Annotated in this window: 55 protein-coding genes (1 of these 55 running past the window's edge); 22 read left to right on the plus strand and 33 right to left on the minus strand. The window is 72.9% G+C overall.

Annotated features, from left to right (window positions below):
* Positions 1–20: 20 nt before the first annotated feature.
* The 5 genes from IH26_RS63845 to IH26_RS0108635 all read right to left on the minus strand — a co-directional run bounded on the left by IH26_RS63845 (position 21) and on the right by IH26_RS0108635 (position 6,329).
* Positions 21–149, minus strand: a complete 129-nt coding sequence (locus IH26_RS63845; protein ID WP_281179712.1) for a hypothetical protein — start codon at positions 147–149, stop codon at positions 21–23.
* A 191-nt stretch (positions 150–340) separates the two neighbouring features.
* Complete coding sequence (locus tag IH26_RS0108620) at positions 341–631, minus strand: hypothetical protein (protein ID WP_030435598.1); 291 nt, start codon at positions 629–631, stop codon at positions 341–343.
* Between the two features lie 5 nt (positions 632–636).
* Positions 637–4,041, minus strand: coding sequence for a hypothetical protein (locus IH26_RS0108625; RefSeq protein WP_157437117.1), 3,405 nt, complete (start codon positions 4,039–4,041; stop codon positions 637–639).
* 724 nt (positions 4,042–4,765) lie between these two features.
* Positions 4,766–5,920 (minus strand): RNA polymerase sigma factor, encoded by a 1,155-nt coding sequence (locus IH26_RS0108630; protein ID WP_030435600.1) that lies wholly within the window; start codon positions 5,918–5,920, stop codon positions 4,766–4,768.
* Complete coding sequence (locus IH26_RS0108635; protein ID WP_030435601.1) at positions 5,913–6,329, minus strand: YciI family protein; 417 nt, start codon at positions 6,327–6,329, stop codon at positions 5,913–5,915. Before IH26_RS0108635 ends, IH26_RS0108630 begins: the two co-directional genes overlap by 8 nt.
* A gap of 159 nt (positions 6,330–6,488) precedes the next feature.
* Between IH26_RS0108635 and IH26_RS62725 the strand changes: the two genes are divergently transcribed.
* A complete protein-coding gene (locus IH26_RS62725; RefSeq protein WP_084598742.1) occupies positions 6,489–8,678 on the plus strand; it encodes an AbfB domain-containing protein in 2,190 nt (729 codons plus the stop codon).
* Between the two features lie 38 nt (positions 8,679–8,716).
* On the opposite strand, the gene IH26_RS0108645 is transcribed toward IH26_RS62725, so the two are convergent.
* Genes IH26_RS0108645 through IH26_RS0108660 form a run of 4 tightly spaced genes read right to left on the minus strand, consistent with a single transcriptional unit; the run spans position 8,717 to position 11,972 of the window.
* Complete coding sequence (locus tag IH26_RS0108645) at positions 8,717–9,505, minus strand: class I SAM-dependent methyltransferase (protein WP_030435603.1); 789 nt, start codon at positions 9,503–9,505, stop codon at positions 8,717–8,719.
* Complete coding sequence (locus tag IH26_RS0108650; protein WP_030435604.1) at positions 9,502–10,029, minus strand: alpha/beta fold hydrolase; 528 nt, start codon at positions 10,027–10,029, stop codon at positions 9,502–9,504. Before IH26_RS0108650 ends, IH26_RS0108645 begins: the two co-directional genes overlap by 4 nt.
* 31 nt (positions 10,030–10,060) lie before the next feature.
* Complete coding sequence (locus IH26_RS0108655; protein ID WP_030435605.1) at positions 10,061–10,732, minus strand: response regulator; 672 nt, start codon at positions 10,730–10,732, stop codon at positions 10,061–10,063.
* A complete protein-coding gene (locus IH26_RS0108660) occupies positions 10,725–11,972 on the minus strand; it encodes a sensor histidine kinase (protein ID WP_245665043.1) in 1,248 nt (415 codons plus the stop codon). The genes IH26_RS0108655 and IH26_RS0108660 overlap by 8 nt, the downstream gene beginning before the upstream one ends.
* 116 nt (positions 11,973–12,088) lie before the next feature.
* On the opposite strand from IH26_RS0108660, the gene IH26_RS0108665 reads away from it, so the two are divergent.
* A complete protein-coding gene (locus tag IH26_RS0108665) occupies positions 12,089–12,772 on the plus strand; it encodes a histidine phosphatase family protein (RefSeq protein ID WP_030435607.1) in 684 nt (227 codons plus the stop codon).
* 4 nt (positions 12,773–12,776) lie between these two features.
* Here IH26_RS0108665 and IH26_RS0108670 read toward each other — a convergent pair whose 3' ends face one another.
* Complete coding sequence (locus tag IH26_RS0108670) at positions 12,777–13,367, minus strand: hypothetical protein (protein ID WP_030435608.1); 591 nt, start codon at positions 13,365–13,367, stop codon at positions 12,777–12,779.
* 210 nt (positions 13,368–13,577) lie between these two features.
* On the opposite strand from IH26_RS0108670, the gene IH26_RS0108675 reads away from it, so the two are divergent.
* Entirely contained in the window at positions 13,578–14,393 is an 816-nt protein-coding gene (locus tag IH26_RS0108675) for a methyltransferase (RefSeq protein ID WP_030435609.1), read from the plus strand.
* On the opposite strand, the gene IH26_RS0108680 is transcribed toward IH26_RS0108675, so the two are convergent.
* Positions 14,369–15,061: a MerR family transcriptional regulator gene (locus IH26_RS0108680; protein ID WP_030435610.1), complete on the minus strand. Its 693-nt coding sequence runs from the start codon at positions 15,059–15,061 to the stop codon at positions 14,369–14,371. The two genes, IH26_RS0108675 and IH26_RS0108680, sit on opposite strands and share 25 nt — an antisense overlap.
* Positions 15,062–15,143: 82 nt before the next feature.
* Here IH26_RS0108680 and IH26_RS0108685 point away from each other — a divergent pair, with 82 nt between their 5' ends.
* Positions 15,144–16,730 carry a DUF6194 family protein gene (locus IH26_RS0108685; RefSeq protein ID WP_030435611.1) on the plus strand — a complete coding sequence of 529 codons (1,587 nt, stop codon included), beginning with the start codon at positions 15,144–15,146 and terminating at the stop codon, positions 16,728–16,730.
* Between the two features lie 15 nt (positions 16,731–16,745).
* On the opposite strand, the gene IH26_RS0108690 is transcribed toward IH26_RS0108685, so the two are convergent.
* Together IH26_RS0108690 and IH26_RS0108695 are read right to left on the minus strand one after the other, a co-directional pair.
* On the minus strand, positions 16,746–17,405 hold the full coding sequence (locus tag IH26_RS0108690; protein ID WP_051807791.1) for a class I SAM-dependent methyltransferase: 660 nt from the start codon (positions 17,403–17,405) through the stop codon (positions 16,746–16,748).
* 60 nt (positions 17,406–17,465) lie between these two features.
* The gene (locus tag IH26_RS0108695) at positions 17,466–17,966 is read right to left on the minus strand and encodes a hypothetical protein (RefSeq protein ID WP_211268613.1); all 501 of its coding nucleotides are present in this window, start codon (positions 17,964–17,966) and stop codon (positions 17,466–17,468) included.
* 185 nt (positions 17,967–18,151) lie between these two features.
* Between IH26_RS0108695 and IH26_RS61225 the strand changes: the two genes are divergently transcribed.
* Positions 18,152–19,420, plus strand: coding sequence for a sensor histidine kinase (locus tag IH26_RS61225; RefSeq protein ID WP_084598743.1), 1,269 nt, complete (start codon positions 18,152–18,154; stop codon positions 19,418–19,420).
* On the plus strand, positions 19,408–20,064 hold the full coding sequence (locus IH26_RS61230) for a response regulator transcription factor (RefSeq protein WP_034214310.1): 657 nt from the start codon (positions 19,408–19,410) through the stop codon (positions 20,062–20,064). The genes IH26_RS61225 and IH26_RS61230 overlap by 13 nt, the downstream gene beginning before the upstream one ends.
* 360 nt (positions 20,065–20,424) lie before the next feature.
* On the opposite strand, the gene IH26_RS0108710 is transcribed toward IH26_RS61230, so the two are convergent.
* The 3 genes from IH26_RS0108710 to IH26_RS0108720 form a co-directional block, all read right to left on the minus strand.
* On the minus strand, positions 20,425–20,679 hold the full coding sequence (locus IH26_RS0108710; protein WP_030435616.1) for a hypothetical protein: 255 nt from the start codon (positions 20,677–20,679) through the stop codon (positions 20,425–20,427).
* A 61-nt stretch (positions 20,680–20,740) separates the two neighbouring features.
* Positions 20,741–23,050 carry an ABC transporter permease gene (locus IH26_RS0108715; protein ID WP_030435617.1) on the minus strand — a complete coding sequence of 770 codons (2,310 nt, stop codon included), beginning with the start codon at positions 23,048–23,050 and terminating at the stop codon, positions 20,741–20,743.
* Complete coding sequence (locus IH26_RS0108720) at positions 23,047–23,718, minus strand: ABC transporter ATP-binding protein (RefSeq protein WP_030435618.1); 672 nt, start codon at positions 23,716–23,718, stop codon at positions 23,047–23,049. The genes IH26_RS0108715 and IH26_RS0108720 overlap by 4 nt, the downstream gene beginning before the upstream one ends.
* A 142-nt stretch (positions 23,719–23,860) precedes the next feature.
* Between IH26_RS0108720 and IH26_RS0108725 the strand changes: the two genes are divergently transcribed.
* The 3 genes from IH26_RS0108725 to IH26_RS0108735 are packed head-to-tail and all read left to right on the plus strand — an operon-like array spanning position 23,861 to position 26,438.
* On the plus strand, positions 23,861–25,066 hold the full coding sequence (locus IH26_RS0108725) for a sensor histidine kinase (protein WP_051807793.1): 1,206 nt from the start codon (positions 23,861–23,863) through the stop codon (positions 25,064–25,066).
* Complete coding sequence (locus tag IH26_RS0108730) at positions 25,063–25,737, plus strand: response regulator (RefSeq protein ID WP_030435620.1); 675 nt, start codon at positions 25,063–25,065, stop codon at positions 25,735–25,737. Before IH26_RS0108725 ends, IH26_RS0108730 begins: the two co-directional genes overlap by 4 nt.
* Before the next feature lie 2 nt (positions 25,738–25,739).
* Entirely contained in the window at positions 25,740–26,438 is a 699-nt protein-coding gene (locus IH26_RS0108735) for a maleylpyruvate isomerase family mycothiol-dependent enzyme (protein WP_051807795.1), read from the plus strand.
* Here the strand turns inward: IH26_RS0108735 and IH26_RS0108740 are convergent.
* Genes IH26_RS0108740 through IH26_RS0108755 form a run of 4 tightly spaced genes read right to left on the minus strand, consistent with a single transcriptional unit; the run spans position 26,432 to position 31,103 of the window.
* Positions 26,432–27,133, minus strand: coding sequence for an alpha/beta fold hydrolase (locus tag IH26_RS0108740; protein ID WP_034214312.1), 702 nt, complete (start codon positions 27,131–27,133; stop codon positions 26,432–26,434). The two genes, IH26_RS0108735 and IH26_RS0108740, sit on opposite strands and share 7 nt — an antisense overlap.
* Positions 27,134–27,147: 14 nt before the next feature.
* A complete protein-coding gene (locus tag IH26_RS0108745; RefSeq protein WP_051807797.1) occupies positions 27,148–28,443 on the minus strand; it encodes an MFS transporter in 1,296 nt (431 codons plus the stop codon).
* Positions 28,440–29,015, minus strand: coding sequence for an ArsR/SmtB family transcription factor (locus tag IH26_RS0108750; RefSeq protein ID WP_030435624.1), 576 nt, complete (start codon positions 29,013–29,015; stop codon positions 28,440–28,442). Before IH26_RS0108750 ends, IH26_RS0108745 begins: the two co-directional genes overlap by 4 nt.
* Before the next feature lie 48 nt (positions 29,016–29,063).
* On the minus strand, positions 29,064–31,103 hold the full coding sequence (locus IH26_RS0108755; protein WP_030435625.1) for a methyl-accepting chemotaxis protein: 2,040 nt from the start codon (positions 31,101–31,103) through the stop codon (positions 29,064–29,066).
* 146 nt (positions 31,104–31,249) lie between these two features.
* On the opposite strand from IH26_RS0108755, the gene IH26_RS0108760 reads away from it, so the two are divergent.
* A complete protein-coding gene (locus tag IH26_RS0108760) occupies positions 31,250–32,209 on the plus strand; it encodes a dihydrodipicolinate synthase family protein (protein ID WP_084598744.1) in 960 nt (319 codons plus the stop codon).
* Here IH26_RS0108760 and IH26_RS0108765 read toward each other — a convergent pair.
* Entirely contained in the window at positions 32,195–32,641 is a 447-nt protein-coding gene (locus tag IH26_RS0108765; protein ID WP_157437118.1) for a hypothetical protein, read from the minus strand. The genes IH26_RS0108760 and IH26_RS0108765 overlap by 15 nt on opposite strands.
* Before the next feature lie 69 nt (positions 32,642–32,710).
* Here IH26_RS0108765 and IH26_RS0108770 point away from each other — a divergent pair, with 69 nt between their 5' ends.
* Both IH26_RS0108770 and IH26_RS0108775 read left to right on the plus strand, forming a co-directional pair.
* Complete coding sequence (locus IH26_RS0108770; protein ID WP_157437119.1) at positions 32,711–33,301, plus strand: hypothetical protein; 591 nt, start codon at positions 32,711–32,713, stop codon at positions 33,299–33,301.
* A gap of 17 nt (positions 33,302–33,318) precedes the next feature.
* Complete coding sequence (locus IH26_RS0108775; protein ID WP_030435629.1) at positions 33,319–33,813, plus strand: DUF6650 family protein; 495 nt, start codon at positions 33,319–33,321, stop codon at positions 33,811–33,813.
* Here IH26_RS0108775 and IH26_RS0108780 read toward each other — a convergent pair.
* Both IH26_RS0108780 and IH26_RS0108785 read right to left on the minus strand, forming a co-directional pair.
* Positions 33,810–34,661 (minus strand): hypothetical protein, encoded by an 852-nt coding sequence (locus IH26_RS0108780; RefSeq protein ID WP_030435630.1) that lies wholly within the window; start codon positions 34,659–34,661, stop codon positions 33,810–33,812. The two genes, IH26_RS0108775 and IH26_RS0108780, sit on opposite strands and share 4 nt — an antisense overlap.
* Position 34,662: 1 nt before the next feature.
* Positions 34,663–35,289, minus strand: a complete 627-nt coding sequence (locus IH26_RS0108785; RefSeq protein ID WP_157437120.1) for a hypothetical protein — start codon at positions 35,287–35,289, stop codon at positions 34,663–34,665.
* On the opposite strand from IH26_RS0108785, the gene IH26_RS0108790 reads away from it, so the two are divergent.
* The 6 genes from IH26_RS0108790 (at position 35,278) to IH26_RS0108815 (ending at position 41,860) form a co-directional block, all read left to right on the plus strand.
* Positions 35,278–35,781: an extracellular solute-binding protein gene (locus IH26_RS0108790; RefSeq protein ID WP_281179715.1), complete on the plus strand. Its 504-nt coding sequence runs from the start codon at positions 35,278–35,280 to the stop codon at positions 35,779–35,781. The two genes, IH26_RS0108785 and IH26_RS0108790, sit on opposite strands and share 12 nt — an antisense overlap.
* Position 35,782: 1 nt before the next feature.
* Complete coding sequence (locus IH26_RS0108795) at positions 35,783–36,730, plus strand: carbohydrate ABC transporter permease (RefSeq protein WP_030435633.1); 948 nt, start codon at positions 35,783–35,785, stop codon at positions 36,728–36,730.
* Between the two features lie 34 nt (positions 36,731–36,764).
* Positions 36,765–37,550: a carbohydrate ABC transporter permease gene (locus IH26_RS0108800; RefSeq protein WP_245665047.1), complete on the plus strand. Its 786-nt coding sequence runs from the start codon at positions 36,765–36,767 to the stop codon at positions 37,548–37,550.
* Between the two features lie 12 nt (positions 37,551–37,562).
* Entirely contained in the window at positions 37,563–39,080 is a 1,518-nt protein-coding gene (locus tag IH26_RS0108805) for a glucoamylase family protein (protein ID WP_245665049.1), read from the plus strand.
* Between the two features lie 151 nt (positions 39,081–39,231).
* A complete protein-coding gene (locus IH26_RS0108810) occupies positions 39,232–41,100 on the plus strand; it encodes a GH39 family glycosyl hydrolase (RefSeq protein ID WP_034214316.1) in 1,869 nt (622 codons plus the stop codon).
* A gap of 115 nt (positions 41,101–41,215) precedes the next feature.
* Positions 41,216–41,860 carry a class I SAM-dependent methyltransferase gene (locus IH26_RS0108815; protein WP_030435636.1) on the plus strand — a complete coding sequence of 215 codons (645 nt, stop codon included), beginning with the start codon at positions 41,216–41,218 and terminating at the stop codon, positions 41,858–41,860.
* A 301-nt stretch (positions 41,861–42,161) separates the two neighbouring features.
* Here IH26_RS0108815 and mycP read toward each other — a convergent pair whose 3' ends face one another.
* A complete protein-coding gene (gene mycP / locus IH26_RS0108820; RefSeq protein WP_084598745.1) occupies positions 42,162–43,439 on the minus strand; it encodes a type VII secretion-associated serine protease mycosin in 1,278 nt (425 codons plus the stop codon).
* A 129-nt stretch (positions 43,440–43,568) separates the two neighbouring features.
* Between mycP and IH26_RS63850 the strand changes: the two genes are divergently transcribed.
* The 4 genes from IH26_RS63850 to IH26_RS0108840 all read left to right on the plus strand — a co-directional run bounded on the left by IH26_RS63850 (position 43,569) and on the right by IH26_RS0108840 (position 47,079).
* Positions 43,569–44,150, plus strand: a complete 582-nt coding sequence (locus tag IH26_RS63850; RefSeq protein ID WP_030435638.1) for a winged helix-turn-helix domain-containing protein — start codon at positions 43,569–43,571, stop codon at positions 44,148–44,150.
* A gap of 2 nt (positions 44,151–44,152) precedes the next feature.
* Positions 44,153–44,845, plus strand: a complete 693-nt coding sequence (locus IH26_RS0108830) for an SRPBCC family protein (protein ID WP_030435639.1) — start codon at positions 44,153–44,155, stop codon at positions 44,843–44,845.
* Between the two features lie 32 nt (positions 44,846–44,877).
* Positions 44,878–45,675, plus strand: coding sequence for an alpha/beta fold hydrolase (locus IH26_RS0108835; RefSeq protein ID WP_030435640.1), 798 nt, complete (start codon positions 44,878–44,880; stop codon positions 45,673–45,675).
* A 177-nt stretch (positions 45,676–45,852) separates the two neighbouring features.
* Positions 45,853–47,079: a coiled-coil domain-containing protein gene (locus IH26_RS0108840; protein ID WP_030435641.1), complete on the plus strand. Its 1,227-nt coding sequence runs from the start codon at positions 45,853–45,855 to the stop codon at positions 47,077–47,079.
* 228 nt (positions 47,080–47,307) lie between these two features.
* On the opposite strand, the gene IH26_RS61235 is transcribed toward IH26_RS0108840, so the two are convergent.
* From IH26_RS61235 to kamD, 9 genes are all read right to left on the minus strand, one after another.
* Positions 47,308–47,640 carry an SdpI family protein gene (locus IH26_RS61235; RefSeq protein WP_051807799.1) on the minus strand — a complete coding sequence of 111 codons (333 nt, stop codon included), beginning with the start codon at positions 47,638–47,640 and terminating at the stop codon, positions 47,308–47,310.
* A 398-nt stretch (positions 47,641–48,038) separates the two neighbouring features.
* Entirely contained in the window at positions 48,039–48,377 is a 339-nt protein-coding gene (locus IH26_RS0108850; RefSeq protein ID WP_020517072.1) for an RNA polymerase-binding protein RbpA, read from the minus strand.
* A 316-nt stretch (positions 48,378–48,693) separates the two neighbouring features.
* Complete coding sequence (locus IH26_RS0108855; protein ID WP_030435642.1) at positions 48,694–49,236, minus strand: FxsA family protein; 543 nt, start codon at positions 49,234–49,236, stop codon at positions 48,694–48,696.
* Positions 49,237–49,288: 52 nt separating this feature from the next.
* Positions 49,289–50,077: a polyprenol monophosphomannose synthase gene (locus tag IH26_RS0108860; RefSeq protein WP_030435643.1), complete on the minus strand. Its 789-nt coding sequence runs from the start codon at positions 50,075–50,077 to the stop codon at positions 49,289–49,291.
* Positions 50,074–51,756: an apolipoprotein N-acyltransferase gene (lnt, locus tag IH26_RS0108865; RefSeq protein WP_030435644.1), complete on the minus strand. Its 1,683-nt coding sequence runs from the start codon at positions 51,754–51,756 to the stop codon at positions 50,074–50,076. Before lnt ends, IH26_RS0108860 begins: the two co-directional genes overlap by 4 nt.
* Before the next feature lie 440 nt (positions 51,757–52,196).
* Entirely contained in the window at positions 52,197–53,462 is a 1,266-nt protein-coding gene (locus IH26_RS0108870) for a glutamate mutase L (RefSeq protein ID WP_030435645.1), read from the minus strand.
* On the minus strand, positions 53,459–53,824 hold the full coding sequence (kal, locus tag IH26_RS0108875; protein WP_030435646.1) for a 3-aminobutyryl-CoA ammonia lyase: 366 nt from the start codon (positions 53,822–53,824) through the stop codon (positions 53,459–53,461). The genes IH26_RS0108870 and kal overlap by 4 nt, the downstream gene beginning before the upstream one ends.
* Positions 53,821–54,555 carry a lysine 5,6-aminomutase subunit beta gene (kamE, locus tag IH26_RS0108880; protein WP_030435647.1) on the minus strand — a complete coding sequence of 245 codons (735 nt, stop codon included), beginning with the start codon at positions 54,553–54,555 and terminating at the stop codon, positions 53,821–53,823. Before kamE ends, kal begins: the two co-directional genes overlap by 4 nt.
* Positions 54,552–55,331, minus strand: the 3' portion of a protein-coding gene (gene kamD / locus IH26_RS0108885; protein ID WP_030435648.1) for a lysine 5,6-aminomutase subunit alpha. Its footprint extends 777 nt past the window's final position; the window shows 780 of its 1,557 coding nt (coding positions 778–1,557); the start codon falls outside the window, past its right edge — the gene reads right to left on this strand; its stop codon occupies positions 54,552–54,554. Before kamD ends, kamE begins: the two co-directional genes overlap by 4 nt.

Raw genomic sequence — 55,331 nt, forward strand, 5'->3', positions numbered from 1 at the left:
GTAACCCGGGCACCGCGCTCTCACGGTGAGCCGGTCCGGCCGGCGACGACCGCGATGGCGGCGATCAGGAGAGCCGCGCACGTCGCCAGCGCCGGCAGCGTCCCGCCGTGGCCGGCCGCGAGTTCGGAACCTTCATCACCCAGCAACACGGCGCACCCTTCGTACACCCGGAGTCGCACGGTCCACGGGTCGGCCGCCCCATCTCAACCTCCCGGTCAAAGATCGCTTACCTTGCGACGGCGTGCCCGAACCCGCCACAAGCGACGCCGAGCCACCGACCTTGAACTCGCACTCGGCTTCGGATCGGGGATAGCGCTCGGAGCCGGGAAGAGTGTGAAACTCATCCGAGCGCGTACTGCCGGTCATACTCGGTGAGCACGTCTTCCAGCAAGGACACCGCGGCGGCCAGGTCGGCCGTGAACGGGGCCAGCCGGCGCACGGCCCGGAGCGCGTCCTCGTCCCCGGCCCGCGCCGCGGTCAGGCCGGCCGCCAGAAATCCGCGGTAGCGATCGTGATAGTCAGCGCGGGCTCGGGTCACGCCGAGCATCTCGCGCACGCCCTCCGCGGTCGAGTTGTCGGAGAAATAGGAGACCAGGACGCGCTCCAGCCCGGAGCGTTCCACGTCGTTCATCGGGCCTACCCCTGTTCCGGCAGCACGGGCATCGTGGTCTGGATGATGTAGGGCGGTGTGCCGCCGGTCGCCTTGAGGATCACCCGGACCCCGGTGAACGGCGTCGACGGCGGTACCGGCTCGGCGACCCCCGTCTCGGGGTTCCACCGGTAACCCTCGCCGAGATTACCGAGGCCCGGGTCGAAATCGGGCAGCGTCAGATTCTCGCCGGCCGGCGGATTCCCCTCCAGCCAGGCGTCGATGGCGGGCTTGGCGGCTGCGATGGAGTCCGAGGTCGCCGTCTCCATCAGGTGCTCGCTGAGGAACTTGGCCGCGACGCCGGACCGGTTGGTCTCGGCCATGCCCCGCACCCATCGCGGATCCGTGTCCGGGCCGTGCTTCTTCAGGCCGTGGCTCGGATCGCTCAGCGTGCCGTCGGCCTGGAGCACCTGGCGGCCCTCGGTCGCGGCGAGCCCACCCTCCTGGGTCCAACGGGTCTGCGGCGCTTCCGGCTCCGGTGGCCGGGGCGGCATCTCGCTCTCCAAGGCCTCGAGCTGCGCCAGTTCCTCTCCGGCGAGCTCGTGGATCTCCTCGGGGCTGCTCGCGAGGCCCTCCAGCTCGTCGAACGTCATGCGTAGCCGCTGCGCCCGGTCGGCCCAGTCGCCGCGGCGCAGTTCCTCGGCCCGGGCCTCGGCCTCGAATGCCCGCCGCTTCAGGTCGGCGACCGTCTCCTTGCCGGGAGCGCCGGCCACCGCCGCCGCGTCGCCCTCGATGTGCGGGGAGCCGCCGCCGGTGCCGGGCTGGTTCTCGTACCACTCGCCGTACGCTTCCATCGATTTGAACCGCACGGTGACCGGTTGGCCGTCCGGTCCGGGGTAGGTCAGCGAGTACGGCTGTGCCTCGCCCGGGTCGTAGCCGTAGGTGACGGTCTCGTTGCCGCGCTCGGTGACGATGCCGATGGTCTGCTCGACCGGTGTGCCGCCGTTCCGCTCCGACTGCAGGCGGGCCACGTCGAAGTCGCCGCCGCTGCCGCTCGGGTAGCGGTGGGCCTCGTGGGTGACGCCGGTGGCCGGGTCGACCGGGTGCGAGTGCTCGACCAGCTCCCAGCGGCCGGGCTCGCCGGGCCGGCTCTCCAGGAACTCCCGCATCGCCGAGTTGGTGGCCGCGCCCGCGTCGATGTACTCGTTGTTGCCCTGCACCACGATGCACTCGCCGGTCTCGCTGTTGCGGTAGACGCCGGCCTCGTGGTGCGGGGCGTCCCGGCGCGAGTTCTCGTACATGACCCGCGCCTCGGCCTCGGTCATCGGCGTCTCGCCGGACATGACCGTGCCCTCGGGCAGGTCCATGACCGGTTCCTCGGCCGGGCCGGAGAGAACCGGCTCGGTGCTGCTTTCCACCGGACCTTGCGTACGCACCGAGGACGCGGACGTCTCCGCCGCCGTCACGTTGAACGCGGCGCCGCTGTCCACCATCGCCCCGCGCGCGCTCTGGGTGGCGCCCTCGATGAAGCGACCACCCGGGCCGTACGAAAGAGCCATCGACAGCCCGATGTTGGTCAGCAGGCCCTCGTGCCAGGGCCGGCCGGCGGCGATGTTGTTGACGACGCCGAGCGTCGCCCCGGTGACCACGTTGACTCCCTTGCCGACCGCCACCGCCGTGACCTCGGTGATCGCCTGGCGTTCCACCGCACCGCCGAGCGCCCCGGCGACCCCGCCGCCGATCGCGCCCCCGACCGCCCCGAACGCCGCACCGACCAGCATCTGCTTGCCGAGATCGCCCCAGTTGGTGTCGCGGCCGTGCACCGCGTTGTCGGTGAGCGTGGTCGCCGCCGCCGACAGCGCCCCGGACAGCGCCCCGGCCACGATCAGCGCCCCGATGCCGGTGCCGAGCAGCGCGACCACCGCGATCGTGACGACCAGCCCGACGATGACGCCGGCGATCGTCCCCCAGGGGATCGAGTCCCACGCCTTCTCCAGCCAGCTGCGGTGGGTGGCCTCCTCGGCCTCCTGCATCGCCTTGGTCATCCGGCCGTCGAGTGTGGTGACCGGCTCCCGCGCCTTGCCGGTCGTCTCCGCCGCCTTCTGGGTGAGCGAGGTCCGGAAGTCGGTCAGCACCTGCCCGAACCGCGCGTCGAGGTCGGCGATGATCTGGTCGAGGCTGGCGAGGTTGCCGCCGACCAGCGCGCTGCCCGACCCGGTGGCCGCCGTGGTGAGCTCCGCGAACTGCGCCGCCAGCGACGTGGCCTGTCCCGCCGCGGCGTCCGCACCCTGACCGGCCACCCCGGACGCGTGCTGCCGGGCCTGATCGCTCGATTGCAGGAGTACGTCGAGGGCCTGCCCCGCGGTCTCGCTGAACGCCTGCGCGATCTCGGCGAGCATCACCCGCGCCTGCTGCTCGGCGTCCCCGAACCCCTGCCGTACGTGCCCGCTCAGCTCGCCGGACAGCTTGGCCGCGGCCGCCCGGCGGATCTTCCGGTTGGCGACCCCGGCCAGCACCCCGTCGAGCAGCGCGGCCCCGGCCGCCGCGGCCTGCGCGTGCTGCGCCTGTCCCGCCTCGACCGTCTGCTGGCCGGCCGCGAACACCGACTCCTTGGCCGCGTCGGCCTGCTGCCGGACGGCGGTCATCACGGTGGTACGCAGCCCGCCGAGCTGCCCCGACAGCTCCGCCCCGAACGCGGCCAGCGACGCACTGCCGGCCGCGACCGCCTGGTTCAACTGCGCACCCGCCCCGGCGGTGGTCTCGCCGAGCACCGCGGCGACGGTCGGCATCCGCAGCTGGATCTGCATCGCGATCAGGTTGGCCTGCGACACCAGCTGGGCCTGCGTCTCCGGCCCGAGCGCGCGCAGCTCACCGACGGTGGTGCCGAGCTTGCCGGAGATCTCCTTGGCGGTGTCCCCGGAGACCTCCCGGGCGGCCGCCGCCCGAGCCTCCGCCCCCTCCGCGTCCGCGCCGCCCGGTGCCGCCGCCCGCGCCGCGCCGGCCGTCCGCGCCTGCTGGGCGAGCCCTTCCACCTCGGCACCGGTGCCCGTGGCGATGCCCTCGGCGGACGACACGACGGCGTTTCCCGCGCTGACGCCGCCGGCCTGTACCCGCGCTGTGCGGTCCGCGTACCCGCTGAACAGCTGCTGCTGCGTCTCGGCCGACCAGGCGGCCAGGCGTTGCTGCTCGCTCTGGTGGGCGGTGGCCAGTTGCTGCTGCGCGCCCGCGATGGCGGCCCCGAGCCGGGCGGCCGCATCCCCGAAGGCCGTGTCGACCGCGGCGAGCTGAGCGGCCGCGCCCTCGTCGATTCCCGCCTGCTGGGTCTCCACCATGGCCGCGATGGACGCCAGTTGCTCGCCCACGGCGGCGGCGAGCGCCGCCTGCCCTTCGCTCCCGGCGGCCGCTATCGCGGCAACAACTTCCTGCGCCCCTTCATCGACTGCATTCGGCACGGCAACAACGGCCGTCGCGGTCGGTGGCAAATCCAGCTTGCGTACGGGCGAAGCACCACCCCCGACGGAGCCCCCACCAGCCGGAACCGTGGAGGACGCCGCCGCAGCCGGAGCCGGCGCGGCCGGAAGCGCCCCGGCGGCAGCGGCAAGCCCGGCCGATCCCGGACCCGCGGCGGACGTAGAACCCGCGCTCGACGGGACCCCCGATGCGGCAGGCCCGCCACCGGTCACAGTCGGCGCGGACGCGGGCGTCGCGACGGCGCCGGCCGAGGATGTGGCGGACGCGGAATCCGGCAGGGCCGCCGAAAGAGCGACCGCCCCGGGCGGTCCACCGACGGCGGGCATGGCCGTGAGACCTGGGCCGCCGGGAGCGGGGGTCGATGCGCCACCGGAGAGCAGGCGAGCCACTGCGCCGTTGCCGGCCGACTGCTGGAGCGCGGCCACCGCACCGGCGCCCAGCGCCGGCGGCGTCGGTGGTGGGTCGCCGGGAGACTGCCGCGCACCCGCGCCGGCCGAGCCGAGCAGCGTCGCCACCGCACCGTTCCCCGCCTCGGCCAGGGGACCCGGCGACGGCGCGGCGGGATCGGGCTCCGGGCCGCGGTCGGTCTTCTGTTCCACGGGCTCGAGACCGCGGAAATCGCGGGTCGCTTCCATCAACCTCCCCCGCGGTGAACGGCGAGCGCGTCGCCACTTTATCGAGTTCACCGTCCACTTCGAAGTCAGATCATGTACAGCCCCGCAGCCGGGCGTTGAGCCGTGCGGCCTGCAAGGTGAGATGGTCCCGCTCGGCGAGGTTGCCGGCCGCCCGGGCGGCCTCCGCGTACAGCCGGGCCGCGGTCGCCAGGTCACCGTCGCGCTCGTGCAGGTACGCCGCGGCCGCGGTGCGCCGGGGCAGCGCCGGGTCGAGCTCGGCCAGCGCCGCCAGACCGGCCCGCGGGCCGTCCGCCTCGCCGAGCGCCACCGCCCGGTTCAGGCGGGCCACCGGGCTGCCGGTCAGGCGTACCAGTTCGTCGTACCACTCGACGATCTGGACCCAATCGGTCTCCCCGGCCGTGCGGGCGTCCGCGTGCAGCGCGGCGACGGCCGCCTGTGCCTGGAACTCGCCGAGCCGGTCGCGGGCGAGGGCCGCCTGCAGCACGCCGACGCCCTCGGCGATCAGGCGGGTGTCCCAGCGGGCGCGGTCCTGCTCGGCCAGCGGCACCAGGCTGCCGTCGGGGCGGGTGCGGGCCGGGCGGCGGGCGTGGTGCAGCAGCATCAGCGCCAGCAGGCCGGCCGCCTCCTCGTCCTTGGTCATCGCCGCGACCTGCCGGGCGAGCCGGATCGCCTCGGCGGCCAGGTCGACCTCGCCGGAGTAGCCCTCGTTGAAGACCAGGTAGAGCACCCGCAGCACGGTGGCCAGGTCGCCGGGCCGGGTGAACCGGACGCCGGCGACGGTCCGCTTGGCCCGGCTGATCCGCTGCGCCATCGTCGCCTCCGGCACCAGGTAGGCCTCGGCGATCTGGCGCGTGGTCAGGCCGCCGACCGCGCGCAGGGTGAGCGCGACGGCCGACGCCGGGCTCAGCGACGGGTGCGCGCACAGGAAATACAACCGCAGCGTGTCGTCCACCGCGGCGCCGGGCCCGGGCGCCGGCTCGGCGTGAATGAGGTCCTCCCGCTGCCGCCGGGCGGCCTCGGCGCGGGCGGCGTCGAGGAACTTGCGCCAGGCCACGGTGATCAGCCAGCCCTGCGGGTCGCGCGGCCGGTCCTCCGGCCCCACCCGTACCGCCTCGATCAGGGCCTCCTGCACGGCGTCCTCGGCCGCCGCGAAGCCGGCTCCGCGGCGGACCAGGACGGCGATCACCGTGGGGGTGAGGCCGCGCAGCAGGGCCTCGTCAACCATGGCACCCGGTGATGGTCGGCGGCGCGGTGAGGAACGGGCGCAACTCGAGCCACTCGTGGATCGGCTCGCCGCCCGCGCCCGGCGCCGCGGACAACTCGCCGGCCAGTTCGAGGGCCCGCTCGTAGCTGTCGACGTCGATCACCATCCAGCCGGCGATCAGGTCCTTGGTCTCCGCGAAGGGGCCGTCGGTGACCGGCGGCCGGCCCGGCCCGTCGGAGCGGACGAAGGTGCCCTCCGGGGAAAGCGCTTGCCCGTCGACGTACTCGCCGGTGCTCTCCAGCCGCTTGGCGAAGTCGTCCATGTACTGGATGTGGGCCGCGACCTCCTCCGGCGTCCACTGGTCCATCGGTACATCGTTCACCGCCGCGGGCGCGCCCCGGTAGTGCTTGAGCAGTAGGTACTTGGCCATTGTTGTCTCCCCTTGTCAGGTGTTTCCCGCCCAGGACGGAGCCGGCCACCGATTCTCGACATACCCGGCAGAGTTTTTTCGCCCGAGCGGAGGATGCGGCCACAACCGCCCGAACGTGAAGATCATTCGGCGTTGTCGGGTGGAAATTTCGGAGATGTCATGGTGCGTAAGGCGCGAGCATTCGCGTTGGCCGTCGCGGTCGAGGTCGCGATCGGGGCGACGGCCCTGGCCGTCACACAGGTCGCCGGGCCGGCGGCCGCCGCGGCGCCGTCCGGGCAGGTCACCGTCGGGTCGACGGCGGTGGTGCTGAACCAGCCGGCCGACCCGTTCCTCGGCAAGGTCACGCCGACCGCCGACGCGGCCGTGACCGGCATGTACGCCCCGCAGGTCGCCTGGCCGCTGATCGGGCTGCACATGGTGCTGCTGCCGAACGGGCACGTGGTCAGCTACGGCACCCCGGTGGGCGTCGCGCAGCAGGGCGGCATGTCGTACGACGACTGGAACCCGGCGGCGGGCACCGCGGCGGCCGCGCACACGCAGGTCGCCTCCATGCATGACTACAACAGCTTCTGCAACGCGCTGCAGGTGCTGCCGGACGGCCGGGTGCTGATGGTCGGCGGCAACTCCACCATGAACACGATGATCTACGACCCGGCGACCGGCGCGCAGACGATGGGGCAGAACCTCGCCCGGCAGCGGTGGTACGCCGCGGTGCTGCGGCTGCCGGACGACCGGATGCTGGTGCTCGGCGGCGGCAACTACTACAACACCACCGCGTACCAGAAGCCCGGCGACAACTCCGGCGTCGCGACCGTCCCGGAGATCGGCACCGGCACCGGCGCGTGGACCTCGCTGACCGGGGCGGACAGCACGGTCGCGTTCGGCGCCAAGGACAACCGCTGGTGGTATCCCCGCGGGTACGTGGCGCCGGACGGCACCGTCTTCGGCGTCTCCTTCGACCAGATGTGGCGGCTGAACCCGGCCGGCACCGGCTCGGTCACCTCGCTGGGCACCCTGCCGACCCCGATCGGCGTCTCCGGTTCCTCGGTCATGTACGCGCCGGGGAAGATCCTGTTCGCCGGCGGCGGGCAGCGGTTCAACGAGACGTCCGAGGTCGCCACGAACGCCGCCACCACGGTCGACATCAACGGCGCGAGCCCGGTGGTGGCCACCCCGGCGCCGATGAAGTTCGCGCGCAACTGGCTGAACCTGACCGTGCTGCCCACCGGCGAGGTCTTCGCCAACGGCGGCACCAAGGTGGGCACCCAGGCCGGGGCGGCGAACTCGGCGTACCAATCCGAGATCTGGAACCCGGACACCGGGCAGTGGCGGGCCGGGGCCACCGCGCAGCGCATCCGCACGTACCACTCGACCGCGATGCTGATGCCCAGCGGCGCGGTGCTGACCGCGGCCGGCGGCGTGCCCGGCCCGGAGGACAACCTCAACGCCGAGATGTACTACCCGGCGTACCTGTTCACGAAGAACGCGGACGGCAGCGTCGGCTGGGCCTCGCGCCCGCGGATCAGCAGCATCAGCGGCAGCCTCGCCTACGGCGGCACGATCACCCTGGGGATGGCCGACGGGCGGACGCTGGCCTCGATGTCGCTCACCCGGGCGGGCGACGTGACCCACTCGTACAACGCCGACCAGCGCCGGGTGCCGCTCACCTTCCAGCAGAACGGCAGCTCGGTCACGGTCACCATGCCGGCCGACGCCAACCACCTGCCGCCGGGCTCGTACCTGCTCTCCGGCGTCGACACCAACGGCGTGCCGACCCCGTCGCAGATCGTCACCGTCCGCTCCGACGGGGGCGCGGGCACGGTCACCGTGCTGGAGAAGGACCAGTCGGCCGGCCCGGGCACGCCGGGCGGCGAGACCGACGCCGGCATCGTGCCGCTGACGGCCGGCACCAACGTCGGTCTCGAGCCGGTCGACGTGGTCGGCGACCGGGTGCGGCACTACAGCTTCGCCGGCCGGATCGACCCGATCAGCGCGACCAGCCCGCTGGTGGCCCGGCGGGACTCGTCGTTCACCGTTCGCAAGGGCCTGGCCGACCCGTCGTGCGTGTCCTTCGAGTCGCTCAACTTCCCCGGCCGGTTCCTGCGGCACCGGAACTTCGTGATCTACCTGGACACCAACGACAACTCGGCGCTGTTCGCGAAGGACGCGACGTTCTGCCCGGTGGTCGGGCTGAACGGCCAGAACACGTCCTTCCGGTCGGTCAACTATCCGGATAGGTACCTGCGTCATCGCGCCGACAACAAGCTGTACCTGGACCAGTTCGACAGCACCGACCTGATGCGCCAGGACACGACCTTCGCGGTACGCCCCGCCCTGGCCACGTCGTAAACCCGAAGCGAGTCGTACCCGAAACTGGTCGTAACCGGTCATGCCGGGCGGCGAGCCACGCCGAGCGCGTGCGGGCTCGCCCCCAGCATGCTCGGCTCGCGCTCGGTGAGCCGGACGGCGCGCAGCAGCGGCTCCGGGTCGAGCATCCGGCCGGCCAGGTCGGGCAGCAGGTGGGCGAAGCCCTCCACGGCCAGCAGTTCGATCCCGGTGAAGCCGGCCGACGCCAGTTCGCCGGCGAGCTCCGGCAGATCGTGGAAGTACGCCCAGAATCCCGACGGGCGGGGCCGGGCCCGGTCCTGCGCCCGGCCGGTGCGCGCGATCCGGTCGAGGTCCGTCCAGATCTGCTCCTCGTGCAGCACCCCGCGCAGCGTCGCGTCCATCACCCCCGCGTGCCGGGTGATGACCTCGGCGAGCAGCAGCCCGCCGGGGCGCAGCACCCGCCGCGCCTCGACCAGGGCCGCCACCCGGTCGGCCGGCTCGACCAGGTGGTAGAGCGGGCCCATCAGCAGCACCACGTCGACCGCCGCGCCGGGCAGCGGCAGTGCCCGCGCCTCGCCGAGCACCGCCGGCACGCCCCGGGCGCGGGCCGCCGCCACGTGCTGCGGCATCGGGTCGATCAGCAGCACGTCGTGGCCGGTCTCGGCGAGGCGGGCCGCGTGCGCGCCCGGCCCGCCGCCCACGTCGGCGACGACGCTCGCCGGTGGCAGCAGCCGCGCGAAGATGTCCCAGGTGCGCAGGCGCAGCAGGTCGCCGGACCCGGGCCGCCACAGCCGGGCGTCCTCGTCGTAGGAGTCGTACCACTCGCGGACCCGGGGCTCGAACCTCACCGGTGCGGCCAGCCGATCTCGTCGAGGAACTCGGCCATCGCGCCGACCACCTGGGCCAGCACCGCGATGGAGGCGGTCACCGGGCCGGGCACGTACATGCCGTGGTCGGCTCCCGGGACCTCGAAGACGTGCGGGGTGAGGCGGCGGCCCGCCCCGCCGTCCCAACTCGGGTCGGCGCCGCCGCCGACCAGCAGGAACGGCGCGGTCGCCCGGGCCAGCGCGGCCACCACCGGCGGGTGCCACAGCAGCGGGGTGAGCCAGACGGCCGGCAGGTCGCGCTCAGCGGCCAGCGCGGCCGCGTGCGTGCCGAGCGACTTGCCGATCAGCAGCGGCTGGCCGGCCGGCAGCGGCAGGATCTGCGCCCGCACCCACCGGTCGTAGTCGTCGAGGCCCTCCGGCGGCTTCTCCGTCCACTCCCGCCGGTGCACGACCGCCCCGCGCGACCGGGCCACGTCCCCGGTGTACATGAGCAGCGGCGCACCGGGCCCGAACAACCGCCCCGGAATCACGACAGCGTCGGCCATGCCGCGACATTACGGCAATCCGCGCGCCGCTTCAGTCCGGCGAGGCGCCCCCGGGTCTCTGGTCCGATTTGCCGAGCATCCCGCGGTTGTAGCCCTCGGCCACCGCGGCCGCCCGGTCGTTGACGTCCAATTTGGCGTAGATGTTGAGCAGGTGCGTCTTGACCGTCGCCTCGGTGATGAACAGCCGCGCCGCCGCCTCCCGGTTGGTGTGCCCGGCCGCCACCAGCTTCAGCACCTCCAGCTCGCGCTGGCTCAGCGGCCCGGTCGACGGCGCCGGCGTGCGCAGCCGGCTCATCAGCCGCGCGGCCACCGACGGCGACAGCGCCACCTCACCGCGGGCCGCCGACCGCACCGCCCGCAGCAGTTCGTCGCGGGGCGCGTCCTTGAGCAGGTACCCGGTGGCGCCCGCCTCGATCGCCGGCAGCACGTGACTGTCAGTGTCGTACGTGGTCAGCACCAGCACCCGCGACGGCACCCCGCGCCGGGTCAGCTCCCCGATCGCGGTCACCCCGTCCATCCCGCTCATCCGCAGGTCCATCAGGATCACGTCCGGGCGCAGCGTCTCGGCCAGCCGCACCGCCTCGGCCCCGTCGGACGCCTCCCCCACCACCGCGAACTCGGGGTCGCGGGCGAACATCGCGCTCAGCCCGTCCCGTACCACCGGATGGTCGTCGACGATGACCAGCTTGATCGGCTCACTCATGCGCGCTCCCCTTCCAAGGCAGGCAGGCCGAGATGCCGGTGCCGCCGCCCACCTCCGATTCGATCTGCAACGTGCCGGACAACGCCTCGATCCGCTGCCGCATGGCGATCAGCCCGTACCCGCCCGGCCGCCCGAGATCGAAGCCCGGCCCGTCGTCGCGGATGTCGAGCGCGGTCTCGTGGTCCATGTAGGACAGGGTGATACCGACCCGGGTGGCGCCCGGTGCGTGCTTGCCGACATTCGCCAAACCTTCTTGCGCCGTACGCAGCAGGGCGACCTCCGCCTCCGGGCGCATCGTGCGGGTCTCCCCGGTGACCGTCACCTGGACCGGGATGCCGTGCCGGGACGACCACTTCGCGGCCACCTCGGTGATCGCGTCGGCCAGCCGCCCGGTTTCGAGGGGTTCGGGCCGCAGCTCGTTCACCGACCGGCGGGCCTCGGTCAGGCTCTCCCGGGCCAGCGCGGTCGCCGCCTCGTGGTGCCGCCGCCACGCCACCGGGTCGTCGGCGGCGTGGTCGGCCGCCTGCAACTGGGTGACGATGCCGGTCAGCCCCTGGGCGAGCGTGTCGTGGATCTCCCGGGCCATCCGGGCCCGCTCGTCGAGCACGCCGGCCGTGCGGGCCTGCTCGACCAGTTTCTCCTGCAGCGCCGCGTTCTCGGCGAGCGCGGCCTGGAGCCGCTCGTTGGTCTCCCGGCTCTCCCGCAGCGCCGTCTCCCGGGCGTCGGCGTGCCGGGAGCCGAGCTCGCCCAGCCAGGACAGCAGGCACATCGGCAGCGTGTTGACCACCACGACGCCCAGGTACTCGGCGCGGCCGGCCCAGCTGCCCAGCTCCAGCCCGGAGGACTGCGCGGTGCCGGCCACGATCGACGCGCCGGCGACGAACCACAGCTCGCGCGGCCACCCGATGATCCGGAACGCGTAGACGTACAGCGCGATCGAGTAGAAACCCCACCACGGGTCCCGGACCACCATGACGAACCCGAACACGATCAGCCCGGCCAGGAACACGCTCATCACCGCGGGCCGCTCCCGCCACGCCGGCCGCAGCGTGAACAGCGCCAGGGTCCACACCGCGGCCACCGCGCTCAGCGCCAGGTCGACCGCGAGGCGGCGCGGCTGGTGCTGCAGGAAGGCGATGGAGAGGGCGACCATCACGGCCAGCAACACGTACGGCACCACGGTGACCATCGGCCGGAACCGCTTGTCCCAGGCCGCGATCTCGGCCATCTGCCAGCTCATCTCGCGCCTCCCCCGGCGCACCAATCTAGTCGCCGGAGGTTCCGCGCGGATCGCCCGATCCACCGGGCGCCCGGTGGAGCCGCTCCACCGATCGGTTGATCAGGTACGGTCGCCCGATGCCCCGTCTCCTGCTGGTCCGGCACGGTCAGGCGTCCTTCGGCGCCGCGGATTACGACGCCCTGTCCCCGGCCGGCCACGAGCAGGCGCGGGTGCTGGGCCGGGCGTTCGCCGCCCGCGGCCTGCGCCCCGGCCTGATCCTGCGCGGCGGCATGCGCCGCCACGAGGAGACGGTTGCCGGCCTGCTCGACGGCCTCGGCGCCGCCGTGCCGGTGGTCACCGACCCGGACTGGAACGAGTTCGACTTCCAGCACGTCGTCGAGGTCCACCGCCCGCTCGACGGCGACCACGCCGCGCTGACCCCGCGCGCCTTCCAGGAGATCTTCGAGGCGGCCACCGCGCGCTGGGCGTCCGGCAGCCACGACCTCGAGTACGCCGAGTCCTTCACCGCCTTCCGCGACCGCGTGGCGCGAGCCCTGGCGACCGCCACCGCCCGGCTGGGCGAGCACCGCGACATCGTGGCGGTCAGCTCCGGCGGCCCGATCGCGATGGCGGCGACGCTGCTGACCGCCGGCCCGTCCGCCGACACCCCGACCCTGGCGGCGGTGTGGGCGTCCCTCAACCGCGTCACCGTCAACACCGGCGTCACGAAGCTGATCGCCGGCCGGCGGGGGCTGTCGCTGTCGACGTTCAACGAGCACCCGCACGTGGAAGCCGACCCGAGCCTGCTCACCTACCGCTGACTCGTCAGCCGTAGAGCACGGCCAGGAACAGCGGTGCGTACGCGCCCTCCGTGTTACCGATGACCATCAGCATCAGCGGCAGGCAGGCGATCGCGGACAGCACCCCCGCGGCCAGCATCAACCGGCTGGTGGCGGACCGGCGGATCAGCGTACGCCAGAGAAGAACGCTCAGCGTCACGACGGCCACGAGCAGGACGCCGCAGATGATGGCCTTGGGCCGCTGCCAGGCGAGCCGCTCGTCGATCGCGTGCTGCAGCGCCGGCGAGATCTGCGCGCTGCCGGCCCGCAGCCACGTCTCGCCGAGCGGGGAGAAGCTCGTGCCGGCCAGCGTCTGCCCGGGGTTGACGACGCTGGTCACGTTCGCATAGCAGACCACGACCATCAGCAGGCCGAGGATCAGGCTCGCGGTGCCGAACCAGAAGTAGCTCCGGCGGGCGAAAGTGCGCCGGCCGGCCCGCCGGAACCGCACCCAGCAGAACCCGGACAGCACCAGCAACAGCAGCGTGCAAAGCCCGCCGACGACAAGGAACGCGACGTGAAAACTCCGGTCGGCGTCCAGGAGCCGGTCATCGGCCGGGCTGGTCAGGAAATGCATGGACCCGACCGTACGGACGGCGCGGCTCGCACACCTCCCTCCCGCGACAGACCGCGCGGCCCGGGCCCTCCGCCGTCCGGCCGAGGGTCACAGGCGGATCAGGTCGGCGACCTCCCCGGGCCGGCCCGGTGACGTCATGACGTGCAGGAGAACGCCGGCATTTGCCGACGGCCCGCACCGACCCCAGGGCGACCGTGATCTCATGGAGCAATGACCCGCGAGTACCTGCTGACCAACGCACGCGCCGAGGCCGGCGAGCGGTTCGTCCGGCTGGCCGAGCTGTTCGACGGCGTGACGCGGGGGCATTTCGACCGGCTGGGGGTCGGGCCCGGTTCGCGCTGCTGGGAGGTGGGTGCCGGCGGCCCCAGCATCCCGGAGGCGCTCGCCGCGGACGTCGGCCCGGGCGGGTACGTGCTGGCCACCGACATCGACCCGTCGTGGCTGAGGGCGGACGGCGGATATGAGGTGCGCCGGCACGACGTCACCGCCGACCCGGCCCCGGAGCCGGGCACTTTCGATCTGGTGCACGCCCGGCTCGTGCTCGTTCACCTACCCGATCGCGCCCGGGCGCTGGCCACGATGGTGGCGGCGCTGCGGCCGGGCGGCTGGCTGCTGGTCGAGGACGCCGACACCGCCCTGCAGCCGCTGGCCTGCCTGGACGACAGCGGCCCCGCGCAGCAACGCGCCAACCGCCTCCGCGACGCGTTCCGCGAGCTGCTCGCCCGCCGCGGCGCGGACCTGCGCTTCGGCCGGACGCTGCCGCAAGTGTTGCGCACGGCCGGCCTGGTCGATGTCGCCGCGGCCGGTTCTTTCCCGGTCGGCGGCCCGGCCTGCAACCACTTGGAGGCGGCAACCATCCGCCACGTACGCGGCGAACTGCTCGCGGCCGGCCTGACCGACGACGCCGAGCTCGACGCCCACCTGGCCGCCATCAACGCCGGCGAGCTCGACCTGACCCTCGCCCCGCTGATCTCGGCCTGGGGACGCCGCCCGGACGCCGGTCAGCTCACCCCTGAGGACAGGTAGTCCGCGAGACGAGCCGATCCGGTGAGCATGGCCCGGCTGCGTGCCGTGATCCGCTCCCGCCACTGATCGATGGAGGCGGCCAGCGGGCCGGGGCCGCCGGCGGCGTGCACCTGCTCGATCACCGCCGCGATGTGCTCCAGCGGGTAGCCGCCGCGGCGCAGCAGATGGGCGAGTTCGGCGTCGCGTACGTCGTCGGCCGAGTAGGCCCGCGCGGTTCGTGACCGGGCCGGGGCCAGGATGCCGGCCCGTTCCCATTTGCGCAGCGTGGCCGGGGTGACACCGAGCCGGTGGGCGACGACTCCGATCGGGACGGGCCCGTCGGGGTCCGGGGTGGCCGGCGTGCTGGCCGCGAGCACGATCGCCGCCGAGGCGACCCGGTCCACGGTCTCCCGGTCCCGGTGGAGCTGCACGTGGGCGGCGTCGAGCACGGTCAGCGCCGCCGGGAGATCGCCGCGGAGGACGGATCTCATGATCTCGCCGGCGGCGCGGTAGCCGTACCCCGGAAGCAGAGCGACGTATGCGGCCAGCGCGCCCACATGGTCGTCGGTGTACACCCGGTAGCCGCTCGCCGTCCGGGCCGCGGGCGGGATCACCCCGGCCTGCTCGTAGTTGCGGACCGCTTGCGCGGACAGCCCGTGCGCCCGCGCCAGATCCACCGGCCGGTACACCACCGTTTGAGGCTTCACAGGGCCAGCTCCAGGTGAATCGACGCGAAGTTTCAACCGCTGGTTCAACGATACGGTTGAGGTCATGGCTTTCGACACCGAGTTGCAGTCGCTCCTGTCCGTACACCGGCCGCATCTGCTCGCGATCGGTGAGCCCTACCACGGCGAGCCGGCCTTCCCCCGCCTGCGCAACCGGATCCTCGAAACACTCGCCGGGCACGGCTTCCGGTCGATCGCGATCGAGTCGGACCGCGCGGCCGCCCTCGCGGTCGACGACTACGTCCAGGGCCGGCGCGACGACGTGGACCTGACCACCGGCATCAGTCACGGCTGGGGCGCGCACCCCGCCACCCGCGAACTGATCGACTGGCTGCGCGACCACAACGCCGAGCTGCCGCCCGGCGAACGCATCACCTTCCACGGCTTCGACGCGCCGACCGAGATCACCGGCGCGCCCAGCCCCGGCCCACTCCTTCGCGAGCTGCGCGACTACCTCGGCGTGCCGGCGCCCGACCTGGACCGCCTGGTCGGCGACGAGGGCAGCTGGACCGCCCAGGAGATCATGTTCGACGCGACCCGTTCCCCCGGCCGGACACCGGAGGCTGCCGCACTGCGCGGCCTCGCCGAAGACCTCCGATCGCAGCTGTACGCCGAAGCACCCCGCCTGATCAGGGACACCTCCACACCGTCCTGGAACCGCGCCCGGGTGCTCGCCAGCACGGCGATCGGCCTGCTCACCTACCACGCGGCGATGGCCGAACCGGGCACCCCGTCGCAGCGGATCGGCCGCCTGCTCGCCGCGCGGGACGCGCTGATGGCGCAGAACCTGCTCGACATCCACGCCCTGGAGCGCGACCGCGGACCGATCCTGGTCTCCGCCAACAACGCACACCTGCAGCGGCACCCGAGCCGGTGGGACACCCACTGGGACGGCCAGGACCTCGCGGCGCAGTGGAACGGCGCCGGCTCCATCGTGGCGCCGCTGCTCGGCGACAAATACCTGTACGTGGCCGGCAGCCTCGGCGCCAGCGGGCCGGTCGGCCTCGGCCGGCCGGAGCCCGGCACCTACGAGTGGCAGCTCGGCCCGCAGACCGGCATCTTCCCCCCGCCCGACGGCACCGACCTGCGCGAACGCGTGACGGACCTGCTCGGCTACTTCCCGCTGGACCCGGGAACGATCGAGACCTGCGACGCGATCCTGCACATCGGCTCCGAGCCCGGCGCCGCCGACGCGGCCCGGATCGCCGGCCTCCCCGGGGTGACCGAGACCCGGATCCCGCCGGACTCGGAGATGCCGCCCTACACCTGGGGCGACCGGTTCTTCTTCGCCGGCGAGGACCGCATGCGGCCGTTCGCCACGATCGTCGGGCACGACGTCCCGGGCTTCGACGAGCGGTCCCGGCTGTCCGAGCCCGGCCGGTACCGGCTCAACATCGAGGTGGGGCGCGCCGAGTTCCGCAACCTGTTCGGCTACGGCCCCGAGGAGTTCGCCGCCCGCAGCGACGGGCTCGACTTCGCGCGGGCCGACCGGCTGATGCCACATCCCGCCTACGCCGTGCAGGGCTGGGCGAGCGTGGTCAACCCGGGCCCGGCCACCGCGGACGAGGTGGAGCGGCTGCTCGCCCGGGCCCGCACCCGCAGCGCCGATCGCCGGCACCGCGATCTTTCGTGATCTTCGGCAGTTCCCTCATCGGGTGCCGGAGGCCCCGCAGGGCCGGAACCGGGCCAGGTACGCCAGGCTCGGCCCGCGGCGCTCGGCGAGGTGCAGCCCCTGCCCGTCGGCCAGCCGGTGCAGCCGCCCGAACGGGATCCAGTGCCGGTCGAAGAACTCGCCGACCACCAGCCGGCCGGCCGGCTTCAGCACCCGCGCCGCCGCGCCGAGCACCCGGGCCGCCTCCGGTATCTCCCCGAGCGCGGTCACCAGGTAGACGGCGTCGAACACGCCGTCGTCGAAGGGCAGCTCCCGCGCGTCCGAGCAGTGCGGCACGATCGCCGCGTTCCGGCCCGCTTGCCCCTCCTCCTTCGCCCGGCGCATCACGTGGTCGAGCATCTCCTGCTGCACGTCCACGATGTCCAGGCGCCCGTCCGGACCGAGCTGCGGCGCGATGTGCAGCGCCTGCAGACCGGTGCCCGGACCCAGTTCCAGCATCCGTTCACCCGCCCGCGGGCGGAGCACCGCGTCCAGATCGGACAGCCCCAGGAAGGGCAGCTCCAGATCCAACAGGCGCCGCTGCGAGTACGGATACGGTGCGCGGTCGCTGAACCACCATGCGCCCGCGGCGACGGCGGCGGCTCCGGTGGTGGCGGCGAGGACGGTCCTGGGCGAGGGACGGCTGATGAGCGGCATCGGTCTTCTCTTCTCGGTGACGCGCGGCGGGCGCGGACGGAACGGGTACGCGACGGCCGGTCAGCCGCGCGGGAACGGGGTGCGCAGGACGCGCGCGGCGAGCACGGTGCAGACCAGCGCGACCGGGATCTCGGCGAAGACCGCCATGACGATCGCCGTGGCCAGGTCCGGGCCGGGCGCCGCCGACGTGACGTCGAACCAGGCGTCCACGAGCAGCAGCACCGCGCCGCCGGCCGCGGTCAGCACGCACCGGTTGTCCCGCCGCAGCAGGAACCGGCCGGTGGCGACCAGCGCCAGCGCCTCGCAGCTGTCCAGGCCGACCCAGGCGAGCGGCCAGTGCGCGACCCGCGCGCTGGCCGGGAGGGTGACCGAGAGGTAGTACACCCACGGGATCATCGCGAGCCCGGCCAGCACGAAGGCGGCGCCGAGCCCGCTCGGCCGGCGTCCGCCGGGGCGGTCGGCGCCGGCGGCCGGACGCCGGCGGCCCGGCCGGGTCCCGGGCTCGGACCCGATCCGGCCGAGGACGGGGTCGCGGTCGAGGCGGTCCGTGACGGCGAGCATGGCGGTCTCCCCTCTCGGCCCGGCGTCGTCGTCTGGTGGTGCGCCGGGCACGATCACCAGCCTGGCCGCCGCGGCCCGGCGAATCAGTAGCGCGGCTTTCCGTTCCGGGGGTGGTGCCAGGTACAGGCCGAAGCGGGCGCCAGCGCCATGGAACGCCGGTCACTTCGGCGAATACCGTGGAGACCATGAACACGGTCCTGGCGCCGATCGGCCGCTTCCTGCTGACGCCCTGGCGCGGGCGGGCGTGGCGCGACCTGTGGTTCGTGCTCCTCTCCTCGGCGCTGAGCCTGCTGCCACTCGGCCTGATCGGGCTGCCGTGGGCGGTCTTCGCCCCCAGCCACCTGCCGTGGGTCCTCGCCTGCGCCTTCCTCCCGCCGCTGGCTGCGGTGCTGCTGGGCCCGCAGCTCACGACGTTGCGCCGGTCCGCGTACTACGAGATCAGGGGCGCCCAGATCCCCCGGGCCCCGCACACGGCGTCCACGGACGCGCCGTTCCTCCCGCGGCTGGTCGCGCGGCTGCGCCATCCCCGCACCTGGCGGCAGGCCTGCTACCACCTGATCGCGGGACCGGCGGCCAACCTGGCCGGCGTGATCGCGGGCACCATGTGGGCCGGCGGGCTCATCGGCTTCGGCTGGCTGAGCGCGGCGATCGTCCTCGGCCCGAACTGGAAGATGCTGCCCCTGGCGACCTCCCTGGCGCTGTGCGGGGCGCTTGGGTGCCTGGTAGTGGTCTACCTCATGCCTTGGCTGGTCATGGCCTCGGTGCGCTGGGATCTGAAGTTCGCCACCGGCCTGCTCGGCCCCAGCCGGGCGGAGCGGCTGACCCGCCGGGTGACCGACCTGACCGAGAGCCGGGCCGCGGTGGTCGACGCCGCCGACGCCGAGCGCCGCCGGATCGAGCGCGACCTGCACGACGGCGCCCAGCAGCGGCTGGTGTCCCTGGCGATGAACCTGGGCCTGGCCCGGGCGACCCTCGACCTGCCCGAGGACGCCCGGGCCGCGCTGGCCGAGGCGCACGAGGAGGCCAAGGCGGCCCTGGGCGAGCTGCGCAACCTCGTCCGCGGCCTGCACCCGGCGGTCCTCGACGACCGGGGCCTGGACGCGGCGCTCTCCGGCATCGCGGCCCGCTCCCCGACGCCGGTGCGGTTGGCGGTGGACGTGCCCCGGCGGGTCTCGCCGACGGTCGAGGCGGTGGCGTACTTCATGGTCTCGGAGGCCCTGGCCAACGTGGCCAAGCACGCCCAGGCGTCCGCGGCCCGGGTGGACGTGCGGCTGGACGGCGCCCTGCTGCGGTTGTCCGTCGCGGACGACGGGATCGGCGGCGCCGACGCCGCCCGCGGCTCCGGGCTGACCGGCCTGGCGCAGCGCGCGGCCTCGGTGGACGGCAGGTTCCGGATAGTCAGCCCGGTCGGCGGGCCGACCACGATAACGGTGGAGCTTCCGTGCGAACTGTGATCGCCGAGGACTCGGTGCTGCTGCGCGCCGGGCTGACCAAGCTGCTGGAGACGACCGGCTTCGAGGTGGCCGCCGCGGTGGACGACGCCGCCGGGCTGCTGGCCGCGGTGGAGCGGCACCGCCCGGACCTGGTGATCGCGGACGTGCGGATGCCGCCGACCTTCACCGACGAGGGGATCCGCGCCGCCCTGGTGGTGCGGCGGCAGTGGCCCGCGGTGGCGATCATGGTGCTGTCCCAGTACGTCGAGGAGCGCTACGCCGCCGACCTGCTCGCCACGAGCACCACCGGCGTCGGCTACCTGCTCAAGGACCGGGTCGCGGACGTGGACGTCTTCCTGGAGTCGCTGCGCCGGGTGGCCGCGGGCGGCACCGCGCTGGACCCCGAGGTGGTGGCGCAGCTGCTGGTGCGGCGGCAGAACACCTCGCTGGGCCGGCTGACCGGGCGGGAGCGGGAGGTGCTCGGGCTGATGGCCGAGGGGCGGTCCAACGCCGGCATCGCGGAGCAGCTCGTGGTCAGCGAGAGCGCCGTGGCCAAGCACATCAACAGCATCTTCACCAAGCTCGACCTGCACGCCTCGGAGGGCGACCACCGGCGGGTCCTGGCCGTGCTGCGGTTCCTGGAGAGCGCGTCGCCGACCGTCTGAAGCGGTTCCGCGGCACCGTCCCGGGACAGCCTCGGGACGGCCATGCCTTGTCCGGATCGAAGGCCCCCGCCGACTCTGAAGCGGCCGAACTCGACGGCCACCGCGTCTACACGCTGAAGAACCAGAACTCCCAAAGGTGCCCGGACAAGTCGTCGGACCCCGCCGACGGGAACGGTAACAAGGTGTACCAGTACGGCTGTATTCCCGGTGCGCTGTCCCAGCTGCTTCAGGCTGAGCCCGCTCTGCGCTCGTAGCGCGGCCAACCGTTCGGGCCGACGCACACCATAACAGTCATTATGGTGTCCTGGTGTTTTGTCCGTTTCCGGCATTATCGGATTGCCGGTAACAGTAATCCGATAATTACCCGTGACGGTCGGGGAACAGCCGGCGGATGGCGGGTGAGCCGTCGAGCACCGGCTGTGGGACGTTCGCGGTGAACAGCGTGTCGATCTCGCCGGTCTCCAGCATGCCGCTGAGGGTCTTGCCGGCCGGTGCGGCGGTGACTTCCACGCCGGCCGGATGGGGGTGCGTGGTGAAGCCGAACGGGGGCATGGGGTGGTCGAGACCGCCGATCACCCAGCGGTTGCGCTCGGGCCGGAACCCGTACTCGTCCATCAGCGGCGACGCGCAGATCGAGCGTATGCATTCGAGCGGTCTTTCCCCGGCCCGGGTCGGTCTACTCGGTGCGCAGCGCGGTCGCGGTCCGGGTCCGGGCTGCCCAACCGGCCGGTAATGCGGCGCCCAGCAGGGCTATCAGCGGACCGGCGACGACCAGGGCGGCGAGTTCCGGCCGGTGCAGCACGTTCACGGCCTGACCTGGGAGGTCGAGGCCGGCGGCGTGGCCCATCGCGGGCGCGGTGCGGGCGTACAGGGCGACGCCCGTGGGCACCCCGAGCAGGCCACCGGCCAGGCCGGCCGGCAGCACCGAGGTGAGGACCATCGCCGTGGTCCGGCGCGGGGTCATGCCGAGCGCCTTGCACACGCCGATGTCGCGGGTGCGGTCGCGGGTGTCGAGGACGACGTTGTTGAGCACCCCGAGCCCGGCGATGACGACCAGCATCACGGTGAGCAGGCCGGTGAGGAAATTCAACGCCAGCAGGGTGCCGCTGCGCGTGCCTTCGGGCGTCAGGACCTGCATGCCGTACGGGGTGACCGCCGCACGCAGGCCGGCGAGGTACGCCGCGGTGTTCGTCCCCGGCCGCGGCGTCACGTAGTAGGAATCGGGCGTGAGCTCCGGGAAGGTGGCGGCGTCGACGAGCACCTCGGGGTCGGTGTGCGGGTCGAAGACCTCGCCGACGATGCGGACCGCAACCGTCCGGCCCTGGGCTTGCAGCGTGACCGTGCCGCCGACGCGGGTGCCGGTCTCGCGCAGGAACGTGCTCACCGCGACCGCCTCGCCGGCGCCGTGGAACCACCGGCCGGTGACCATCTGGTAGCCGGCGTCGCTCGCGTCCCCGCCGAAGGTGTAGAGGTCGGAGGTGCCGCTCATGCCGGCGACGGCGACGCTCGTCTCGCCGCGCGCGTAGTAGGAGCGGGTGCCGGGCTGCGCGGCGATCGCGGCGCCGATCTGTGCCGGCGTGCCGGTGATCGGCTTGGGGCTCGGCGGGGTGCCGGGCTGCTGGCCGCGGGGAAGGAACTGCAGGCCGCCCCGCACCAGGACGGCGCCCAGGTCGTGGTTCTTCGCGGCGGCGACGTCGGCGGTGGTCGCGGCCAGCCCGAGGGCGAACGTCACCGTGGCGGCGCCGAACGCGACCGCGGCGATCAGCCCCACCGCGCGCGCCGGCCGGGCGAACGGCCGGGACAGGCCGAGGCCGACCTGCGGCGGCCCGGGCACCCGCGCGGCGATCCAGGCGGCGGCCCGCCCGTGCCGGGAGACCGGGCGCTGCCCGACGGCCAGGGCTTGCACCGTACGCAGGTGGCCGGCCCGCCACGCGCTCGCGATCGCCGCGACCGCGACGACGGCCAGCACGCCCGCCACCACGAGCAGGTCGGTCCCGGGCGCCACACCCGAGGAGGCCGTGCCGTAGACCGAGTTCGTCTCGGCGAGGACCGGCACGGCGAGGGCGTTGCCGGCGACGACGCCGAGCCCGGCACCGGCCGTGGCGGGGATCAGGGCCTGACCGGCGTACGCCCGGGTGACCTGGACAGGCGTACACCCGAGGGCTTTGAGCACGCCGATGCGCCGGATGTTCGCGCCGATCGCCCCGGTCACCACGGTGCCGATGATGAGCACCGCCATCACCAGCGCGAGGAGGCCGAAGGCGGTCAGGAACGGCACGAAGATTCCGGTGTTGCGGTCGGCGTCCTGCCGGACCACGAGCCAGGACCGGGCGCCGGTGAGCGCGCCCGCCGGGACCGCGGCGGCGATACGGCCGCGGGCGGCGTCGACCCGGGTGTCGGTGCCGGCGTCCACGAACCGGTACAGCATCTGGTAGCCCGTGGGCGCGGTGAGCGCGGCCGGCGTGACCCAGGAGTCGGCGGTACGGCTGACCGACCGGGCATGGCCCACCACGGTGAACGCGGGCGAGCCGGGCAACCCGGGAAACCGCAGGACGCCGCCCGTCCGGGTGTAGGGCGCGTCGGCGCCGAGGACGATTTCGCCGGGTCCGGCCGGCCACCGGCCGTCGGTGAGCGCCACGTCGTCGACGGCGCCGCCCGGGCCGGCCCGCCCGACCAGGGTGAGCGGCGCCGCATCCGGGGGCGTCGCCAGGACCACCGGGAACGGGCCGGCCGCCGCGGTGACCCCGGCCACCCGTGCCGTCCCGGCCGCCTGGGCCGGGCTGAGCTTCGCCGCGTCGAACTGCGCCGTCAGATGGGCGCCGTGCTGGCCCGCGAACGCCCGGTCGAACGGGGCCGCCGAGGCCACCAGCAGCGATGCGCCCAGGACGGCCGCGGTCACCGCCATCAGCACCGCCAGGCCGACGGCGACCGTCGTCAGGCGGCGCCGGCGCACGCCCGCGCGCACCACCCGCCCGAGCCCGCTCACCGCGCCACCTCCGGCGTGACCGTCCGGCCGTCGAGCAGCCCGACCGTACGGGTGGCGAGCGTACCGGCCAGCGCCCGATCGTGGGTGACCAGCACGATGGTCTGGCCCTCCGCGTGCAGTTCGGCGAACAGCTCGCACACGTCGGCGGCCGCGGCGCTGTCCAGCGCGCCGGTCGGCTCGTCGGCCAGCAGCAGCGGGGGCCGGTTCACCAGCGCCCGCGCCACGCCCACCCGCTGCCGCTCGCCGCCGGACAGCCGTCCCGGGTACGAGCGGGCGAGCCGCCCGATGCCCAGCCGCTCGAGCAGGTCCTCCGCCCGGTGCCGCGCCGCCGCCCGGGCCGTGCCGGCGAGGGTCGCGGGCAGCGCCACGTTGTCCGCGACGGTCAGGTCGTCGAGCAGGTTGAAGAACTGGAACACCAGGCCGACCCGCGACCGCCGGTAGCGCGCGGACGCCGCCTCGGACAGGCGGTCCACCCGGAGACCGTCGACCGTGACCGTCCCCTCGTCCGGCCGGTCCAGCCCGGCAAGCAGGTTGAGCAGGGTCGACTTACCGCTGCCCGACGGGCCGATCACGGCCAGGGTCTCGCCGCGCGCCAGGCGCAGCGTCACGTCGTCCAGGGCCGGGGGCCCGGCGCCGTATCGGCGGCACACACCATCCAACTCGATCACTTCGCGCTCCTTCCGCTCGTCGGCCCGACGGTAGGCAGGCGGCCGGTCCGGGCACGTCGGCGGCGCGAGGTGAGCTCGTCATCCTCGCGGCGTAGTCCGCCGGCGGACGCGCCGGGCCGGGCGGCCGGGCCACAATGACCGGATGAGTGACGGGCGTGACCGGCTCAGCCGGCGCGATGCGCTGCTGGACGCGGCATGGGCGGCCGGGCTGGCCCTGACCGGCCTGCACTATGCGCGTCAGGGCGTCTCCCGGCCGCCGGCCGGGGGCCACATGATCGGGGGCGGGCCGGTCGCGATCATGCGGCCGGCCCACATGATCGCGGCCGGGCCGGTCGTCGTGCTGCTGGCGGCAGCGGCCATGCTGCCGCTGGCGCTGCGCCGCCGCTACCCGCTGACCGTGCTCTGGTCGGTCACCGTGACGACGGCGCTGCTGCTGGGCACGAACCCGGACCTGGTCTTCGCCGGCTGCCTCGCGCTCGGCACCGCGATCTACAGCGCCGCCGCGTACAGCCCCCGCCGGCGGGCGACGCTGGCCTCCCTGCCGGTGGCCGCGGGCCTGCTCGTCGTGCTCTTCCAGCATGCCGCGCTGCCCGACCTGCCCGGCGCGTACGTCGGCTTGCTCGCGCTCGTGCCGATCGCGGTGGCCGCCACCGGCATCCGGGTCCGGCGGCGCCGCGCCACGCGGGCGAACGAGCGTCGTGCACGGGAGGAGGCCGAGGCGACCCGGGCCGCGGTCGGCGAGGAACGCGCCCGCATCGCCCGCGAGCTGCACGACGTGGTGACCCACCACGTGGGGATGATGGTCATCCAGGCCGGGGCGGCCCGGATGGTCCTCGGCACGTCGCCCGGCGAGGCCGAGGAGGCGATGCTGGCCGTGGAGGCCACCGGCCGCACCGCGCTCGCCGACCTGCGCGACGCCCTCGGCGTGCTCGGCGACGACGACATGGCGGCGCGGCTGCGCCCGCAGCCGGGACTCGGCTCCGTGCCCGAGCTGGTCGAGCGGGTCCGCGACGCCGGCGTCCGCGTCGACTACCGGGTGATCGGCGAGCCGCGCACCGTGTCGGCCGGCATCGGCCTGACCGCCTACCGGGTGGCGCAGGAGGCCCTCACCAACGCGGTGAAACACGCGGCCGGTGCCGAGGCCGCGGTGACGGTGGAGTACCAGCCGCACCAGGTACGCATCGAGGTGACCGACACCGGGCCGGGGCCGGGCGGCGCGGCCGGCGCGGGATACGGGCTCGCCGGTCTCCGCGAGCGGGTCGTGTTGCACGGCGGCACGTTCGCCGCCGAACGGCGGCTCACCGGGGGCTTCCAGGTGCGGGCGACTCTTCCGCTGGCGGCGTCATGACCGGCGAGGGGGTACGGGTCGTGATCGCCGACGACCACCGGCTGGTGCGGACCGGGTTCCGGATGATCCTCGGCGCCGCCGGGATCGAGGTGGTCGCCGAGGCGGCCACCGGCGTCGAGGCGGTGGCCGCCGTCCGGCGTACCGTGCCGGACGTCGTGCTCATGGACATCCGGATGCCCGAGCTGGACGGCCTGGCCGCCACCCGCGAGCTGCTCGGCGACGGGACCGCGCCGTACTGCGTGCTCGTGCTGACCATGTTCGACCTCGACGAGTACGTCTACGCCGCGCTGCGGGCCGGCGCCAGCGGCTTCCTGCTCAAGGACGTGGCCCCGGAGCAGCTCGTCGCCGCCGTACGCACGATCCGGGCCGGCGACGCCCTGCTCGCCCCGAAGATCACTCGCCGCCTGGTGGAGCGGTACGCGCTGCGCGACGAGGCCGAGGTGCCGTCGCCCGGCCTGCTGGAGCGGCTCACCGCCCGGGAACGCGAGGTGCTGCGGCTGGTGGCGAACGGCTGCAACAACGCGGAGATCGCCGACCGGCTCTTCCTCTCGGCGGCCACCGTCAAGACCCACGTCGCCCGGGTCCTGGCCAAGCTGGGCCTGCGCGACCGGGTCCAGGCCGTGGTCTTCGCCTACGAGGCCGGTCTCGTCAGCGCCGGCCGCGACCACTAGACATGGACTTCGACCCCGGGCTGCTCCTCAGCAAGATCATGGCGGCGACCGAGCAGTTGCTGGAAACGGCGGCGGACTTCGACGACGCCGGCGTACGGCAACCTTCGCTGCTGCCCGGCTGGTCCCGCGGGCATGTGCTGACCCATGTCGCCCGCAACGCGGACGGCGGCACGCGGATGCTGACCTGGGCGAGGACCGGCCTCGAAACGCCGGAGTACCCGAGCGTGCGGGCCCGTGCGGAGGAGATCGAGGCGGGCAGCGGCCGCCCGGCGACCGCGCTGACGGCCGACGTCCGCGCCAGCGCGTCCCGCTTCGCCGACGCGTACGCGGCGATGCCGGGCGAGGCGTGGTCGCGGCTTCTGCGGTGGACCTCAGGCAAGCAGCGGCCGGCGTACCGGGCCGCGGACGCCCGGCTGACCGAGGTCCTCGTCCACCATGTCGACCTTCGGGCCGGCTATCAGCCGCGCGATTGGCCCGCTGACTTCGTCGCGGGGTTCCTCGCCGACGTGATCGCGGCCTTCGCCGGCCGTACGGGAGTTCCGTCCCTGTACCTGATCGCCTCGGACACCGGGGCCGGATATCGTCTGGGCGGGCACGAGGGCGCACTCGTCGTCCGCGCCGAGCAGGCGTCGTTGCTGGCCTGGCTGCTCGGCAGGTCGAAGGGCGGGAACGATCTCCCGGCACTACCCTTCCTCTATTGAAAAGCGGTGCAGGCGTACGTGATGGTCTCCGTCCACACCTCGGGGTGGGTGAACCAGAAGTCGTGCGGAACGCCGGGCACCGTCGAGAACCGGCCGTGCGGGACCAGGGCGGCGACCTGCTCGACCGGCCACGACGGGCGGATGTCGTCGCCGGCCGCGAGGAAGTGCATCGGCACCTCGCAGGTGGCCAGGCCGCGCCACAGGTCCGGCCGTTGGGTCCACTCGGTGAACGAGGCGCCGAGGGCCGCGTGCACCGCCGGCACCCAGTCGATCTCGACTTTCGGCTCGGTGGGCCGGCCGGCCTCGTAGGCCTCGGACCACGTGCGGTCGCGCTGGGGGCCGCGGCCGGCGACGCCGACCAGGGCGGTCACCGCTTCCGGGTGTTCGACCGCGTAGCGCAGGCCCAGGTCGCAGCCCCAGGAGTGGCCGACCACGAGCCAGGAGCCGACGCCGGCCGCCGCCCGGACGGTTTCGAGGTCGGCGATCGCCTGCTCCATGGTGTGCGGGCCGCCGCCCGAGCGGCCGACGCCCCGCGGTTCGGGATACCAGGCGCGGTGTCCGCGCGGGGCGAGGTCGTCGCGTTCCAGGTACTGCACGCATCCGGGGCCGCCGGTGAGGACGACGACGTCCGGGCCGTGACCGGTCATGCCGACGTGCAGGGCCGCGGTTGCGGCCCGGATGGTCCGTGACTCCATGACCGGGCACGCTATCAACGCGGGCCCGCCCGGCGGCCGGGGTCGGAGCCGGTGTCGCAGCCAGGCCGCCGCCGCACCGGGGACCTGTCCCCACCGTACGATATGGGAATTTCGGGCAGGTCGCGCCGGCTCTTCAGGGGGCCGATCAGCAGGAGCAGGCCGGTCAGCGCCAGCCCGCCGGTCATGCACCACATCGCCGCCCGGATGCCGATCGCGGTGGCGAGGCCGCCCGCGATCAGCGCGCCCAGCGGGATCGCGCCGAGGTTGAGGAACTGCATGCTGACCAGGACCCGGCCGAGCAGCCGCGGGGGCGTGTACTGCTGGCGGAAGGCGGCCTTCACGACGTTGCCGGCCACCACGCCCGCGCCGATGACCAAGCCGCCGGCGACCAGGAAAAGCAGCCCGGCGCCGGGCCGGGTCAGCGGGATGAGCAGCCCGAACGGGGTCGCGCCGAGCTCGCACAGCAGCATCGCCCGGGCGGTGCCGGCGCGGCGGGCCAGCGGGGTGGCCAGCGCGGCGCCGAGCACGCCGCCGCAGCTGATCGCGGCGATCAGCAGGCCGACCGTGCCGCCGCCGATCCCCACCTCGCGCACCAGGAAGACCACCAGCAGCGACTGGTAGCCGATCAGGCCGACGTTGCTGGCCGCGCCGTAGACGGTCAGCACCCGAAGGTAGGGGTCGCCAGCCACGAACCGGACGCCCTCCACGACGTCGCGGCGCAGCCGGGCCGGGGTGCGGGCCGGGCGGGGTTCCCGATCGGGGATCGACCAGATGCACAGCGCGGAGACGGCGAAGCTGACCGCGTCGGCCAGCACCGCGCTGGTCGCGCCGGCCAGCTGGATGATCAGGCCGGCCGCGCCGGGGCCGGCGACCTGCATGGTGGACTCGGTGCCGTGCAGCATCGCGTTGCCGCGCGGCAGGTCGCCCGCGGCCAGCAGGGACGGCAGGTACGCCTGGCTGGCGGTCTGGAAGAACACCGCCACCGTGCCGGCCGCGACGGCGACCGCGAGCAGCTGCCCGATGCTCAGCACCCCCAGCCAGGCGGCCGCCGGAACGCTGAGGAACAACAGCACCGACACCAGGTCGCAGGCGATCATGACGGGCCGGCGGCGGGCCCGGTCCACCCAGGCGCCGGCCGGCAGGCCGATCAGCAGCCAGGGCAGCCAGGTCGCCGCGTACAGCAGGGTGGCCTGGAACGCGGTGGCGTCCAGGGTGGTCACCGCGATCAGCGGCAAGGCCACGTTGGTGACGCTGCTGCCCAGTTTGCTGCTCGCCTCGGCCGCCCACAGCAACCGGAAGCCCCGGTTCACGGCTGGGCGGGCACGGCGTGGGCGAAGAAGAACACCGGGTCGCGGCGCCGGCCGTCGTCCGGTGTGGCCCGGTCCTTCCAGCGCCCGACCAGCTCGAGCAGGTGCTCCTCGAACTCGCTCAGCTCCTGCGGGGTCAGCCGCAGCCAGTGGTCGGTGGCGAACGGCGTGTCGCCCCAGGTCTGCTTCTCGGACTCGCGGACGGCGTGCCAGGCCCGCACCAGGCCGACCTGCCGGTCGAGGTTGAGGGCCGCCGCGGCGCTCGCCACCGCCTGGGCCGCCGGGTCGTCGTCGAAGTCGGCGGTCGTCCACCGCACCCCCGGCGCGACCAGCCGCCACCAGCGTTCCCGCCGGTCGCGGGCCAGTTCCGGGGCCTCGGTGACCAGATCGCAGCCGGCCAGCACCTTCATGTGGTGGCTGACGTTGGCGACGGCCTGCCCGGTGCGCTCGGCCAGCATGCTCGGTGTGGACGGGCCGTCCACCTTCAGCACGTCCATGAGCCGGCGCCGCAGCGGGTGGGCGAGCGCGGCGAGGACCTTCGACTCGGTGACCTGACGGACTTCTTCCTGGCTCATGCCCCCATCATGGTTACGCAAGAGCTGTTGCGCAACATCTCTTGCAGACTAAACGGCGGTAGTGTTCAGGGCGCCCTGCACGAACGACGCCAACCGCCCGGCGAGGGCGTCGTCGGTGACCAGGAACTGCAGGCCGACCTCCGGTTCCTCGCCCGCTTCGCCCGCGGCGCTGTTGACCACCGTGGCGTGCACCGACACGCTCTCGCGGCCGTGCGCGATCTCGGCCGTGACCGTGTCGCCCTCGCGCAGCGTCATGCCGGGCGGGACGGTGCAGCGCAGGCCGCCCGCGCTGATATTGATCATGGTGACCGGGACGGCCGGCCGGCCCGCCACGGACAGCTTCGCGGTGCCGCCGGCGGAGACGCGCTCGTGTTCGCGGCGCTCCAGCGCGGCGGCCAGGCCGGACATCTGCTCGACCCGGCTCAGCGTGTCGGCCATCTGCCCGGACAGCTCGTCGACCAGGCTGTCCTGGTCGGCGGTGACCGCGCGCAGCGAGTTGGCCGCCTCGCCGACGCTGGCGATGCCCTCGATCATGGTGGTGATCGTGCGGGCCATCTCGGCGGTCTCGCGTTCCAGGTCGGCGATCGTCTCGGTGATCTGCTCGGTGGAGCGGGCGGTGTTGGTGGCCAGCTCCTTCACCTCGTCGGCGACCACCGTGAAGCCCTCGCCCAGGTCCCCGGCCCGGGCCGCCTCGATCGTGGCGTTCAGCGCGAGCAGCTTGGTCTGCCCGGCGATCCCGGTGACCATCGCGGCGGTGTCGGCCACCCGGCGCAGGCTCAGCTCGAGCGAGGTGATCACCCGTTCGGCCTGGCGGGCCTGCTCGACGACCGCCGCGGTGGCCGCGTCCGTGGTGGTGATGCTCGCGTCGATGATGTCGGCGGCGTCGCGTACGTGCCCGACCTGGTCGGTGACCCGCCGCAGCTCCTCGGCGATCAACCCGGTCGACTCGTCGATCACGGTCTGGGTGCGCTTGCGGAACTGCGCCTCGACCTGCCGCTGGTGCAGGAAGCTGGAGCGCAGCTGCTGCTCCTTGGCGGCCTGCGCGTCGCGGATCGCCCGGTCCTGCTCCTGCAGGCGGTCGCGGGCGACGGCGAGGGCCCGCCCGATGTCGCCCATCTCGTCGCGGCCGCCGGGCAGCGGCTTGTCGGCGAGGTCGCCCTCGGCGATCGCGGTCACCGCCCGTACGGTGCTGCGCACGTCGGCGGTGGTGCGCCGGACGGTGGCCACCGCGAACCAGCCGGCCAGCAGGAACCCGCCGACCGCGATGACCAGCACCACGGTCCGTTCCCGCCGGTAGCCGTCGAGCCGCGTGTCGAGCAGGTCGCCGAGCACCCCGATCAGCGGCGCGACGGCGGCCCGCGCGGCCTGCCCGGTCGCGGCCGGGTCGGCGGCGGTCGCCCTGGCCAGGTCGTCGGTGACGACCTTGGCGGCGGCCTTCGCCGCGTCCTGCACCGCGGCGACGCTGGTGAGCCGGCCGGCCAGGCCGTCCATCGCGGTGTTCTGCGCCGCGGTCCGCACGTCGGCGCCGAGCGCGTCGGCCGCCGCGCTCAGGTTGCCGGCGGTCACCGCCCGCTCGGCCACCTGCGGGCCGGGGACGGCCGACTGCATCGCCGCGACCAGCGCCTTGGGCAGCTGCACGATCGCCGCGTCCATGATGTAGAACGAGTCCAGGTCCGGGTCGAGGATCAGTTTGGACGCGTTGCCCGCCTCCCCGATCAGCCCCGCCAGGGCCTGCGCCAGCGCGAGCCGGGCGGCCGCGCCCCCGTCGCCCGGCGCCGGCAGCCGGCCGGCCAGGTCGCCGAGCCCGAGCGTCGCCGCGCCGGCCCGCACCGCGCCCAGGTCGGGCGTCTGCCCGGCGACCGTGCCGGCGAGCGCGGTGAGCATCGGCACGACCGCGTCGGCGCCGCGCCGCTCGGCGCTCGAGAAGCCGATCTGCCCGCCGCGTGCGACCGTATACATGGTCGTGGCGACCCCGCCCGGCACGAGCAGCACGACGACCAGGAAAGCGAGCCGCATGCCGGTGCGCAGCCGATCACCCACGGCCAGCATCGGCCGCAGCAGCAGCGGCCCGCTCTCACCGGCGACCATCGACGCTCCCGGACGGTTAGGGGACACCGACAGTCTTTCCCGCCAACCGCCCCACCGAGGCAAAAACGGCTCTGTTTAGCGGTGCTCAGGTGAGCCGGAGCAAAACTAACTGGACCTAACCCATCGTCCCCGGCAGGTTGAGACGCATGCTCTACGTCCCCGTCATCACCCCGTTCGACACCGACGGCACGGTGGCCTGGCCGGCCCTGGAGGCCCTCGCCCACGACCTGCTCGCCGACGGCGCCACCGGCCTGGTCGCGCTGGGCACCACCGGCGAGCCGTCGTCGCTGACCGCCGACGAGCGCCGCGACGTGCTCGACCTGCTGGCCGCCGTCTGCCGCGAGCACCAGGCCCCGCTGATCGTCGGCGCCAACGACCCCGACCAGCTGCGCGTGCTCGCCGACCGGCCCGCGGTGACCGCCGCGCTCAGCCTCGTCCCGCCGTTCCTGCGCCCCGGCGAGGAGGGCGCGATCGCCCACCTGCAGGCGTTGGCCGCCCAGTCCCCGGTGCCGCTGGTCGTCTACCACGTCCCGTACCGCACCGCCCAGCCGCTCACCGCTGCCGCCCTGCACCGCCTGGCCGCCACCCCGAACATCACCGGCATCAAGTTCGCCCCCGGCGTCATCGACCCCGGCGTGGTCGCGTTCCTCGCCGCCCCACCCACCGGCTTCACCGTCCTGGCCGGCGACGACGTGCTGCTCGCCCCGCTGCTGGCGCTGGGCGCACACGGCGGCATCCTGGCCTCCGCGCACGTCGGGACCGCCGCCTACGCCCGACTGGTCACCGCCTGGCGGACCGGCGACCTCCCCGTCGCGCGCCCGCTCGGGCAGCGCCTGGCCGGCCTCTCCGCCGCCCTGTTCGCCGAGCCCAACCCCACGGTGATCAAGGCCGTGCTGCACGCCGACGGCCGCATCCCGACTCCGCAGGTCCGCCTGCCGCTGCTGCCCGCGGCCCCCGAGTCACTCCAACAAGTTCTAGATCAAATTCCCGAGATCGTACGGTGGGGACAGGTCCCCGCTGCGCGGGACGGCCTGGGTGCCACACCGGCCCCGACCCCGGCCGCCGGGCGGGCCCAGCCCAAGACCCCCGGACTACCGGTCCGCTAGCTCAGCGCGGACCGCCAGGAACGGGGGCAGCCCCACCCGCGGCTGCCGCTCGGCCAGGCGCCGGCCCGGTGGCGGCTCGGCGACCAGCTCGATCACGAAACCGTGCTCGGCCAGCACCATCAGATATGCCGACAGCGTGCGACGGTGGTTGCCGGCCCGCCGTACGCCGGAAGGATTCGCCGACCGCCAGAAGCCCTCAGCGAGGTAGTCCCCGACGACCCGGCGGCTCACCCGGCCCGCGCCGTTGTTCAGCGACCGCCCGGCGGTGACCCGGTCGCACGCGTGACGATCCCCTCGCCACACCCGAGATCCACCACCCGGGAGATCCGGTTGCAGCGCGGCCGGGAGGGCGTCGCGGGCGAAGTCGTGCGGTGGCGAGCCGCCGCTCAGCCGGGCCGCGTACCAGTCGGCGATCGTGTCCCCGGTATGCATTGTCTCGATCGGCGGCTCCATCGGGTGCGGCACATGCTGCCGTTTGAACGGCACCCGTAGCCTGTTGAGGTGTTCGCTGCGGAAGCGCCGAAAGTCACCGATTGGATGCAGGGCCTCGGCACCGTCGGGGCCCTGCTCGTGTCCCTCATCGCGCTCTGGTTCACGGCCCTGCTGTACCTGCATGAGGTCCGGATCCGCCGGGAGGAGAAGGCCGACGCCGACGCCGCCCAGGCTCGTCTGATCTTCGGCCGGGTGGTGGAGTTCCGCGCTCCGGCCGAGATGCTCAGCAGCGTGCGGTACGAGGTGGCCAACCACAGCTCGGCGCCGATCTTCCAGCTCTCGGCCGAGGTCGCCACCCCGTCACGGGACACCGTGCGCGGCGGCACGGAACATGACGGGCTCGTCGGCCATCCGGTCCTTGATCTGGTTGCCGATCAGCCCGTCCCGGTCGGCGGCGGGACGACCATTCAGGACCTGGCGCTCACCATCGATTTCACGGACGCGGCGGGGCTGCGGTGGCGGCGTACGGGCCGGGACGCACCCGTCCGCATCCTCGGCGCTGCTTTGCCCGGCACGGACTCGCGGCCCATTCTCGCGCTGACCGCGGTAACGCTCAGCGTGCTGGGCATCGTACTGACCCTCATCGCCCTGTTCGGCTGAGCCTCCCGGAGGAGACCGTGCGCTACTCGACGATCGTGGCTCGGCTCAACGGATTCGACACCCCGGTTTTCGGTCGCACGCTGACACCGTCCGACCAGGAGCGGGCCACGGTCCGCGGGCTGATCGCGTTCCTGGAGGATCGCCGCGCCCTGTACGAGAGCCCGGATCGGGAGGTGACCGACGACCTGATCGGGTCGGTCGCACAGATCCGGCAGCGCCTGAACGAGCTGTTGACGACCGGCGAGCTGCCGGAGACGATCGCCGAGCTTCTGCGGCCGATCCGAGCCGCGTGCCGGGACTTCCTCAGCGCGGCGCAGATCGGCGAGGCCGATGCTCAGGCGCTAATCGATCCGTCCGATCCGGAACGGGTCCGGGTGCTCCGGCCCCGGGCGTACTTCCAGCTCAAGGGTCTGCGCGACACCGCGGGCTTCGCCATCGGTCTGCTGGCGGTCCGTTACGGAATCGACGTGGAGGACCAGATCGGCGACCTGATTCCCGACACGTACGCCTAGCCGGTCACGTACTCGGCCACCTCGACGGCCAGTTCCAGCGGCACCCGGGTCAGCGGGTCCTCCCTCCCGGCCCGGTCGAGCAACGCGGCACGCAGGGAGGTCGTTCCGAACCGGCGGGCGGCCAGCGCCGCGATGGCGACTATGTCCACGTCGCCGACCTCGACCGGCGAGGCGGCGTTGAACCACAGGTACTCGTTCGCCATCGCCGAGTTGATCGCGGTCGCGTACGAGGCCGCCATCGCGTCGAGGTGCCGCGCGACGACCTCGAGCCCGGTGTCGTCGCCGGCCATCAGGTGCAGCGCTACGTCCCAGTAGATCCGCAGCGGCATCCCGAGCGCGCCGATCGGAACGACCCCGAGGCGGTGGGCCGAGCCCTGTGCGTACTCCCGGATCGCCGCGGAATCCTGGTCGCCGGCCAGAGCGAGCAACAGGTAGGCCTGTTGCTGCGGGTGCAGCAGCGGGGACGAGGTGGTCGCGCTGTTCTCCGCGTCGGGCAACGGGCGTCCGGCCAGCACCCGGATCAGCTGGTCACGCCGCAGCGTCCGGGTTCCCGGCCGCAGATCACGCGGCCGGAGCGCGGCCAGCAGGTAGGTGCCGAAGCCATGGCCGAGCTGATCCCAGATCCGGGCCGAGCGGATCAACAGCTCCACGGCTCGCGCCGAATCGAGGATCATCGCCCATTGGCCGGCGGAACGCAGCGCCGAGGCCGCCTCGATCAGACCGGCCTGTCGACCGGAATCGGTCTCCCCGCGCCGGCGGGCCAGGTTGGCGTAGGACTCGTAGAAGTCCGTCATCGTGCCGATGCGGTCGGCGGAGAGCTGGAGTGCGTCGAGGTGTGCCGCCGACATCTCAGATCAGCTCCCGGACGTTACTCAGCGTCTCCGGCGGGGTGAACGCGGGGTTCTGGTGAGTCCAGCTCCGCCGGAAATCCTTGGCGGCCCGGTCCCACACCCACTTCTCGCACCGCTGGATGTGGTTCACCGGAATCACCACTTTGGCGGTTACCTCGCCCTCGTTCTGGAACGCCGAGTAGGCCCGGTACGTGTTGAGATCGCGCACCTCCTCGGCGACGCCCTCCACCTCGACTGCGGCCCGGGGGCCGACGATCACCCAGCACCAGTAGAGGTACCCGACGTTCTGCTTGCCGAAGCGGGTGCCGTAGAGAAGGGCGGTCTCCAATGCCGGATGTACTTCGTTCGTCCTGGCCGCCATGTCGCGCGAGATCGTCCCGCAGGCGATCGAGATGAACGGCGTGACCTCCGAGAACGGCCGGCCGGTCAGCGGATCGCGGGAGCTGAAGTGGTTGACGTGCATGTCGAGGGCGGCCGGAGTGAGCTTCTTCGACTTGTCCGCCTGGGAAATCGATCTGGTATCGCTCCACCAGTTGCAGACGATTCCCACGTGCGAGTCGATGATCCGCTCAGCCGAAGCGTCGTCGGGTAGCCACAAACCCTTGATCCCCCATTGCACGATCATGACGCGGATACTACGGACTCCCCCGCCGGGTACGAATCCGTCAAAGGACCCAGTGCTTCCGGGCTTGGCGGGTTTCCTCCCGGCGGCAAGAACCTCGCGGTGGCGCCGATGCCGGCCGGCAAATCGTCCACCTCGTTCATCGGCGGCGGCAACATCGCCGTCTTCAAGGACGCGAAGAACCGGGACGCCGCATGGAAGTTCCTGGCCTGGCTGAGCAAACCTGAGGTTCAGGTGAAGTGGTATCAGACCGTCTCCGACCTGCCGGCCGTGCAGTCGGCGTGGACCGATCCGGCATTGACCGGCGACAAACTCCTTCAGGTCTTCGGCGAGCAGCTGAAATCGGCGAAGGCCCCGCCGCCGTACCCGACCTGGGAGCAGGTCTCCGCGGTGCTGGACACCGAGGTGGAGAAGGTCTGCATCGGCGGCGAGGATCCGGCGGCCGCGCTGAAGAAGGTGCAGCAGCAGGCCGACGCCATCGGCACCGGGCTCTGACATGGCCGTGCAGCAGGCGGTCCGGGCGGGCGCGCGGCACGCGTCCGCCGAGGCCCGGCCGGGCGCCCGCAAGTGGCGGCGGGCGGTGACCGGGTGGTCGTTCGCGGCGCCGTTCACGCTGTTGTTCGTCGTGTTCGCGCTGCTGCCGGTGGTGGCGTCGCTGCTGATGAGCGTCACCGACATGCGCTCGACCGATCTGCGGCACCCGTTCGCGGTCAATTTCGTCGGCCTGAACAATTACACCCGGCTGTTCGAGGATGCGCTGTTCCGGCGGGCCGCGGTGAACACGGCGATCTTCGTGGTCGTCGGGGTGCCGCTGACGATTCTGGCCGCGCTCGCCGCCGCGAACGCCGTCAATTCCGGGCTGATCCGGCTGCGCGGGCTGTTCCGGGTCGGGTTCTATCTGCCGGTGGTGACCAGCATCGTGGCGATCGCGGTGGTGTGGCGGTTCCTGCTCGACCCGGACGCCGGGCTGGTCAACAATCTCCTCGCCCAGGTGGGCATTCAGGGGCCGGCCTGGCTGCAGGACCCGCACACCTCACTGGGATCGATCATCGTGATGGCGACCTGGCGGAATTTCGGGTCGCTCATGGTGATTTTCCTGGCCGCGCTGCAGGGTATTCCGCTTGACCTGTACGAGGCGGCGACGCTGGACGGCGCGGGGCGATGGCAGCAGTTCCGCCGGGTGACGCTGCCGTTGATGCGGCCGGCGCTGCTGTTCGGGGCGGTCATCACCGGGATCGGCTATCTGCAACTGTTCGAGGAGCCGCTCGTCATGACGCAGGGCGGGCCGTTGTCGTCGACGCTGTCGGTCTCGTACCACATCTACCACCAATTCGGTTTCGGCAATTACGGGTACGCGTCGGCGGCCGCCTACGTTCTGTTCATCGCCATAGTCGCGCTGTCGGCCCTCCAGTTCCGGCTCCTGGGAGCGCGCGATGCTGACTAGACGCGACATTGTTGGCCGATCTGTCCTCTATTTCGTGCTGTTTGGTGGCCTGGCGGTCGTCGTCGGACCGTTCCTGTGGATGCTGCTGTCCTCGTTCAAACCGGAGAGCGAGATCCGCTCGGTGCCGCCGACCTGGTGGCCGAGCCACTGGACGCCGGCGCACTACCACGACCTGTTCGCCCGGCTCGACTTCCCGCGCTACTTCCTCAACTCGGTGATCGTGGCGGTGCTGGTCACGGCCGGGAACCTGCTGTTCTGCTCGCTCCTGGGATACGCCCTCGCGAAGCTGAACTTCCCTGGCCGCAAGGCGCTGTTCCTGATCGTCCTGGGCATGCTGATGGTGCCCGGCATGGTCCTGTTCGTGCCGCAGTTCGTGCTCGTCTCGAACCTGGGGCTGGCCAACTCGTACGCCGGCCTGGTCCTGCCGTTCCTCGCCGGACCGTTCGGCGTGTTCCTGATGCGGCAGTTCCTGCTGTCCGTCCCCGACGATCTCATCGAGGCGGCCCGGGTCGACGGCGCCGGCGAGTGGCGGATCTTCTGGCGGATCGTGCTGCCGCTGTGCCGGCCGGCCCTCGCGACGCTGGGCATCCTGACGTTCCTGGCCTCGTGGAACAACTTCCTGTGGCCGCTCGTGGTGGCCACCACCGACGACAAGTACACGCTGCCGGTCGCGCTGGCGCTCTACAGCATCGGGCAGAACCGCATCTACTTCGGGCTGCTGCTGGCCGGCGCCGTGGTGGTCGTGCTGCCGGTGCTGATCGTCTTCCTGGTGCTGCAGCGGCAGTTCCTGCGCGGCATCGCCACGACCGGTCTCAAGTGAGGGGATGTTCCCGTGCTACGACGCCTCCTGGCCACCCTCCTGCCCGCCGCCCTGGTCCTGGGATTCATGACCGCGGCAGGTCAACATCCGTTGCTTGCGTACGCTAGGGACACGTGGCGTTCGCTGACCGCCATGGCCGACCCGTCCACGGGCCTGGTAGCCGACAACATCTCCGGCGATCTATCCGTCAAATCGGCCTATACGTCCCCGACCAATATCGGCGGCTATCTCTGGTCGGCCGTCGTGGCCCAGTCCCTGGGGCTGATCTCGTCGCGCGAGGCCGTCGCGCGCGTCGACAAGACCCTCACCACGCTATCCGCACTGAAAAAGCACGAAAAGTCGGGCATGTACTACAACTGGTATGACCCGCACACCGGGGCGGTCCTGACCACCTGGCCCGACGACGGTTCCACGATCACGCCCTTCCTGTCCAGCGTCGACAACGGCTGGCTGGCCGCCTCACTCCGCGTGGTCGAGGGCGCGCTACCGTCCCTGCGCGGCAAGGCCGACCGCATCCTGCGCGCGATGAACTTCGGCTTCTACTACAACCCGGACGCCACCACCGCGGCCGGCACCAAGGGCCTGATCGCCGGCGGCTTCTGGGACACCCCGCCACCCGGCTGCTCACTGCCCCGCGACGGCGTCTGGTTCACCTGCAACCACTACGACATCACCGTCACCGAGCCGCGGATCGCCACCTACCTGGGCATCGGCGCCGGCCAGATCCCGCCGGCCGCGTACTTCACCACCATGCGCACCCTGCCCGACACCTGCGACTACTCGTGGCAGGAGAGGGAACCGCACGGCTTCCCCACCACCCACCTCGGCGTGCCCGTCTACGAGGGCTCCTACCGCTACCGGGGCATCACCTTCGTGCCCAGCTGGGGCGGCGACATGTTCGAGGCGCTCATGCCCGACCTGTTCGTCCCCGAGGAGACCTGGGGCCCGGCCAGCTGGGGCCGCAACCACCCGGCCACCGTCGCCGCACAGATCGAGCACGGTCTCCACGACGCCAAGTACGGCTACTGGGGATTCTCTCCGGCATCGAACCCGTTCGGCGGTTACTCCGCGTGGGGCGTCGACGCGATGGGCATGGACACCGACGGCTACCCCTCCGACGTGCAGGGCGGCAAGTACGACGCCGGCTTCGGCACCTGCCGCCCGCCCGGGCCGCCCGCCGTCTACGGCGACGGCGTGGTCACCCCGCACGCCGCGTTCCTCGCCCTCCCCTACGCACCCCAGGCCGCGATCGACAACCTCGCCAAACTCAAGACCCATTTCGACGCGTACGGCAAGGGTGGCTTCTACGACGCGATCGCCGTGCGCTCCGGCACCGTGGCCAAGCGATACCTGTCCCTGGATCAGGCCATGACCATGGGCGCCCTCGGCAACGTCCTGTCCCACGACGTGCTGCGCCGCGCCTTCGTGACTCCTCAGTTCGAACGCGTGATCCGCCCGCTGCTGGCCCAGGAGACCTTCAACGTGCCCGCCGGCCAGCCCCTCCCCCAGGTCGGCGGCGGAAGCCGATGACGCCGCCCGTGTCGCCGCCCGGGTTGCTGCTCTTCCCGCCGCCCGGGTTGCCGCTCTCCCCGCCGCCCGGGTTGCCGCTCTCCCCGCCGCCCGGGTTGCCGCTCTCCCCGCCGCCCGGGTTGCCGCTCTCTCCGCCGGATGGGAGCCGCCGATGACGATCGAGGAGCAGGCCCGGCAGCGCTGGGCCCAGTTGATGGGCGGGGGCGGCGCCCAGGACCGCACCCCCGGCACCTCGGTCGCCGCCGACCTCCCGGCCCCCGACGGCGTGTCGGCGGTGGCCGGCCGGGGCCAGGTAACCGTGTCCTGGTCCCCGGTTCCCGGCGCGATCGGCTATGCGGTGCACCGCTCCGCCTCCCGCGAGGGCCCCTTCGAGGTGGTGGACCACGGCGGCGGCGACGTCCTGGCCGTCCCGCACGGCCCCTACGCGGACACCACTCCCGCGCACGGCGGCTGGTATGCCGTGGCCGCCCTGCAAACCGTCAACGCGATCGGTCCGCTCTCCGCCCCGGTCCCGGTCACCGCCCCGCCAGTCACCCGCCCGCCCGGCGGCGCCCTGCCCGGCGGCGGCGCCCCACCCGGCGGCGGTCCGCCCGATTTATCCGGCAAGTCCGGCGAGGTGACCGTCGAGCTCGGCGAAGGCACGGCCCCGCTCCCCCGGATCTGGCAGGAGATGGTCGGCTCCGAGCACCTGAGCCACCTGCTCTCCCCCGACCTCACCGGCGGCCGCCCGATCGGCCCCGAACTGCGCGAGGCCCTCCGCCGCGTCCACGACGACCTGGGCATCCGCTCCGTCCGCGCGCACGCCATCCTCGGCGACGACCTCGGCGTCTACCGCGAGCACGAGAACACCCCCGAATACCACTTCGACCGGGTCGACCAGGTCTACGACACCGTCCTCGACCTCGGCATGACCCCGGTCGTCGAGTTCGGCTACATGCCCCGCGACCTCGCCGCCGACCCGTCCCGCACGGTCTTCACCTACCGGGGCGGCATCTCCCCGCCCAAGGACTGGTCCCGCTGGCACGACCTGATCCGCGCGTTCACCGCCCACCTGGCCGACCGCTACGGCCTCGACGAGCTGCGTTCCCGCTGGCGGTTCGAGGTGTGGAACGAGCCGAACCTTTCGGTCTTCTGGTCCGGCACCCCCGCCGACTACTGGCGGCTCTACCGGCTCACCGCCCACGCCGTGAAATCCGTCGACCCGGCCCTGCGGGTCGGCGGCCCGGCCACCGCCGCCGTCGGCTGGATCGACGACCAGGTCCGCGCCGACGCCCCCACCGACTTCCTCTCCACCCACGTGTACGGGACACTCCCCCTCGACCTGCGCCCCTGGGCCGGCGGCCGCCCGATCCTGTGGACCGAGTGGGGCGTCACCGCCACCCACGGCAGCCCCCTCAACGACTCGGTGTTCGCCGCCGCGTTCCTGCTCAAGGGCATGCACTCGGCGGCCGGCCGGCTCGACGCCCTCGCCCCGTGGGTGGCCTCCGATCACTTCGAGGAGCTCGGCCGCCCGCCCCGCCTCTGGCACGGCGGCTTCGGCCTGCTCACCGTCGGCAACCTGGCCAAGCCGAAGTTCTGGGCCCTGTGGCTGGCCCAACGCCTCGGCGACACCCAGCTCCCGGTAACCCTCACCGGCGACGGCGCCGGCAGCCTGGTCGAGGCCTGGGCCTCCCGCTACCCCGACGGCGGCCTCGGCCTCCTGCTCTGGAACAGCACCCTCGACCACGGCAAGGTCACCGGCAACGCCGCCCTGGCCCGGCTGATCCGCTTCACCCCGCCACTACCCACCCCACACACCCTGCGCCTGTGGCGAATCGACACCGACCACGGCAACCCCGCCACCCACTGGCACGGCGCCGACTGGCCCACTCCCCAGGAATGGACCGACCTGCACGCCGGCGACCGCCTCGACGAGGCCCAGCCCCCACGCCGCGTGACCCCCGGCGAGGAACTGGTCCTGGCCCTGCCCAACCCCGGCATAGCCTTCCTCGAACTACGTCCGGAAGAGCCGACGGCATGACCACGACGACGAGACCAAGGCGCCTGTGGAGCCGCTGTCGCATGCTCGTCGCCGAGCAGACGCCACTTTCGCCAGCGCGGATCCGTTCGACGATAGGTCGGTAGGGTCGCGGACCGTGGATGCTCAAACCGAGGAACTGCGTCACGCGCACGACGTGCTCGCCGACTGGTATGCCGAACGCCTGGCCGGACTTCTGGAGTCGATGCCGATCGAGCGCGCGATGCTCGACCTGTTCAGCGAACTGACCCTCGCCGCGGGCAGGGGCGCCGAGGTGGCCGACGTGGGCTGCGGGACCGGTCGGCTCATGCCGTACCTGGCCTCGCGCGGCCTTTCCCCGCGTGGCGTCGACCTGTCCCCTGGCATGATCGAGGTCGCTCGCCGTGACCACCCGGCGTTCCCGTTCGAGGTGGCCGACCTGCGCGACCTGCCGTTCCCGGACGCCTCGCTGGCCGGCGTGGTGTGCTGGTACTCGCTGATCTTCCTGACACCGCCGACCCGGGCGGTCGCGTTCGCCGAACTCGCGCGGGTCCTGCAACCGGGCGGGTATCTGGTGACCGCGTTCAAGGACGGCGACGGTCAGCACCGTCGTGGCGGGCGGTCCGCCGGATTGGGCGTGGAGTTCGACTCGTACTGGTTGCCCGCCCGGGAGATGCTGGACCTGGCCGCCGGCGCCGGCCTCGACCTGGTGTTCCACGGCAGCCGCCCGCCCGAGGAATCGGAAATCTGCCCGCAGGGCTACCTCCTGTTCCGCAACGCTTGACGCGCCCATGCGCGTTCGTGCGCGGCGATGCTGCGGCCTACCGGAGGTCGGCCGGCGTCGGTGCGGGCGGTGTCGGTGCGGGCGGCAACGCCTGCGCCGCGCACCGCCGGGGCGGGGCCGTCGGCGTAGCGGGTCTCGGCGCGCTCGAGCCCTGCCGGCCGGGTAGGTTCTGGCCCGTGCGGAACTGACGGCCGAGCCGCACGGCTGCCCACCGCCGGCATGCTCCACCAGCGACACGCCCACCGCCGGCACGCCCACCAGCGGCACGCCCGGTCAGCGGCGCCCGGTCAGCGGCGCCCGGTCAGCGGCGCCCGGCGTCGATCGGCCGCAACACCCCGCCGGAGTCGACCGCCCGCGCCGGCCCGCCACCCTCGACCGGCCGCGGCGAGCCGACCGGATCGGCCGGGCGCCACCCCCGGCTACGCCCCCGCCGCACGATCAGCGCGGCCGCCGCCAGCAGCAGCACCAGCGCCGCGCCGGCCGCCGCGAACCACAGCGCCATCTGCCGCGACTGCTCCCGTCGCTCGGCCAGCGCCACCGCGGCCGGATCGTTCGGGTGCATGACCTGCGGCGCGACCGGCGCCCGGGAGGCCGGCCCGAGCGACTCGGTCAGCGCCCGGTACGGGTTCAGCAGCCCCGCGCCATACTCCTTCGGCCCGCCCGGCGCCGGATCCGCCGTCGCCTGCAGCCGCCGCCGCACCTCGCCGGGCCCTATCCCCGGGAACCGCTCGAGCAGCAGCGCCGCCGTCGCCGAGACGAACGGCGCCGAGAAACTGGTGCCCTGATCGGTCAGGTTCCCCGCGCCGCGGTTCGCGACCGTCACGTTCACCCCGTACGCGGAGATCGACAGGAAGGCGCCGCGCTGCGAGAACTCCGCCCGCGTCCCATCCGGCCCGACCGCCGCCACCGCGATCACCCCCGGCACCGCGGCCGGCCAGGTCGGCACGTCCTCCCCGTCCTTGCCGTGGTTACCGGCCGCGGCCACCACCACGACCCCGGCCTCGAGCGCCCGCCGGACCGCCGCGTCGACCAGCTCGTTCTCCCGGGTCATCACGAGCGACAGGTTGATCACCTGGACGTGGGCGCGCCGCACGGCGAAGTCGATCGCCGCGGCGAACCGGGCCGGCGAGCCGGGATCGCCGGACGTGTTGCCCTCGGCATCCTCGGTCTGCTCGCTGATCCGGATCGGCACGATCCTCGCCCCCGGCGCCAGCCCCTGGAACCCCGTGTCGCCCGCCGGGGTGGCCGCGATCAGGCTGGCCACCGCCGTGCCGTGGCCGATGCAGTCCTGCCGGCCGTTCGGATCGTTGCGCAGGAAGTCGGCGCCGGTGAGCACCTGACCCTGCAGCTGCGGATGGGTGGGGTCCACCCCGGAGTCGATCACCGCGACCCGGATGCCCTTGCCGGTGGCCAGCGGGGCGAGCCGCTGCGGCGCATACACCGCATCCTCGGCCGGGGTGCCCTTGAACACCGACGCCCTGGCCGGCTCGGTCTGACACGCCGCCGCCTGGGCCGGCGCGGGCGCCACCAGCACGGCGGACACCGCCACCACCGCGGCCGCCCGGCGAGGCCAGCGCATCGACAACACCCCCGTCTCCAACGATTCGGATGGATGGTACCGAGGGGCTGCGACAGAATCCGCCCGCGCCCACCCACCGACCACAAATACAGGCTGGACAACTTTTGTTTTCGGTGAGAGGCTCACCCCATGCACGACGTAGCCGTCATCGAAGACCCCGCCGCCGCCGAGGTCTCCCTCGACCCCATCCGCAGCCGCCTGCTCGCCGAACTGGCCCAGCCCGGCAGCGCCACCATGCTCGCCGGCAAGGTCGGCCTGCCCCGCCAGAAAGTCAACTACCACCTGCGCACCCTCGAACAACACGGCCTCATCCACCTCGTCGAGGAACGCCGCAAGGGCAACGTCACCGAACGCATGATGCAGGCCACCGCCGCCTCCTACGTCATCTCCCCCGCCGCCATGGCCGCCGTCGCCCCCGACCCCGGCCGCGCCCCCGACCGGCTCTCCGCCCGCTGGCTGCTCGCCCTCGCCGGCCGCCTCGTCCGCGACGTCGGCGCCCTGATCACCGGCGCCACCCAGGCCCAGCAACGCGTCGCCACCTACGCCCTGGACGGCGAGATCCGCTTCGCCACCCCCGACGACCGCGCCGCCTTCGCCGCCGAACTGACCGACAGCGTCACCCAACTCATCTCGAAATATCACTCCGAAACCGGACGCAAACACCGCCTCGTCCTCGCCGTACACCCCGCCCTCGATTCCCTGGAGAAGTGACCATGGGCAAGGAATTCGAGACCCACCTCGACGCCACCGTCACCGCCACCCCCGACCAGATCTGGGACGCCATCGCCACCGGCCCCGGCATCTCCACCTGGTTCGTCGGCCGCACCGAGATCGACAACGGCGAGGTCCGCACCGCCTTCGGCGACAACTGGATCCCGGCCGGCACGATCAAAATCAACAACAGACCACACCATTTCGCGTACGGGTCGGAGCCCGCCCCCGACGGCCGGTTCATCGCCTACGACTACCTCGTCGAGGGCCGCGACCAGTCCGGCACCACCCTCCGCGCGGTCACCAGCGGCTTCCTCCCCGGCGACGACTGGGCCGACGAATACGAAGCCATGCGATACGGCACCCAGCTCTTCTTCGCCACCCTGGTCGAATACCTCCGCCATTTCCCCGGCCGCCCCACCACCCCGGTCACCGCCTTCGGCCCGCCGGTCACCGACTGGCCCGCCGCCTGGACCGCCCTGCACAAGGCCCTCGGCCTGAACCCGTCACCCCAGCCCGGCGACGAACTCCCCGGCGGCGGCCAGGTCTACTTCACCAACCCGCACACCCTCGGCCTGCGTACGCCCACCGGCCTGTACCGCTACATCCGCGGCCTCCACGGCGCCTTCGTCGCCAGCCACGCCCTCACCGCCCCCGACACCACCGACTGGGCGGCCTTCCTCGCCCAGTTCTGAAGGCCGCCCAGCTCTGAAGGGAATGCCCCGACATGTCCACTGTGACCTCCGCCGACGGCACCACCATCGCCTACGAGACCACCGGCACCGGCCCCGCCCTGATCCTCGTCGACGGCGCCATGTGCCACCGCGACTTCGGCCCCGCCCGCGCCCTCGCCGCCGCCCTCGCCGACACCCTCACGGTCCACTTCTACGACCGGCGCGGCCGCGGGGAGAGCGGCAACACCCTCCCCTGGTCCGAGGACCGCGAGATCGACGACCTCGCGGCGATCCTGGGAGCCGCCGGCGGCGAGGCCGCCCTCCTGGGACAGTCCTCCGGCGCCGTCCTCGCCGCCGACGCCGCGAACAAACTCCCCGGCATCACCCAACTGGCCCTCTACGAGCCCCCGTTCATCGTCGACGTCACCCGCGCCCCGCGCGAGGACACCTTCGTCGCCGACACCGAGGACCTGATCGCCCGCGACGACCGCTCCGGCGCCCTCAAGAAGTTCATGAAGCACGTCGGCATGCCCGCCGCGATGGTGCACATCATGGCCCTGACCCCGCCCTGGAAGAAACTCAAGGCCGTCGCCCCGACCCTCCCGTACGACCTGCGGATCCTCGGCGACACCGGCCGCGGCGTCCCGCTGGACCCGGCCCGCTGGTCGAACGTCACCGCCCCCGCCCTGGTCATGGACGGCGGCAAGAGCCCGCAGTACATGCGCAACGCCGCCAAGGCCCTCAGCGAGGCGCTGCCCAAGGCCCAGTACCGCACCCTCCCCGGCCAGACCCACATGGTGAAGGCGGCCGCCCTCGCCCCCGCGGTCAAGGAGTTCCTGACCGCCCGCTGAGCCGAAATTCAAAGGCGGGTAGTCGTTGATTCCTTTTTGGTTTTGACCTTTCTCTGTGTTGTGACCGGGTGACGTGGCGCACGTCGCGTAGAGCATCCTAGGATGATGGTGCCCGGGAAGTTGCCGCCGGTGTGGTGGCGCCTCCCGGGCAGCCCGCGCGCCTAGGGTGAACAGGCGATGAGCGACAACGACGCCCCCACCGACAACGAGACCCGCCCCTGCGCCCACTGTGGACGCCCCGTCCCCCAGCGGGCCTCGGCCGGCCGCCCGTTCCGCTACTGCCGGGACAACGACGGCGAGTGCCAGCGCGCCTCCCGCAACAGCAGGATGCGGCACCGCTCCTCCCCCGGCCTGGCCGGCCAGGTCGCCCGCACCTGGGAGATCGTCGACCGCCTCGACCAGCTCGTCGGCTCGCTCTCCGAGGCACTGCACTCCGAACTCTCCCCCGCCGGCGTCGAACGCCAACTGGCCGAACTACGCGCCGAGACCTCCGGCCAGATCGCCGCCGCCCACACCGAACGCGACGACGCCCGCCGCGACGCCGAGCGAGCCGCTACCGCGGTGGCCAACGCCCAGCAGCTGACCGCCGCCGCCGTGGCCGAACGCGACGAGGCCCGCCACCAGGCCGAGGAGTCCGAACGCCGGGCCACCGCCGCCACCGAGAGCGCCGCCCGCGCGAACACCGAGCGCGACGAGGCCCGCCGCGAGACCACCAAGGCAACCGCCCTGCGCGAACGAGCCGAGTCCGAACGAGACGCCGCCCGAGCCGAACTGACCGAGACCCGCGAAGCCGCCCGAGCCGAACTCACCGAAGCCCGCGAGGCGGCTCGAGCCGAGCTCACCGAACTGCGCGAGGCCGCCCGAGCCGAACTGGCCGCCACCCGCGAGGAACTCGCCACCGCCCAGGCCGACCTCCAGCAGGCCCGCCGCGACCGCGACACCATCGAGCGAGAGCTGGCCGCGGCCGTCGACGAGGCCCAGTCCGCCGCCGCCCGCGCCGACGAGCTGAGCCGCACGGTCGACACCCTCAAAACCGCCCGGCAAGACCTGACCGACCAACTCACCGCCGCAACCAGAACCACCGAGGCCGTACGCCGGGAGGCAGCCACCGCCCGCACCACCGCCGACGCGGAGCTCACCAGCCTGCGCCAGGCCCTGGCCGAGGCCACCACCGAGCGAGACACCCTGCGCCAGGCCCACGAGACCCTGACCCGCGCCGCCCACCAGGCCGCCCAGGACCGAGCCGACCTGGAACGCCGCCTGACCACCGCCCGCGCGGACGCCGAGGCAGCCCAGTCCCGCGCCACTCAGCTGACCGCCCAGGTAAGCGACCTGGCCTCGGCCCTGGCCTCGCTCGGCGGCGCCCGCCCCACCCCGCAGCCCCGAGCCGAAGCCACCACCTGACCCCGGCCAACGCAGCCCCGCGAAAGCGCTCAGCCAACGCAGCCCCGCGAAAGCGCTCAGCCAACACACCCCGCGAACGCGCTCAGCCAACACACCCCGCGAACGCCGGCAGCCAGCGTGGCCGCGTCGAAGCCACGCGCCAACGCCCCCACTCAGCGCGGCCGCGTCCCATCCGCCACCTGACACCAGCCGAGCGAGCCGGTGCCACCGGCCGACGCGGCGGCGCCGTCAGTCGTCGGTTCGGCTGGCGGCGCGGCTGCCCACGATCCCGCCGACGACGGCAAGCACCGCCATCGCGAGGGCACCGACCACGATCACCCCGTCGACGTCGCTCCCGCGCACGAAGAGCCCCACCACACCGGCCACCATCGCCGCGAGCCCGCCCAGGGTGACCGCCGGCCCGGCCGCCCGGTTGCCGGCCGCGAAGGCGCGCTCACTCCGCATGGTGCTCGCCGTCCGCACCCCGGCAAGCCGGTTACGCGGCAGCCGCCCAACCCAGCCCAGCACCCCACTCACGGCAACCAGGGCACCCGCAACGATCACCACGACCGGTCCGATCACGGCAGGCCCTTCTTCCGTTCGCGACTGACCCCACCAGTCTCTTCCCCGGCGCCGGCGCCGGGGGCAAGGACAGCGGCGGCACGTAGTGACGCCAGGCACTTCCTCTAGGCATCCTAGGATGAAGCCGGTCCGGGCGAGGCGGGCGAAGCCCGCGAGCCCGAAGCGCCACGACGGGTCAGCCCGGCGGCCGGGTGACAGGCCCGGCCATGCAGCATGCAGATCCGCTGAACCGGGGACTGGTGCCGACCCGTACATCCAAGGCAGCAGGACCAGGACGACTGGAGAAACCACCCGAGCCAGGGACCCGCCCGGAAGGACCGAAAGAGGCCTGTGAACGCGCTTGGACACGCAAAAATGGCCGCCCCGGAGCGGGACGGCCATTTCACCAAGCCAGCTGGTCAGCGGCCTCGACGGGTCCGCACCTCTTGGAGGCGTTCGTTGAGGATGTCCTCCAGCTCCGAGATCGAACGGCGCTCGAGGAGCATGTCCCAGTGGGTGCGCGGCGGCTTCGCCTTCTTCTGCTCGGGCTCGCTGCCGTCCACCAGGCGGGCGACGCTGCCGTCGAACTTGCACTCCCAGGTGGTGGGCACCTCGGCGTCGACGGCGAACGGCACCTCGAACTGGTGGCCCTTGACGCACAGGTACTCTCGGGTCTGCCGGGGAGCCAGCTCGGTGTTGCGGTCGGACTCGTAGCTGACTGCGCCAAGACGGCTGCCGCGCAGCATGCGTTCGCCCATGATCGGCTTTCCCCTCGCTCGTGGTGCTGCTTCCGTTGGTGTAACGAAAGGCGCGGCCGTGGGATTCCACGGTCGCCAAGGCTCCGGACCACCGTTGTGACGGCAGTGTTAACGCTACGAGCGTAACCGGACCCCGCATGTTCCCGTCGGCGCAGACCCCCGCCGAAGTGGACCTTGGTCCACTTTACGGGACTATGGGTGTTCTGCGGGTGGTGCGACGTCGGTCACTCGGCCGGTTACCCGGCAATCCGCCGCCCGATTCGCCGGGCCGACGCCAGTTGTTCGTCCGGTGGTCATCGAATCTGAGATGTCTCTCTCAGCGGAGCACCTCGCCCTCGATGACCTCGCCCTCGATCGCGGCGCTCGGCTGGGCGGCGGGCGACGGCTGGGCGGCGGGCGACGGCTGGGCGGGGACGACCACGACCGGGTCGCCGCGGCGGACCTTGACCTTGCGCGGGCCGAAGAGGTCGCCGGCGACCAGCGGGTCGATGCGGCGCGCGGCGAAGCTCTCCACGCCGCGCCGGGCGACGCCGCGGAACGGCGGGACCAGCAGCAGCAGGCCGGCCAGGGAGGTCAGGTAGCCGGGCGCCGCCAGCAGCAGCGCGCCGCCGAGGCCGACCAGCGAATTGGTCACCTCGGGGCCGGGCGGGCGGCCCTCGTCAGCGGCGGCGCGGAACGCCCGCCAGCCGCGGATGCCCTCGCGGCGCAGCAACGCCATGCCGGTCAGGGTGAAGACGGCGAGCAGGAGCAGGGCCCAGCCGCCACCGATCGCGTGGGCGACCGCCAGGAACACCGCCACCTCGGCCACGACCAGGGCGGCGAGCGCCAGCGGCAGCAGGGCAAATCCTCGACGCTGCATGTGAGCCTCCGGTGTCACGCCAACCGATCCAGCATGACACGCGGGCACCCGGTCACGGCCAGGTCGAACCCGGGCGCGACTTGCGGCCGAGCATCCGCAGCAGCCCGTCGCGGCGCGCCTGCACCCCCCACACGGTGACCCTGAGCAGCTGTTCCTTGAAAATGTTGCCGCTCATCTTGCTGACGCCGTGTTCGCGCTCGGTGAACGTGATGGGCACCTCGGTCATCCGGAAACCGTTCCGGTACGACCGCCAGGCGAGCTCGACCTGGAACGAATACCCGGTGGAGGCGATGGTGTCGACGTTGATCGCGTCGAGCACCGGCATCCGGTACGCGCGGTAGCCGCCGGTCGCGTCGCGGAACGGCATGCCCAGCGCCATCCGGATGTAGATGTTGCCGCCGCGGGAGAGCACCAGCCGGTGCGCCGGCCAGTTGTGCACGCTGCCGCCGGCGATGTAGCGGGTGCCGAGCACCGCGTCGTGGTCCTTGAGCGCGTCGAGCAGCAGCGGCAGCTCCTCGGGGGCGTGCGAGCCGTCCGCGTCCATCTCGACGACCGCGTCGTAGCCCTTGTCCTTGGCCCAGGCGAAGCCGGCCTTGTACGCCGCGCCCAGCCCCTCCTTGCCGGCCCGGTGCAGCACGAAGATGTGGTCGTCGGCGAGCGCGAGCTCGTCGGCGATCCCGCCGGTGCCATCGGGTGAGTTGTCGTCGGCGACGAGGATGTCGATCGCGGGCACCGCGGCCCGGACCCGTCCGGTGATCATCCGGATGTTGTCGGCCTCGTTGTAGGTCGGGATGACCACGAGCACCCGTCCAACTCCCGGGTAGCCCTCCGCCTCGCTCACCTTGCCTCCGCCTCGTCGGTACCGTCGATGCTGGTCTCACGCCGGCCGCGCCGCAGGACGAACGCGGTGGCCAGGGCGGCCACCGCCAGGACGACAGCCGCGATCTCGGGCAACACACCCAAGCGAGTGGCCAGCGTACGCGACGAACTCAGGTGCATGGCACGCACCTTCACCGCCGCGGTGTCGAATCCGGTCTCCTGATGGACGCTGCCGTAAACGTCGACGAAGCCGGAAACGCCCACGGTGGAGACCATCAGGGAGTCGCGCCCGTGCTCGACCGCGCGCAGCCGCACCATCGCCATCTGCTGCTTCGCCTCGGCCGCGTTGAAGGTGGCGTTGTTGGTCTGCACGGCGAGGACCTGGCCGCCGCCGGTGACCGTGTCGCGGACGATGCCGTCGTAGGCGACCTCGAAACAGATGACGTCGCCGAGGGTCAGCGGCCCGGTCCGCAGCACGCCCGGCCGGGTGCCGGAGAGCATGTTGCGCACCAGGTCGACCTTGTCGGACACCAGCCGGGCGATCGAGCGCAGCGGCATGTACTCGGCGAACGGCACCGGGTGACGCTTCACGTACTGCTGGGTCGGGTCGGGGCCGGCGCCGGGCACCCAGAGCAGGCCGGCGTTCTTGATGTCGTTCGGGTTGCCGGTCCGCAGCACGGCGCCGACCAGGATCGGCGCCTTGATCGCGTCGGCCGCCGCGGAGATCTCGTCGGCCGCGTCCTGGTTGCGCAGCGGGTCGATGTCGCTGGAGTTCTCCGGCCAGACCACCAGGTCGGGCTGTTTCTGCTGGTGGGCGGCGACGTCGGCGGCCAATTGGCGGGTGGCCTTGACGTGGTTGTCGAGGACCGCGCGACGCTGCGCGTTGAACTCGAGGCCGAGCCGGGGGACATTGCCCTGGACGATCGCGACGATCTTCGTCGGGCCGCCGTCGCCGCCGAGCGGGATGGCCCGTGGCGCGATGATCAGGGCGAAGGCGATCACGAGCAGCAGGATCACCGGCTCACGCCACGGCTTGCGGCGATCGAGCCCGGCCAGCGCCAGCCAGGGCTTGCGGCGCTCCGCACGGGACAAAGCGCGCCATGCCGGAAAAATTGCGTAATAGAGGCCGGCCAGCGCGCCGGCGGCGGCGGCGACACCGAAGGTCACCGCCGGGGCGCCGCCGAGCGCGGCGAGCCGCAGCACGGGCGCGTCGCCCTGGCTGAACGCCAGCCGGCCCCACGGGAAGCCGCCGAACGGGGCCCGGTCGCGCAGCGCCTCCTGGGCGACCCAGAGCAGGCCGAGCAGCGGCGGCCAGAGCAGCCCGCGATACCGGTCGAGCAGCGGCCGCAGCCAGGCGGTGGCCAGCCCGGTGAGGCCGAAGAAGACCGCCTCGGCGGTGGACAGCAGAGCCCAGGGCAGCCAGCCGGCCGCGAAGCTGGTCCAGTGCAGCAGCGGGTAGAACAGCACCACCCCGGCCAGGAAGCCGAGGCCGAACCCGGCGCGCAGGCGGCGCCGGTGGGTGGCGACCGCGAGCAGCGCCACCCCGGCGACGGCGAGCGGCCACAGGTCGAACGGCGGAAGCGCGAGCAGCAGAGCGGCGCCGGCGGCGGCCGAGAGCAGCAGGGCCGTCCGGAGGCCCACCGGCGCGGGCGGCTCGGCAGGCGGGCTGGCCTGCGGCGCGACCGGGGGCTGCAACGTCATTTCCACGCGCGGAAGGCTACCGGTCCCGGCTGGGAACGGAAGAGGCGCGGCCGGGACAGCGGCCGCGCCTCTGGTGCTCCTTCGCCTCCCGGGCACGGGCGGCGGGCCAACGGGACGTCGCGGACGCCTTCGGACCGACCCGCCGCGGGCTGGCTGCCCTCGTCGTGCCGTTGTCTACTGGCGCCGTTCCCTACCCGTGCCCCGTCGACGGTCAGATCGGTCGACTGCCGCCCCGCCGACCCCCACCCACTGGACCTGGCTGAACGCGCGACCCCTGCGAGGACTGCGGCCAGTGGGTAGAGGAACGAAGTAGACAACGATCGCTTGCCGTGCTCAGGAAAGAAAGACGGTACGTCCGGCCCCCGCCCGCCTGTCAACCGCCACCCCCGCGCTTGGGCGTGTCGCGTTTTTCGGCGTGTCATGTCCCGTACCCGATCGAGTTACAGCGTGTTCAACAGGCGGGTCGCGGCGTCCGGGTGATCGGCGGCGAGCAGGCCGGCCGCGGCCAGAACATACCGCTGGTCGACCACGGTACGGGCGCCGGCCGGGGCGGCCCAGCCGCCGGCCGTGTCGGCGAGCACCGCTTCCAGCACATACGGGCCGCCGCCGTGCCGCAGCACCCCGCCCGAGCCGACCACCAGGCGGACCTCGCGCAGGTCACGGCCTCCGGTGCGTGGCCGGCCGGGTCCCGGAGAGTGACCGCGGGCGTGCCGGCGGAGGGCCACGATCGCGGCGGCGGCGGCCAGATCACGATCACTCTCCGGCATCGGTGGCCGTCCGGTTTCCGGGAGTGCCAATTTCTCGGCTGTGGCGGCCGCCACAGTGCCGGGGGCGCCTACCGCAACGCCGAGATCTCCTTCGACCGTACGGGAGCGCCAGAGCGTGCCGGCGACGTCGCGGCGGGGGCCCGCGGTGAGCTCGGCGTCCGGGACGAGGGCGGAGTAGACGTCGGTGGTGGCGCCGCCGACGTCCACGACGAGGACTCCGGTGCCGGTCAGGTCGGCGAGCAGTTCCACGCCGGCGAGCACGGCGTCGGGGGTGGCGGCGCGGACGAGGGAGGCGAAGCGGGCGCCCTTCGAGAGCTTCTTGCCGCCGATCACGTGCTTGAGGAAGACCTCGCGGATCGCCGCCCGGGCCGGTCCCGGATCGAGGACGCCGATCCTGGGCAGCACGTTCGCCGTCGCGGTGACCGATATGTCGCGATTTTTCAGGATAAGGGTCGCCTGGTCGCGGGCGTCGGCGTTGCCGGCCAGCACCACGGGCACCTTGAGGCGTGATGTCGCGATTCGTCGGGCGTTGTGCAGCAGAACGGACGCGTCGCCGCCGTCGGTGCCGCCGACCAGGAGGATCACGTCCGGGCGGGACTCGCGGAGGGCGAGCACCTTGCGCCCGTCGAGCGGGCCCGCGGCCACGTGGACGACCTGGGCGCCGGCCGACAGGCCGACCCGGTGCCCGGCCTCGGCGGTGACCAGCGATTCGTAGCCGACCACCGCCAGCCGGAGACCCCCGCCGGCCGAGCTGCACACGTACAGCAAATCGCTTTTATCGCCTTTTACGGCCGTCACCGCGGCGTCCAGGCCGTGGAGCACGTCGCTCGCGGCCGTGGTCGGCACCTCGGCCCGCCCGGTCATCTCCCCCGATGCAAGATCGATCCGACCGGCTTTCGTGTACGTGGACCCGACGTCGACGCAGACCGCGGCCGTCATCCCTTCGGGGGCACCACGACGGTGCCGGTAGCCGTCACCGCCACGATCGGCTCGGCCAGGACCGCCGCCGACGAGCCCCCGGTCCCCCGGCAGACGACCTTCGACTCGAACGCGATCCTCCGGGAGCGGGTGCCCATCTTCACCACCGTCGCGGTGATCTCCAGGACGTCCCCGGCCTGCACCGGCGCCTTGAACTGGACGTCGTCGTAGGAGGCGAACAGCCCCTCGTCCCCGTCCAGCTGGATGCACACCTCGGTGGCCACGTCCCCGAACAGCCCCAGCGAGTACGCCCCGTCGACCAGGTTCCCGGCGTAGTGGGCGTGCGAGTAGGGCACGTACCGGCGGTGGACCACAGTGATCATTTCGAGCTCCCGGTCAAGGCGTGGACGAGATAGGACGCGACTTCCCGCGGCGTGGTCCCCCGGCCGAAGATCCGGTCGACGCCGAGCTCCCCGGCCATCAACTCGTCGAACCGCGGCCCGCCCACGATCAGCAGCGGACGCCTGCCCGCCGGCAGCGCCTCCCGGAACGCCGCCGACATCGCCCGGGTGTTCTGCAGGTGCGCGTCCCGCTGGGTCACCACCTGCGACACCAGCACGGCGTCCGCCTTCTGCTCGCGCGCCGTCTCGACCAGATCGGGAACGGACACCTGCGCGCCCATGTTGGTCACCGCGAGCTCCCGGTACGACTCCAGCCCCTTCTCCCCCGCGATCCCCTTGAGGTTCAGGATCGCGTCGATCCCCACGGTGTGCGCGTCCGTCCCGATGCACGCCCCGACCACGTTGAGCCGCCGGCGCAGCCGCCGCTTGATGACCGCGTTGACCTCCTTGGCGCTCAGCAGCGGATAATCCCGCTCGACCACCTGCACCTTCTCGGTGTCGACCAGGTGGTTCACCTTCCCGTAGACCACGAAGAAGGTGTACGCGTCCCCCATCTGCTTGGCGTGCACGAGCATCGCCGGCTCCATCCCCATCTTCCCGGCGAGCTGGAGAGCGGCCCCTTCGGCCCGCTTGTCGTGCGGAACCGGCAGCGTGAACGACAGCTGCACCATCCCGTCCCCGGTCGTATCCCCGTAGGGCCGAATGATGGTCATGACTCCAGGGCCTCCGTCACGGGGTTGTAGTAGTCGTCCTCGTGCTTGGCGACGCCATCCAGGCCCTTTCCGCGGTCGGCCGGGCGTTTCATGATGCCGAAGGTGCCATCGGCGATCGCCTCCAGCAAGGTGTCGTCGACGATGCGCTCCAGCAAGTCGACGGCCTCGCCGAGGACCTGGTGGGCGCGCTGCTGGAGGAAGCCGCCCGGGGCCGGGACGAAGTCCTCGTGCAGGTTGCCGGCGCCGTTGAGGACGTAGCGGACGTTCTGCAGGGCGACATCGCGGTCGGACAGCCACGGCGTCACGACCGCCTCGGTCATCATGCCCACGAGGAGGATGCCCTGGCCGGTGAGCGTGCCGACCAGGTTGAAGAAGCCGTCGAGCAGGTTGCCGCGGAACACGTCGCCGGTCATGTGCTTGGTCGGGGGCATCCACTTGAGCGGCGCGTCCGGGAACAGCTCGCGGGCGAGCAGGGCGTGCGCCAGCTCCAGCCGGAACGACTCCGGCAGGTCCGGGTTTATCTCGAAGGCGTGGCCCAGGCCGAGCTGCCAGTCGGCCAGCCCGGCCTCGTGCGCGAAGTACTCGTTCAGCAGCTGCGAGACGGTGACCGTGTGCGCCGCCTCGACCGCGTCGGCCGTGGTGAGGTAGTTGTCCTCGCCGGTGTTGATGATGATGCCGGCGCGGGCGTGCACCTGGCGGCTGAAGCGCTGGTCGACGAAGGTGCGGATCGGGTTGATGTCGCGGAACAGGATGCCGTACATCGAGTCGTTGAGCAT

This window comes from Actinoplanes subtropicus (assembly GCF_000721705.1).
In the GTDB taxonomy this organism is placed as follows: Bacteria; Actinomycetota; Actinomycetes; order Mycobacteriales; family Micromonosporaceae; genus Actinoplanes; species Actinoplanes subtropicus.

Excerpts from the sequence above, each read along its gene's own strand:
- IH26_RS0108620 (WP_030435598.1), bottom strand. The coding sequence starts at position 631 with ATGAACGACGTGGAACGCTCCGGGCTGGAGCGCGTCCTGGTCTCCTAT.
- IH26_RS0108630 (WP_030435600.1), bottom strand. The coding sequence starts at position 5,920 with ATGGTTGACGAGGCCCTGCTGCGCGGCCTCACCCCCACGGTGATCGCC.
- IH26_RS0108635 (WP_030435601.1), bottom strand. The coding sequence starts at position 6,329 with ATGGCCAAGTACCTACTGCTCAAGCACTACCGGGGCGCGCCCGCGGCG.
- IH26_RS62725 (WP_084598742.1), top strand. The coding sequence starts at position 6,489 with ATGGTGCGTAAGGCGCGAGCATTCGCGTTGGCCGTCGCGGTCGAGGTC.
- IH26_RS0108650 (WP_030435604.1), bottom strand. The coding sequence starts at position 10,029 with ATGGCCGACGCTGTCGTGATTCCGGGGCGGTTGTTCGGGCCCGGTGCG.
- IH26_RS0108655 (WP_030435605.1), bottom strand. The coding sequence starts at position 10,732 with ATGAGTGAGCCGATCAAGCTGGTCATCGTCGACGACCATCCGGTGGTA.
- IH26_RS0108660 (WP_245665043.1), bottom strand. The coding sequence starts at position 11,972 with ATGAGCTGGCAGATGGCCGAGATCGCGGCCTGGGACAAGCGGTTCCGG.
- IH26_RS0108665 (WP_030435607.1), top strand. The coding sequence starts at position 12,089 with ATGCCCCGTCTCCTGCTGGTCCGGCACGGTCAGGCGTCCTTCGGCGCC.
- IH26_RS0108670 (WP_030435608.1), bottom strand. The coding sequence starts at position 13,367 with ATGCATTTCCTGACCAGCCCGGCCGATGACCGGCTCCTGGACGCCGAC.
- IH26_RS0108675 (WP_030435609.1), top strand. The coding sequence starts at position 13,578 with ATGACCCGCGAGTACCTGCTGACCAACGCACGCGCCGAGGCCGGCGAG.
- IH26_RS0108685 (WP_030435611.1), top strand. The coding sequence starts at position 15,144 with ATGGCTTTCGACACCGAGTTGCAGTCGCTCCTGTCCGTACACCGGCCG.
- IH26_RS0108690 (WP_051807791.1), bottom strand. The coding sequence starts at position 17,405 with ATGCCGCTCATCAGCCGTCCCTCGCCCAGGACCGTCCTCGCCGCCACC.
- IH26_RS0108695 (WP_211268613.1), bottom strand. The coding sequence starts at position 17,966 with ATGCTCGCCGTCACGGACCGCCTCGACCGCGACCCCGTCCTCGGCCGG.
- IH26_RS61225 (WP_084598743.1), top strand. The coding sequence starts at position 18,152 with ATGAACACGGTCCTGGCGCCGATCGGCCGCTTCCTGCTGACGCCCTGG.
- IH26_RS0108710 (WP_030435616.1), bottom strand. The coding sequence starts at position 20,679 with ATGGACGAGTACGGGTTCCGGCCCGAGCGCAACCGCTGGGTGATCGGC.
- IH26_RS0108725 (WP_051807793.1), top strand. The coding sequence starts at position 23,861 with ATGAGTGACGGGCGTGACCGGCTCAGCCGGCGCGATGCGCTGCTGGAC.
- IH26_RS0108730 (WP_030435620.1), top strand. The coding sequence starts at position 25,063 with ATGACCGGCGAGGGGGTACGGGTCGTGATCGCCGACGACCACCGGCTG.
- IH26_RS0108735 (WP_051807795.1), top strand. The coding sequence starts at position 25,740 with ATGGACTTCGACCCCGGGCTGCTCCTCAGCAAGATCATGGCGGCGACC.
- IH26_RS0108740 (WP_034214312.1), bottom strand. The coding sequence starts at position 27,133 with ATGGAGTCACGGACCATCCGGGCCGCAACCGCGGCCCTGCACGTCGGC.
- IH26_RS0108750 (WP_030435624.1), bottom strand. The coding sequence starts at position 29,015 with ATGAGCCAGGAAGAAGTCCGTCAGGTCACCGAGTCGAAGGTCCTCGCC.
- IH26_RS0108755 (WP_030435625.1), bottom strand. The coding sequence starts at position 31,103 with ATGGTCGCCGGTGAGAGCGGGCCGCTGCTGCTGCGGCCGATGCTGGCC.
- IH26_RS0108760 (WP_084598744.1), top strand. The coding sequence starts at position 31,250 with ATGCTCTACGTCCCCGTCATCACCCCGTTCGACACCGACGGCACGGTG.
- IH26_RS0108765 (WP_157437118.1), bottom strand. The coding sequence starts at position 32,641 with ATGCATACCGGGGACACGATCGCCGACTGGTACGCGGCCCGGCTGAGC.
- IH26_RS0108780 (WP_030435630.1), bottom strand. The coding sequence starts at position 34,661 with ATGTCGGCGGCACACCTCGACGCACTCCAGCTCTCCGCCGACCGCATC.
- IH26_RS0108785 (WP_157437120.1), bottom strand. The coding sequence starts at position 35,289 with ATGATCGTGCAATGGGGGATCAAGGGTTTGTGGCTACCCGACGACGCT.
- IH26_RS0108795 (WP_030435633.1), top strand. The coding sequence starts at position 35,783 with ATGGCCGTGCAGCAGGCGGTCCGGGCGGGCGCGCGGCACGCGTCCGCC.
- IH26_RS0108810 (WP_034214316.1), top strand. The coding sequence starts at position 39,232 with ATGACGATCGAGGAGCAGGCCCGGCAGCGCTGGGCCCAGTTGATGGGC.
- mycP (WP_084598745.1), bottom strand. The coding sequence starts at position 43,439 with ATGCGCTGGCCTCGCCGGGCGGCCGCGGTGGTGGCGGTGTCCGCCGTG.
- IH26_RS63850 (WP_030435638.1), top strand. The coding sequence starts at position 43,569 with ATGCACGACGTAGCCGTCATCGAAGACCCCGCCGCCGCCGAGGTCTCC.
- IH26_RS0108830 (WP_030435639.1), top strand. The coding sequence starts at position 44,153 with ATGGGCAAGGAATTCGAGACCCACCTCGACGCCACCGTCACCGCCACC.
- IH26_RS0108835 (WP_030435640.1), top strand. The coding sequence starts at position 44,878 with ATGTCCACTGTGACCTCCGCCGACGGCACCACCATCGCCTACGAGACC.
- IH26_RS0108840 (WP_030435641.1), top strand. The coding sequence starts at position 45,853 with ATGAGCGACAACGACGCCCCCACCGACAACGAGACCCGCCCCTGCGCC.
- IH26_RS0108850 (WP_020517072.1), bottom strand. The coding sequence starts at position 48,377 with ATGGGCGAACGCATGCTGCGCGGCAGCCGTCTTGGCGCAGTCAGCTAC.
- IH26_RS0108855 (WP_030435642.1), bottom strand. The coding sequence starts at position 49,236 with ATGCAGCGTCGAGGATTTGCCCTGCTGCCGCTGGCGCTCGCCGCCCTG.
- lnt (WP_030435644.1), bottom strand. The coding sequence starts at position 51,756 with ATGACGTTGCAGCCCCCGGTCGCGCCGCAGGCCAGCCCGCCTGCCGAG.
- IH26_RS0108870 (WP_030435645.1), bottom strand. The coding sequence starts at position 53,462 with ATGACGGCCGCGGTCTGCGTCGACGTCGGGTCCACGTACACGAAAGCC.
- kal (WP_030435646.1), bottom strand. The coding sequence starts at position 53,824 with ATGATCACTGTGGTCCACCGCCGGTACGTGCCCTACTCGCACGCCCAC.
- kamE (WP_030435647.1), bottom strand. The coding sequence starts at position 54,555 with ATGACCATCATTCGGCCCTACGGGGATACGACCGGGGACGGGATGGTG.